Raw genomic sequence first — 54,784 nt, forward strand, 5'->3', positions numbered from 1 at the left:
TTTCCCTACACGACGCTCTTCCGATCTGCGTCCTTCCACTCCAGGGTCATGTTGCCCTGCTTGTCCCCGGGGAGCAGGAAGAGCAGCACGCCGGCGCCGATGGCGACCACCGTGTCGTCGAAGAGGTCCAGCCAGGGCAGCTGCTCGCCGATGGTGCCGATGCCGGACAGCAGCCCCGGGACGATCCAGAAGAACGCGGCGATGACGAACACGGCCAGGACGGTCCTCTCGCCCTTGCTCATGGGCCCCAGGGCGGCGATCTCCTCGTTGATCAGCTCCTTGCCGCCGGGCACCTCCGCCAGGTTGAAGCGGAAGATGACGCGGGTGATGAGCAGCCAGGCGAGACCGATGAAGACCACCACGATCGGCACGCCGAGCATCATCCACTGCGCGAAGCCCACGGTCCGGTCCAGCTCGTCGCTGATGTAGCCGGCCACGATGGCGTTGGGCGGGGACCCCAGCAGGGTGCCGAGGCCGCCGATGGTGGCGGCCCAGGCGATCGCCAGGACCAGGGCCACGCCGAACAGGCGCACGTCGCGATCGTCGATGACGTCGCTGATGGCCTTGCCGCCGCGGATGTCCTCGCCCATGGCCTCGGTCTCGGCCCGGGTGCCGGCGTTGCGGCTGTTCTCGACCACCAGGGTCAGCACGGACAGCCCGATCGGCAGCATCATCAGCGTGGTCGCGGTGTTGGAGACCCACATGGAGAGGAAGGCCGTGGAGATCATCAGGCCGAGGATGATCTGCCGCGGGTGGGTGCCCACCCGGCGCAGGGTCAGCAGCGCGATCCGGCGGTGCAGGTTCCACTTCTGCATGGCGATCGCGATCAGGAAGCCGCCGAGGAACAGGAACACGATCGGGTTGGCGTAGGGTGCGGTCGTCTCGGCCACGGTGAGCGCCGTGAGCACCGGGAAGAGCACGATGGGCAGCAGCGAGGTGATGGACAGCGGCACCGCCTCGGTCATCCACCAGACCGCCATCAGCGTGGCGACCGCACCCACCACCCGGGCGTCGGCCGAGACGTCCGCGCCGCCGAGCAGGAACCAGACCAGGAAGGCCAGCAGCAGGCCGAGGCCGCGGAAGAGCCAGGTCTTCGCCGCCGGGCGGGCAGGTTCACGGTCGTCGGGCTCGTAGTCGAACTCGCCCTGCTCGGGGACGATCTTTCCGGGGCGCTCGCTCATGTGATCCACCTCATGGTCTCGGGGGCGTGCCCGAAAGGTAGCAGTCACGTCACCGGGCGGCAAGGCGCGCCGCGCCGGGTCATCCGGGGTCCGGGGCGTCCCTGCTCCGGCGCGGGAAACGGTTGCGCAGGTTCTCCTGCGCCACCGCGGAGAGGTTCTCGATCGGCAGCCCGGCCGGGCAGACCTCCACGCAGTCGCCGAGCAGGGAGCAGGGCCCGAACTGCTCCTCGGAGGCGTCGATCACCCGGGCGGAACGCTCCCGGCGCTCGGCGTCGTCCTTGGCCAGCGGCGGCAGCTCCCGCAGCATCGTGCCCACGAACAGCTGGCCGGACCCGTTGGGGCAGGACGCCACGCACGCCCCGCAGCTGATGCAGCCGCCGTTGGCCAGGGCTTTCATCGCCACCGGGAACTTGCCCGCCTTCGCCACGAGGCGCAGCGCCTTCTTGTCCACGGAGAGGTCCCGCTTGACCGGGAAGGACGCCGCCCGCAACGGCTCGATGCGCACGCGGTCCCCGTCCCGGTAGGCCCCCAGGTGCTGCATGCAGCTCGCGGCGTTGCGCTCGGGGCCGTGCGCCACGCCGTCGACCGTCACCCCGCACTTGCCGCAGACCCCTTCGCGGCACCCGTCGTCGAAGACCACCGGGTCCTCTCCGGCGGCCTCCAGCTGCGCGTTGATCCGGTCGAGCAGCTCGAGCACGGTCATGTCCGGGCTCGCGTCCGGGACGTCGTAGGCCGTGAAGTCCCCGGGCTCCTCCGGGGAGGGCTGGCGCCACACGTCCACGGTCAGGGAGAAGGTGCTCACTCGCTCGGGTCCTTGTCGTCTCGAAGAAAGTCGTCTCGAAGAAGGTCGTCCTGCAGGACGTCGTCCCGCAACAGGGCGTCCCGCGGGAGGTCGTCCCGCAGGCGGGGAAGGGCGGCCACGGGGCTCAGCGCACCGCGCGGGTCAGCACGGCCACCGGGATCGTGGTGTTGCCGGCGGCCACCGCGGCGCCGAACGCGTTCGCGGCGATCCGCAGCCGCCGCTGGAAGCGCCGGTCACCGCCCACGCCCACGTCATTGGCGATCTCCGGGATGCCGTGCACCAGGTGGGCGGCCAGTGCCGCCATGGACAGGGCGTAGGCGGCGGCCACCGGCGGGCGGGAGAGGCTGGCCACGAGGTTGGCGTGGGCGCTGCCGTGCTCGAAGCCCCGGGCCGCGGCGGGCCGGGCGCCCAGGGTCAGGTCGAGCACGTGGAAGAGGGTGAACAGCCCGAGCACGCCGCCCGTGCTGCGCATCGAGCGCTTCGCCACCGTCCACGGGGAGCGACGACGGCCCCGCGGACGCCGGCCGGTGCGCGGCAGCAGCGTCCCGTTCGCCGCCCAGGACCGCGCGGTGAGCACCGCGGCGGCGCCCGTGTGGACCACGAGGCCGGCTGCGAGCACGCCGCGGGCCGCCCAGAGCACCGTGCCGCGCGGCAGCACGGGGGCGCCCGCCGTGCGGAGGAGCTCGGCGTAGGCGTCGAACTTCTGCGCGCCCTGGTAGACCTTCAGGTTCCCCATCATGTGCACCAGCACGTAGCCCGAGAACAGGGCGCCGGAGGCGGCCATCGCGAGCTTGAGGTCGGTGTTCGGCAGGGCGGGCAGCAGCCCGTCCGGCGCGGAGCGGGCCGTGCCTGCGGGGCGGGGGGAGTCGTTCACGGCATTCATCCTAGGGGCGGTGCGGGCTGAGACGTCACAAGTCTCAACGTCCTTGCGGAGGGGGTCGCGGACCGTCACGGAGCCGCGCCGAGGGGTCGTTTCCCGCCTCCGCGGCGGCGCGAGGGGTCGTTTTCCGCCGGTGCGAGCAGCTCATTCCGACCGAAAGCGACCCCCCGCGGCCGGAGGAGCGCCGGAAGCGACCCCTCGCGGCGGGGGCTAGCGCCGTGCGGCCAGGACGTCGGCGATGCGCTCGAGGGACTCCTCGTTCTGCAGCGAGGACCGGTCGCCGAGGGGGGCGCCCTCCCACAGCTGCGCGAGCAGCCGCCGGGTGATCTTCCCGGACCGGGTCTTCGGCAGGTCGGGGACCGCCACGACCGCCCGCGGCTTGGCGATCGGCCCGATCTCGTGCGCCACGTGCTCGCGCAGGGCAGCGGTCAGCTCCTCCGCCGGGACCCGGGCGGCCTCGGGGGTCAGCACCACGTAGGCGAGCACCGCGTGCCCGGTCAGCTCGTCGCGCACCGGTGCCGCGCCGGCCTCCACCACCCACGGGTGGGTGACGAGCGCCGACTCGATCTCGATGGTGGACAGCCGGTGCCCGGAGACGTTGATGACGTCGTCGACCCGCCCCAGGATGTAGATGTCGCCCTCCTCGTCGTAGCGGGCGCCGTCCCCGGCCAGGAACCAGCCCTGCTCCGCGTAGGACTCCCAGTAGGAGGACAGGTAGCGCTGCGGGTCGCCCCACACGGTGCGGGCCATCGAGGGGCCGGTCCGGTCCACCACCACGAAGCCCTGCACCCCGGGCGGGACCGTCTCCCCGGCCTCGTCGACCACGCGGGTGGAGATCCCCGGGACCGCCCGGGTCGCGCAGCCGGGCTTGAGCGCGGTGCGCGGGGCTCCGTCGTCGAACGTCCCCGGGGGCGCGAACTGGGGGTCGTGCGGCCTTGGGGACATCACGGTGGCGCCGGTCTCGGACTGCCACCACGTGTCCACGAACGGCACCTCGTCCCTGCCCAGCTGCGCGCGCAGCCAGCGCCAGGCCTCGGGGTTGATCGACTCGCCCACGGAGCCGAGCAGCCGGATCGAGTTGAGGTTGTAGAGCGGCGGGACGCCCTTGGGGAACGCGCCCATCAGGGAGCGGATCAGCGTGGGCGCCGTGTAGTAGGCGGTGACCCCGTAGCGCTCGATCACCTCGAAGTGCCGGCCCCAGTGCGGGGTGTTCGGGGTGCCCTCGTAGATCACCTCGGACACGCCGTTGACCAGCGGCCCGTAGATCTCGTAGGTGTGCGCGGTGACCCACGCGAGGTCCGCGGTGCACCAGTGGACGGTCGAGTCCACCTTCGCGGGGTCGTTGACGGTGGCCAGCTCGTCCGGGCGCAGTGCGCCGTCCTCGTCCTCGACGTCGGGCAGCAGGTCGAACAGCAGCGCGTGAGTGTAGGCGGTCTGTACGAGATAGCCGCCCATCGTGTGCACCAGGCCCTTGGGCCGTCCGGTGGTCCCGGAGGTGTAGATGATGAACAGCGGCGTCTCGGCGTCGAACGCCTCGGGCACGTGCACGTCGGACTGCTCGGCGACCAGTTCGTGCCACCACACGTCCCGCCCGCGCGTCCACGGGACCGCGTCCTCCTCCTTGGAGTGCGTCCCCCGGGTGCCCCGCGGCAGGTCCGTGCGCCCGGGCCGGGAGGTGCGGCGCACGACGACGACGTGCTCGACCGCGTTGTCACCGCTGCAGGCCTCGTCGGCCACGGCCTTCACGGGCACCACGGCGCCGCGCCGGTGCTGCCCGTCCGTGGTCACGAGGACCTTGGCGCCGGTGTCCTCGACGCGGAAGCGCAGCGCCTCGGCGGAGAACCCGCCGAAGACCAGGGAGTGCACCGCGCCGATGCGGGCGCAGGCCAGCGTGATGATGACGGTCTCCGGGATGACGGGGAGGTAGATCACCACCCGGTCGCCCTGCTCCACGCCCAGGGCGAGCAGGGCGTTGGCGGCGCGGGAGACCTCCCGCTGCAGGTCGGCGTAGGTGTAGACCAGCCGGTCCCCGGGCTCCCCCTCGAAGTACAGGGCCACGTGGGCGCCGCGGCCGGCCTCGACGTGGCGGTCCACGCAGTTGTGGGCCACGTTGAGCCTGCCGCCCTCGAACCACGCGATCTCCGGGACCGACCAGGTGGGGCCGCCCTGCTCGTCCGTCCCGAGCCGCCGCGGGGCCTCGAAGCGGTGCGCGGTGGTCCACGGCCGCGCCCAGTCGAGGCGCGACGCCTGCGCCTCCCAGAAGGCGATCCGGGCCTCGTCCGAGACCAGGGCGGGATTGGGGGTGGGGGAGGAGGGGTCGCTCCAGCTGAAGCTCACGGTGCTGCTGTCCTTTCCGGCCGGCACGGACGACGGTTCCACTGTGCCAGGCGCACGTGTCAGGCCCATTTCTTGGCGGCCCACTTCTCGAAGACTCCCAGCAGCGCGTCCGTCGCCTTGCCGAGCACCGCGAGCAGCACGATGGCGAGGAGCAGGCGGTCGGTGCGGCCGTTGTTCTGCGAGTCGGTGAGCAGCCAGCCCAGGCCCATGGAGGCGCCCAGCAGCTCGGCGGCCACGAGGAACAGCCACGCCTGGGCCAGGGCCAGGCGCAGCCCCGAGATGACCGACGGCATGACGGCCGGCAGCTGGACCGTGGTGAGCAGGCGCAGCCCGTGCAGCCCGAACGCCCGCGCCGCCTCGATGAGATTGCGGTCCACGTGCTGCAGGGCCGCGGAGACGGTGGTGTAGACCGGGAAGAACGCGCCGATGGCCACCAGCGTGACCTTGGAGTCCTCGCCGAGACCGATCCACAGCAGCAGCAGCGGCACCCACGCCAGGGACGGCACCGCGCGGAACGCCCCGATCGTGGGGCCCACCAGCGTGGAGCCCCAGCGGGAGAGACCGATGAAGGACCCGGCCACGAGGCCGAGCCCGGCGCCGATCAGGAAGCCGATCAGCACGCGCTGGGTCGAGATGCCCACGTGGGTCCACAGGTCCCCGCCGGCCAGCAGGCCGATCCCGGCCTCGAGCACCGCGAGCGGGGCCGGCAGCTGCACGGCGCTGAAGATCCCGGCGGTGGACAGCACGTGCCACAGCACCAGCAGCGCGGCGGGCAGCAGCAGGCCCAGCCCGGTGCGCAGCAGCGGCCGCCGCCGGGGGGCCGCGGCGGGGGCGTCCTCGAGACGCTGCGCCTCCTCGGCGGGGGCCAGTGGCTGCGTCACTGCCCGGCCCCGACCAGCTCGGCCGCGCGGGAGGCGTCGGCGTTCTCGGCGTAGGAGCTCTCCACGATGCTCCCGAGCGCCTCGTCGATCTGCTCCTGGCCGGCCACGTCGTCGGACTCCACGAAGATCGGCCCGACCTTCTCGAGGACCGCCAGCTGCTCGTCGCCCGGCACGTGGTCGATGTCCAGGTTGGTGCGCTCGAGCACCTTCTCGGCCACGGACAGCTCGATCCCGGCCGCCTCGGCGAGCAGCTGCGCGGTCTCCTCCGTGTTCTCCTGCGCCCACTGCCGGGCGTAGGCGTAGACGTCCACCACGGTCTGGGCGGCCTCGGGCTGCTCCTCGAGGAAGCTCTCGTGGGCGTTGAGGAAGCCGTAGGTGTTGAAGTCGACGTTGCGGTAGAACAGCTCCGCGCCGTTCTCCTCCGCGGCGGCCATGATCGGGTCGAGCCCGGACCAGGCGTCCACCTGGCCGTTCTCCAGGGCGGCGCGGCCGTCGGCGTGCTGCAGGTTCTGGATCGTGACGTCCCCGGCGTCCACCCCGGCCTCGTCGAGGGCCTGGAGCAGGAAGAAGTACGGGTCGGTGCCCTTGGTCGCGGCCACGGTGCGGCCCTCGAGGTCCGCGACCTCCTGCACCTCGCTGCCGGCGGTGGTGACCAGGGCGGACCACTCCGGCTGCGAGTAGAGGTCGATCACCCGGATCGGGGTGCCGTTGCTGCGGGCCAGCAGCGCCGCGGAGCCCGCGGTGGAGCCGATGTCCACCGCCTCCGCACGCAGCGCCTCGTTGGCCTTGTTCGACCCGGCGGACTGCACCCACTCCACCTCGATGCCCTCCTCGGCGAACGCGGTCTCGAGCCAGCCCTTCTCCTTGATCACCACGGAGAGCGGGTTGTAGGTGGCCCAGTCCACGCGGACGGTGCCGTCCCCGGCGGCCTCCGCGGGCGGCTCACCGGAGCCCTCACCGGCCATGCACCCGGTCAGGCCGAGGGCCAGGACGGCGGCGAGTGCGGGGACGGTGCGGACGGAGCGCTGGGGCAGGGGCATGGCGGAGCCTTTCGTGGTGGACGGACGGTGCCGGGCGGCGCGGGCGGGTGCCGCCGCTGGTCCGGGGAGGGGAGTCGGGGTGGGGGTGGGCCGCGTCAGCGGGTCGCGGGGTGGTGGGTGTCGACGCCGAGGTGGCCGAGGAGCTGCACGCGCAGCTCGGCGAGGACCTCGGAGGCCCGGTCCCGGGGGCGCTCGCCGGGGACGGCGAGGATCGTGCTGATCGAGGCGGGGGCGGTGGGCCCGGTCCGGCCCAGGACCACGATCCGGTCCGCGAGCTGCAGCGCCTCGTCGACGTCGTGGGTGACGAGCAGGACGGTGGTGGGCTGGGCCGCGTGGATCGTGAGCAGCAGGTCCTGCATCTTCAGGCGGGTCAGGGCGTCGAGCGCGCCGAAGGGCTCGTCGAGCAGCAGGACCCCGGGATTGCGGGCCAGGGCCCGGGCCAGGGACGCGCGCTGGGCCATGCCGCCGGAGACCGCGCGGGGACGGTGGCCGGCGTGCGCGGTGAGCCCCACCAGGCGCAGCAGGTCGTCGATCACGGCGTCCCCCTCGTCCCGGGGGAGTCCGCGGGGCAGGCCCAGGCGGACGTTCTCGCGCACCGAGCGCCACGGCAGCAGGCGGGGCTCCTGGAAGGCGACCGCGCAGCGCGGGTCGATGCCGGACACGGGGGTGCCGTCGATGAGCACCCGTCCGGCCGAGGCGGTGTCGAGCCCCGCCGCGGCCCGCAGCAGCGTGGACTTGCCGCACCCCGAGGGCCCCAGGACCGCCAGGACCTCGCCGGGCCGGGCCGTGACGTCGACGTCCTGCAGGACGTGGTGGGTCTCGCGGCCGGACGGGAAGGCTTTGCCGACGTGCTCGAAGGCCACGGAGAAGGCGCGCTTCGCGGTGCCCGGTGCGGTGGCCGGCGCAGAGCCCAGCAGGGAAGTGCTCATGATCAACTCCATCGGTCCTGGCATTAGCACCTCGCACGGAGGATCAGACGGATCCGTGCCGGTTGCTGCGACGTCGACGAGCCAGGTCTCTCAGCCGCTCCGGATGGTTACACCACCAATTGAACGTCCTCGGCGTGTTCCCTGGCAAATCCGTCGCATCCGTGGTGATCGCGACACATCGCTGGCACGGGAGCCCTCCGTGCCCCACCATGGACCCATGACGAGCCGCAGAAGCCCGGCCCGGGCGGACCTGGTACGCGACGCCTGCGCGGCGTTCGGCGCGGTCCTCGACGGGCTCGGCGACGACGACTCCTGGGCCGCCACTGGCTGCCCGGGGTGGTCGGTCCGGGACCTCACCCACCACTGCGCGATGGACGCCCTGCGGGGGCTGGTCGCGCTGCACACGCCCACCACCGCCCGCCCCGACCGGGACGCCGCGACCTACTGGACCGACTGGGGCGGCGATCCCGCGGGGGCCGCCGAGGCCCGGCGCCACACCCGCGTGGCCGCGTCCATGGTCCTGGACTGGGAGCCGGTGCGCGCCCTCCACCGCGAGACCACCCGGGCGCTCGTGCACGCCGCGCAACACTGCGGCGACGGCGCGGTCCGCACCCAGGGGCACGTGCTGCGCGTCGAGGACCTGCTGAGCACCCTCGCGGTGGAGGCCACGGTCCACCACCTGGACCTGATCCAGCACCTGGACGGCTCCCCGGGTCCCGCCGTGGACGGGCTCGCCGAGGTCCGCCGGGTCCTCACCGACCTGTGGGAGCGGGAACCGCTCGAGCACTGGAGCGACGAGCACTTCGCCCGCGTGGGAACCGGCCGGGCGGAGCTGACCGCCCAGGAGCGTGCGGAGCTGGGCGCGCACGCGGACCTCCTGCCGCTCTTCTCCTGACCCTCCCCCCTCCGCGAGGTCGCCGACACGTGCAATCCCGCGGAGGAAGAAGGAGGGGGAACGGGTTCCGTGCCAGGCTGGGGGCATGAGCCGCAACGACCCCGCCGTCATCGACCGCCTCATGACACGGCCCGGCCGGTGGGCCGTGGTGGGGCTGACCGGCAACACGGCCCGTCCGGCGCACTCGGTGGCGAAGCGGATCCGGGACGACCTCGGCATGACGATCGTCCCGGTCAACCCGAAGGGCGAGCCAGTGCACGGCGAGCCCGGCCACCGCACGCTCGCCGAGGTCCCGGGGCCGATCGACGTGGTGGACTGCTTCGTGAACTCCCGCCGCGTCGGCGCGGTGGTGGACCAGGCCATCGCCGTGGGCGCCGCCGCGGTGTGGCTGCAGCTGGGCGTCGTCGACGAGGACGCCGCCGCCCGGGCGGAGCGGGCCGGCCTCGACGTGGTCATGGACACCTGCCCCCTGATCGAGCTCCGGTCCCTGCTCCGGCGGGGCTGGACCCTGGACCCGGGCCGGACCCCGCCGCTCGCCCCGCCCGGCTGAAAGACCCGGCTGAGCGACCCGGCGGAGCCGCCCGAACCGGGTGGGCGCAGGCCCGATGCGGGCCGGGACCGTCCCCGTGCGGCGGGACCGCACAGGGGTTGCACCCGGTCAGGGGCCACCCGCTAAGCTGTCCCCCGACGACGATGACGAGTCCCGACACGAAGCTCTGGCTGGTCGGGCGGCAACCCTCTCCCGTAGCGGGGTGCCCCAGATGAACATCGGGCCGCGGTGCACGTGCTCCGCGGCAAGTACGGCGCCCACCAGTGCGTCGGACCCGCGGGCAGGTCTCCACGACGCACGGGCGCGGGTCGGCATCGACCCGGGAGGAACACCCCATGAGCAAGCGCATCGCCCTGAACGCCTTCGACATGACCTGCGTGGGCCACCAGGCCCCCGGTCTGTGGAAGCACCCCCGCTCCCGGGCGGACGAGTACAACACGATCGAGTACTGGACGGACGTCGCCCAGGTCCTGGAGAAGGGGCTCTTCGACGCGCTGTTCCTCGCGGACGTCGTCGGGTACTACGACGTCTACCAGAACTCCGCGGCCCCGGTGATCCGGGACGCCACCCAGATCCCGGTCAACGACCCCTTCATGCAGATCTCCGCGATGGCGGCCGTGACGAAGCACCTCGGCTTCGGCGTGACGAGCGCGATCACCTACGAGCAGCCGTACCCGCTCGCCCGGAAGTTCGCGACCCTCGACCACCTCACGAAGGGCCGGATGGGCTTCAACGTGGTGACGTCCTACCTGAAGTCGGCCGCCGAGAACCACGGGCTGACGGAGCAGATCTCCCACGACGAGCGCTACGAGATCGCCGAGGAGTTCATGGAGGTCTGCTACAAGCTCTGGGAGGGCTCCTGGGAGGACGGCGCGGTCCGGCGCGACCGGGTCAACGGGGTCTTCGCCGACCCGGCGCTCGTCCACCCGATCCAGCACCACGGCAGGTACTTCGACGTCCCCGGCATCGGGCTGACCGAGCCGTCCCCGCAGCGCACGCCGCTGATCTTCCAGGCCGGGGCCTCCTCCCGCGGGCGGGCGTTCGCCGGCCGCCACGCGGAGGCGGTGTTCGTGGGCGGCATCCGCCCGGACCTGACCCGGGTGGTGACCGACAAGCTGCGCGACGAGGCGGAGGCCGGCGGGCGGAACCGGGACGACCTCAAGATCTTCGCCATGCTGCACGTGATCGTCGACGAGACCGACGCGAAGGCCGAGCAGAAGCGCCGCGACTACGAGCGGTACGCGGACACCGACGGCGCGCTGGGCCTCGTGGGCGGCTGGTCCGGGCTGGACCTGGGCCGCTACGACGAGAACGACGTCCTGGAGTACATCAAGACCGACTCGATCCAGTCCTTCCTGACCCCCTTCACCACGGCCGACCCGCACAAGAAGTGGACGATCAAGGAGGTCGCCAAGCACATCTCGATGGGCGGCATGGGCGTGCCGATCGTCGGGTCCCCGCAGACCGTGGCCGACGAGCTCGAGCGGTGGATCGACGAGGGCGGGCTGGACGGCATCAACCTCGCCTACCACGTGTCCCCGGGCTCGTTCGAGGACTTCGTGGAGTGGGTCGTGCCGGAGCTGCAGAAGCGCGGCCGCTACCGCACCGGCTACGAGGGCACCACGCTGCGCGAGAACCTCTACGGCAAGGGGCAGACCAAGGTGCTCGGCACCCACCCCGCCGCCGCGTTCCGGGGCGCCTACGCGGGCAGGCCCTCCGCCGCGGACACCCCCGCCCGCCAGCTGGCCCTCTGACCCCCGTCCCCTGACCCCGCGGCTCCGCCGAGAGCACGGGGCAGGGCACGGACGAGGGGCCCCCGCGTGCGGGGGCCCCTCGTCCGTGCCGGGTCAGGACGCCGGTGCGGCGCTCCAGCGCAGCAGGGCCGCGACGTCCGTGCCGTGGGGCAGCGCCCCCGGCGGCACGAAGACGGGGCGGCCGTCGGTCAGCACCGCGGCGCGCACCAGCGCGGCGTCGGCGGAGACCCGGCCCAGCACGCCGGCGCCCACGGCCTCCGACTCCTCCAGGGCGATCCACGGCTCGGCGTCCAGGGCGATGAGCTGCTGCTCCGTGTCCAGGTGGGTGTCGTCGATCAGCAGCGTCTCCGCCTGGGCCTGCTGCAGGGCGGAGACCACGGGCGCCATCCCCGAGACGGCGGTGGGGTCCGCGCGTCCCTGCTGCTCGGCGAGCCGCTCGAGCAGCGCCTGCTGGCGGTGCGCCACGACCTCCGCCACGCGCTCCTCGACCTGGTGGTCGAAGTCGGCGGACTTGCTGCCCTCCGCCCGGGTGTTGGCGTCCACGACGCTCAGCATCCCCCGGCTCGCCTTGGACAGCTGCTCCTCGACCAGGCCCCGGGCCCGCAGGTCCCCGGCCAGGACGACGAGCTGGGCCCCGCTCTCGGCCACGACCTTGTCGATCTGCTCGGCCACCTGCTCGGTGTTGCGCCGCCACACGTCCTCCGTGTGCCGCTGCCAGCGCCCCTGCGACCAGCCGCCCCCGGGGAACTTCTTCAGGTGCTCGGTCTCGCCCTCGATCTGCTGCTCGTCCGCGGCCCGGACGCGGCTGGCGTGCTGGAGGCAGATCTCGCCGCCGTCCCGGCCCACCTCGGCGACCACGTACGGGAAGTCGTCCGGGCGGTGCCGGAACAGGGGAGTGAGATCGGGGACGTCCTCCACCTGGACGACACCGCTGCCGGCCCGGGGCCCGGGGAGGACCTCGTCGATCTCCACGGTGCCTCCGCGCACCAGCAGGTACCGGCACACCGGGTCCGGCACGCCCTCGGCCGGGCGCACGGCGGCCTCCACCGCGGCGAGGTCGGCCTTGCTCGCACCCTGGCGCTCCAGCTCTCGGCAGATGTTCTCCGGAAGCACGTCGATGGCGTGCAGCGAGTCGACGGTGCCGGTGCTGATGTCCGTGTACACGGTGCACCAGGGGCCCTTGCTCTTGAACAGTTCGGCGTAGCGGTGGAATCGGCTCGTCATGATCGACAACTCCTGCTGTTGAGCGGTGCTTCCTGTGGTGCAGACCACGTTATCCGACCACCAGGGGGCTGGGAACAGACGACCCGACGAGTAGGGTCGGAGGCACACGACCGGCCCCACGGCCGGTGGTCCCGCAGGTCCCACGACGCAGGAGGCAGTCATGAGCGACGTACCCGAGTACGACGAGGCCGACCGGCTCGAGCAGTCGATCGACGCCGATCAGCAGGATCTCGACGACCAGGACGAGGAGGCTCCGGTGCACGCGCCCGACCGCTCGGAGGCGTCCTCCCTCGAGGCGAACCCCGACGACCTCGTGGAGCAGGACCAGGAGGTCGTCCTCGACGAGCCGCAGGAGGTCTCCACGCTCGAGGAGGAGTGAGCCGCGCACCGCGCGGGGGCAAGGACCCCGCGCGGTGCGTCACACCGCGGACCAGCCGCCGTCCGAGGGCATGATCACGCCGTTGACGTTGGAGGCGTCGTCGCTCGCGAGGAAGGCGATGACGGCGGCGACCTGCTCTGCCGTGGCCGTGGCACCGGGGGCGACCGCGTTGGTGCGGATGCCGTCCGCGGCGTGCGTGAGGGCGGTGCTCTTCGTCAGCCCGGCCACGGCGTGCTCGGAGGCGGTGTAGGCCGCGCCCGCGGCGGAGCCGCGCAGGGCCGCCTCGGAGGCCACGTTGACGATCGCTCCCCGTCCGGAGGCCCGGAGCAGCGGGATCGCCGCGCGGGCTACGGCGCCGCCCTCTTCATGGTGGTGCGGAACGGGCCCGGAAAAACTTCCCGGAAAAAATGTGACCTGCTGCATCCACGGAGGGGTCCACGGCGGTAGTACGGGTGCAAGGTCGATTCCGCTTCCGCCAGGGAGCCCGTTCAAGGAGCAGTTACCATGCGCAAGACCCTTTCCGCCGCAGCAGTCCTCGGCCTCGGTGCCGGTGCCCTCAGCATGAGCCCGGCGTTCGCCGCCGAGCACGCCGAGCTCTCCGTGCTCCACGGCGTCCCCGACACCGTCGTGGACGTCTACGTCAACGGTGAACTCACCCTCGACGACTTCGAGCCGGGCACCCTGGCCGGCCCGCTGGAGCTGCCCGCCGGCAGCTACGACCTGGCCATCACGGCCCCCGACGCCGCCGACGCCTCGGAGCCGATCATCGGTCCCGTCACCGCCGACCTGCAGACCGGGATGAGCTACACGGCCGCGGCCCACCTCGACGCCGAGGGCAGCCCCACGGCCGCCCTGTTCACCAACGACATGTCCGAGATCGAGGCCGGGAAGTCGCACCTGACCGTCCGGCACGTGGCCGCGGCCCCGGCCGTGGACGTCCTCGCGGGCGACCAGGCGATCATCACCGGGCTCGAGAACCCGAACGAGGAGACCCTCCCGGTCGACGCCGGCACGGTCTCGGCGTCCGTGGCCGCCGCGGGCACCACCGAGCCCGTCATCGGCCCCGCCGATCTCGAGCTCGCCGAGGGCACCCACAACATCGTGTACGCGTGGGGCTCCCTCGAGGCCGGGAACCTGGACCTCGCCGTCCAGACCCTGGAGGGCATGGAGCAGGCGCCCGAGGCCGTGCCGGGCGGCCAGTCCGGCCTCGCGGCCCAGGAGCAGCGCACGATGCTGACCGCCGGCCTCGCGGCCGCCGGTGCGCTCGGGCTGATCGGCGCGGCGTACGGTGCCCGCCGGGTGCTCGCGGGGAACCGCCGGTAGTGAGCGGTCCTGACAGGCACGGTCCGGGTGCGCGGCAGGCTGCGGCCCACCGCGCGCCCGGACCGACAACTCCCGGCACCCGTCGTCGTCGTCTGGCGGCGGTGGGTGCCGGGGCGGTCGCCTCGGTGTCCCTGCTCGCGGCAGCGGCCGTCACCGCTCTCCCGGAGAGCGGGGCCGTGCCGCCCGCGAACTCCCTGGCGGCGGGACCGTACCAGGGCGAGGAGGCGGTGCCGGCACTCGCCGGCCTCGACCGTCCGGTCTCCGCGGAGGCCCCGGCGCAGTCCGCCGCGGCACCCGCGGAGATCCCGGTCGCTCCCGCCACCCAGGCGCCCGCCGAGAAGGTCCCCGCCCCCGTGCGGGTGGTCGTGGACGGCTCCCCGATCGACATGCCGGTGGTCCCGGTGGGGGTCGAGGACAACGGGGCCATGACCATCCCGGACAACCACGTGGAGCTGGGCTGGTACCGGTACGGTCCGTCCCCCGGGGCGGACGAGGGCGCCGCGGTCGTCGCCGGCCACGTCGACACCCTCACCGAGGTCACGCCGATGGCGCAGCTCAAGGACGTGCCGGTCGGGGCGGAGGTCCGCGTGGAGCGCGCGGACGGGAGCGTCCAGCGCTACCGCACCGAGTCCGTCCAGCACGTGCACAAGAAGTCCCTCGCGGAGGCGGACCTGTTCCGCCGGACCGGCGAGCCGGTGCTCCACCTCGTGACGTGCGGCGGGGAGTGGCTCGAGGAGATCGGGGACTACGAGGACAACGTGGTGCTGCGGGCGGTCCCGGTGCCCTGAGCGGCGGAGGGAGGCGAGAGGCGCATGACCGGATGGCCGGTGTCCACTAGGCTGGGCAGGACTCGTGCGCCCGGGCACCGCCCGGCCGCCCGCGACCACGACCTCCGCCCCACGAGGAGTCCTTCCACGATGCCGCCGCCGCCCCCGGACTGGGGACCCGAGCTCGACGCCGCGTTCGCCGCGGGGGACGAGCAGGCGCTGAGTGCCGCGTACCGGCACTGCGCCGGGGTCATCCGGGGTCTCGCCCTCCGGGCGCTGCGCGACGCCGCGGGTGCCGACGACGTGGTGCAGGAGGTCTTCATCCGGGCGTGGAAGTACCGGTCCGGCTACCGCCCCGAGCACTCCTCGGCCCCCGCCTGGCTCATCGGGATCGCGCGCAACTGCATCGCCGACGCCGCGAGGACCGCCGGCCGCGAGGCGGAGCGGCGCCAGGCGGACGCGGTGCGCACCGACCGGGAGCCGCGGCACGAGGAGTCGGACCTGCTGGTGGACCGGCTCGTGGTGCGGGCGGAGGTCGAGCGGCTCGGGCCCCCGAAGTCGACGATCATGGCGCTGGCGTTCTACGAGGAGCTCACGCACCAGCAGATCGCACAGCACCTGGACCTGCCCCTCGGCACGGTCAAGAGTCATCTGAGGCGCGGCCTCACGAACCTACGAACACGATTGGGAGACGGTCATGGCACACCTGAGTGAGGAGTCGCTGACGCTCCTGGCTCTGGGTGAGGCCCTCGACCCCCAGAGCCGGGAGCACGTCGCCTCCTGCGCGGACTGCACGGCCGAGCTCGCGTCCCTGCAGCGCGTCGTGCACGCCGCCCGGGCCGAGGCGCCCGCCGTGACGGCGCCCGGCCCCGGGGTCTGGGCTGCGATCCACGCCGAGCTGGGCCTCTCCGACGAGGTCGCGGCGGATCCGCTCGCCGGCACCCGGGACGGCGCCCGCGGCGACACCGCCGCCGAGGACAGCGCCGGCACCGTCGGCGCCCCCACGGGCTCCGCGGCCGGCCCGCGGGGCGACGACGGCGCAGGGCGCGGCGGGGCGACCGTCGTCGACCTCGACNCTCCTTGCATTAAAACCTCTTCGAAAAGCCGCGGCCGCCGCGGCGCTGCTCGTGGGCGGCGTCTCGGTCTGGGGCGCGCAGCGCCTGGGCCTTGAGCCGGACCCCACGGTGCTGGCCACGGCGGAGCTCGAGCCCCTCGCCGGCTACACCGCCCGCGGCTCGGCGGAGGTGGACGAGCGCCCGGACGGGACCCGTCAGCTGGTGGTGCGGACCGACCCCGCCGACGTGGACGGGTTCAAGGAGGTCTGGCTGCTCGCCCCCGACGCGCAGCGGATGGTCAGCCTCGGCGTGATGGCAGGGGACGAGGCCGTGTTCGTGCTGCCCGAGAACCTGGACGTCGGCGAGTTCCCGGTCGTGGACGTCTCGAACGAGCCGATCGACGGCGACCCGACGCACTCGGGGGACTCGATCGTGCGCGGCGTCCTGGAGGTCTGAGCGGGGGCTCGGCCCCTCAGAGCAGGGCCGAGGTCAGCCGGGCCACGTTGTCGGCGTACTTGTGCCACAGCGGCCGCCGGTTCCACGCGTCGAAGTCCAGCAGGGTGCTGGCCTCGAGGAACTCGGCGACCACCGCGTCCATCCGCCGCCGGAAGTCCCGGTCCGCGATGAACACGGAGACCTCGAGGTCCAGGGCGAACGAGCGCTCGTCCATGTTGGACGAGCCGATCACGGAGACGTAGTCGTCCACGAGCACGAACTTGGCGTGCAGCACGGTGGGGGAGCGGTACCGGTAGATCTTCACGCCGGCCTCGACGAGCTCCTGGTAGTAGGAGTTCTGGGCGTGGTAGGCCAGGAAGTGGTCCGAGGTCTCGCCCACGAACAGCCGCACGTCCACCCCGGACTGCGCCTCGGTGGTCAGCGCGTGCATCAGCGACTCGTCCGGGACGAAGTACGGGCTGGCGATGACGATCTGCTCGTTGGCGTTGTAGATCAGATGGTTGAACAGGCGCAGGTTGTTCTCCGTCTCGAACCCGGGGCCGGAGGGCACGACCTGGGCGAAGACCGGCCCCTGGGTGTCCGGGAGGTCGCGGGCGGCCTCGTCGAGCAGGAGGTCGCCGGTCTCGGAGTACCAGTCGCTCGTGAACAGGGCGTTGAGCTCGGCGACCACGGGACCGGTGCACTCGAGCATCAGGTCCTTCCACTCGAGCCCCTTCCGGCGGTTCCGGCGCTTGTTGTAGGAGCGGTGGATGATGTTCTGCGAACCCGTGTAGGCCAGGGAGCCGTCGACCACGAGGATCTTGCGGTGGTTGCGCAGGTCGGGCCGCTGCCACTCGCCCTTCCACGGCCGGACGGGCAGCATGCGCTGCCACGGCAGCCCGGCCTCGTCGAAGCGCTTGATCATCCCCCGGTACCCCGGGTAGCCCACGGAGCCGAGGTGGTCGATGAGCACCCGCACCCGCACCCCCCGCCGGTGGGCGCGCACCAGGGACTCCAGGAGGGGACGCGAGGCGTCGTCGATGGCCACGATGTAGAACTCGAAGTGGACGTAGTCCCGGGCCCGGTCCACGGCGTCCGCCATGATCCGCATCGCCTCGTGGTTGTCGGTGAGGATCTCGAAGGAGTTGCCGCCGACCATGGGCAGGGCGCCGAGCTTGTAGTTCAGGGCCGCGGTGGAGGCCACCCACTCGGGCAGCTCCTCGTCCGTGTTGCCCAGGATGTGGAGGTCCGGGGTGTTCTCGCGGATGACGTCGTTCATCTTCGCCTGCATCGCCATCCGCTTCTTCGGCAGCTTGGCGGAGCCGATGGCCAGGAACAGCAGGATCCCCACGTAGGGCAGCAGGAAGATCGCGAGCAGCCAGGCCAGGGCCACGGAGGGCCGCCGGTTGTGCGGGATCCAGCCCAGGGCCACCAGGTTGATGAGCAGCCCCAGCACCAGCACCACGATCGTCGCGGTCTCCGGGAGGAGGTGCGCGGGGATGCCGCTGAAGGGGAACAGGGCCGGGATCACCTCGCCAGTCTAGGTTCCGGCGCCGCGCGGTCTACGCGGGGCGCGGCAGGACGTAGTCGGTCTCCGGGCCGGGGGTCTCGCGGTGGACGAAGCCCGCGGCGACGAGCACCTGCGCGGCCGGCGCGTTGTCCCCGGGCACGCTGGCGCGCACCCCGGTGACCGCGGGGTCCGCGAACGCGACGCCGAGCAGCGCGGTGATGCCCTCCTGCGCGTAGCCCAGGTTCCGGCGGTCCGCGGCGAGGGAGCCCACGATCTCGAGCTCGTCGTCGATCGGCGGGCCCACGAAGCCGGCCGTGCCGACGATCTCGCCGGTCGACTTCTCCACGACGGCCATCCGCGCGTACACGGACTCCGTGAAGAAGTAGCCCCCGGCCATGAGGGACTCGCGGGCGAAGTCCATGTCCTCGGCGGTCGGGAAGCCGTGGGCGAAGTGGGCGCCGTGCTCGCCGGCCGCCACGGCGTCGAGCTCCTCGGCAGTGAAGGGGCGGAGCAGGAGCCGTTCCGTCTCCAGGACGGGTGCGGGGCGCTGGGCCTCGAGGTCCTCAGTCATGCTGGTGCTGCTTTCTGCGGGTCCGGGTGCCGAGGGTGGACTGGGTGGATCCGTGGAGCGGGGTGCCGGGGGCGGGGATCCGCCCCCGGCGGATCAGCCGAAGTGCTTCGGCAGCGTGCCCTCGTGCGCGGTGCGGAGCTCGTCCAGGCCGATGCCGAACTCGCTCTGCACGTCCAGCGCGCGGTTCTCGGTGTCCACCACGCCGATCCGCGTGTGCGGATAGGCGCGCATGGTGCACATGTCCTTGAACCGTACTTCCTCGCTGCGCGGCACGGCCACCACGGCCCGTCCCTGGGTCTCGGAGAAGAGCATGGTGAACAGGTCCACGCCGTCGCGCTCGCACACCTCGCCCAGCCCGATGCGCGCACCGGTGTCGAAGCGCAGCGCCATCTCGGCGAGGGTCGCCGCGAGGCCGCCCTCGGCGACGTCGTGCGCGGCGTCGATCATGCCGTCGCGGGACATGTTGATCAGCAGGTCGCCGAGCAGCTTCTCCTGGGCGAGGTCCACGGCCGGGGGGAGCCCGCCGAGGTGCCCGCGCAGGTTCGCCCACTCGGAGCCGTCCAGCTCGTCCCGGGTGGTCCCGAGCAGGTAGATCGCCTGGCCGTCCTCGCGCCAGCCCGACGGCGTGCGCCGCCGGACGTCGTCGAGCACGCCCAGCATCGCCACCACGGGCGTCGGGTGGATGGCCACGCCGCCGGTCTGGTTGTAGAGGGAGACGTTGCCGCCCGTCACGGGCACCCCCAGCTGCTGGCAGCCGTCGGCGAGCCCGCGCACGGCCTCGGCGAACTGCCACATGGTCTCCGGGTCCTCGGGGGAGCCGAAGTTCAGGCAGTCGGAGACGGCCGCGGGGCGGGCGCCGGCGGTGGCCACGTTGCGGTAGGCCTCGGCCAGGGCCAGCTGCGCGCCGGCGTACGGGTCCAGGTAGGCGTAGCGGCCGTTGCAGTCGGTGGACAGGGCCACGCCGAGGCCGGTCTCCTCGTCCACGCGGACCACCCCGGCGTCGTCGGGCATCGCCATGGCGGTGTTGCCCTGCACGTAGCGGTCGTACTGGTCGGTGACCCAGTCCTTGGCGCAGAGGTTCGGGGAGGCCATGAGCTCGAGGACGGCGTGCTTGAGCTCCGCGCCCGAGGGTCGCCCGGCGTCGGCCGGGGATCCGGCGAAGCGGTCGGCCTGGAGCCGGTCCTGGTCCGCGGGCCGGGTGTACGGCCGGTCGTAGACGGGGCCCTCGTGGGCGACGGTGCGGGGGTCGACGTCGACGATGACCTCGTCGTCCCACTCGATCACGAGCCGGCCGGTGCCGGTGACCTCGCCGATCCAGGAGTGCTCGACGTCCCACTTGTCCATCACGGCCTCGAAGGCGGCGACCTTCTCGGGGGTCACGACCGCCATCATGCGCTCCTGGGACTCCGACATGAGGATCTCGCCCGGGGTCAGGGTGGGGTCGCGCAGGAGCACCTGGGTCAGGTCCACGTGCATGCCGCCCTCCCCGTTGGAGGCCAGCTCCGAGGTGGCGCACGAGATGCCCGCGGCCCCCAGGTCCTGGATGCCCTCCACGAGGGAGCCCTTGAACAGCTCGAGGCAGCACTCGATGAGCACCTTCTCCGCGAACGGGTCGCCGACCTGGACGGCCGGCCGCTTGGACGGCTTGGCGTCGTCGAAGGACTCCGAGGCGAGCACGGAGGCGCCCCCGATGCCGTCGCCGCCGGTGCGGGCGCCGAACAGCACCACCTTGTTGCCCACGCCGGAGGCGTTGGCGAGGCGGATGTCCTCGTGGCGCATCACGCCCACGGCGAGCGCGTTGACGAGCGGGTTGCCCTGGTAGCAGGAGTCGAAGACGACCTCCCCGCCCACGTTGGGCAGGCCCAGGGAGTTGCCGTAGCCGCCCACGCCCGCCACCACGCCGTGCACCACGCGGGCGGTGTCCGGGTGGTCGATCGCCCCGAAGCGCAGCGGGTCCATGACGGCCACGGGCCGGGCGCCCATCGAGATGATGTCGCGCACGATCCCGCCGACGCCCGTGGCGGCGCCCTGGTAGGGCTCCACGTAGGACGGGTGGTTGTGGGACTCGATCTTGAAGGTCACGGCCCAGCCGTCCCCGAGGTCGGTGACGCCGGCGTTCTCGCCGATGCCCACCAGCAGGTCCTTCTTCATCTCCTCGGTGACCTTCTCGCCGAACTGGCGCAGGTGGACCTTGGAGGACTTGTAGGAGCAGTGCTCGGACCACATGACCGAGTACATGGCGAGCTCCGCGGCGGTGGGCCGGCGGCCGAGGATCTTCTTGATCTCCTCGAACTCGTTGTCCTTGAGGCCCAGCTCGGCCCAGGGCAGCTCGGTGTCGGGGGTGGCCGTCGCGTGCTCGACGGTGTCCAGGTTGAAGTGCTTGTCGCTCATGGAGTGCTCGGTGTCCCTTACTTGACCAGTGCCTTGAGGGCGGAGACGAACAGGCCCAGCCCGTCCGTGCCGTCGCGCATGCCGACCTCGCCGGAGGCCGAGGAGTCCGCGCCGAAGCCCGGCTCGACCGCGTGCTCGGGGTGCGGCATGAGGCCCACCACGTTGCCGCCGGCGTTGCAGATCCCGGCGATGTCCCGCCGGGACCCGTTGGGGTTGCCCCCGACGTAGCGGAAGACCACGCGGCCCTCGGCCTCGAGGGCGTCGAGGGTCCGCTCGTCCGCCACGTACTGGCCGTCCTGGTTCTTGAGCGGGACCACGATCTCCTGGCCCTGCTCGAACTCGGTGGTCCACACGGTCGTGCTGTTCTCCACGCGCAGGCGCTGGTCCCGGCACAGGAACTTCAGGCGCTCGTTCTTGATCATGGAACCCGGCAGCAGGTGCGACTCGGTGAGCATCTGGAAGCCGTTGCAGATCCCGAGGACCGGCAGCGGGGCGGACCCGGAGGTGCCCGCGGCGTTCGCGCCGTCGATGATCGGCGCCATGATGGGGGCGAACCGGGCGATGGCCCCGGCGCGCAGGTAGTCGCCGTAGGAGAAGCCGCCGGGCAGGATCACGGCGTCGACGCCCTGCAGGTCCTCGTCGGCGTACCAGAGGGGGACGGGGGTGCCCCCGGCCAGCGTCACGGCGCGCGCCGCGTCGCGGTCGTCGAGGGTGCCGGGGAAGGTCACGACGCCGACGCGCGCTCCGGCGAGCCCAGCGTCCGGCGCGGGGCCGGAGAGGTCCGCGATGAGGGGGGTCTCGAGACCGGCCATGCTCAGTTCTCCTCGGTCTCGTCGAGCACGGCCACGCGCACGACGTCCTCGATGACGGGGTTGGAGAGCAGCTTCTCCGCGGCCTCGCGGGCCTGGGCCAGCGCGTCCTCGGTGGCCTCGCCGTCGACGGTCAGCTCGAAGCGCTTGCCCTGCCGGACACCGGCGAAGCCGTCCAGGCCGATGCGGGGCAGTTCGTTGGCGATCGCCTTCCCCTGCGGGTCGAGGATCTCGGGCTTGGGCATGACGTCGACAACAATGCGGGCCATCGGGGAACTCCTGAGGGTCGAGCAGCGGGCCGGGATCCGGCGAACGTCAGCCATTCTATCGGCTCGGGCACGCCGGTCGTGCCGGGCCCGGACCGCCCGCCGGGTGTGGTAGGGGTCACCTGCCGGCAGGCCGCCCGGGCGGTGGGCCCCCCGGGATTCTCCAAGGCGTGTCCGGTAGACCGTGGTGCCATGAGCACCGCACCGCAGACCGCAGGGGCCCGCACCGACGACGCACGCCTGGTCTCGGTCTACCGCCGGGTCCTGACCCTGCTGGGGATCGGCACGGTTCTCGGCGCCCTGACCGAGCTGGCGATGCTGCGGCACTGGCAGGGACCCGCCCAGCTGGTGCCGTGGGCGGTGCTGGCCGTGCTGCTGCTCGGAGCCGTGGCGTGGTTGGTGCGGCGCACCACCGGGACGGCGCGCACCGTGCGGGGCGCCGCGGTCGTCTCCGTGCTCGGCAGCGCCTACGGCGTCTACGAGCACGTCCTGGCGAACCTGCGGGCCGGACCGCTGGACCCGCGGTACGCCGAGGCCTGGGACGCGATGTCGGGCGCGGCCCGGCTGTGGGCGGCGACCAGCGGGGCCGTCGGGCCGTCCCCCGTGCTCGTGCCCGGCACGATGGGCCTGGCGGGGGTGCTGCTGTGGCTCGCCGTCCTCCGCTGGCGGCGCGGGACGGACCGAGCCCGGTCCGCCGCCGGCGGAGGGGGACGGGGCGGTGCTGGAACAATGGGCCCATGACCCAGCACCCAGCGACGACCACCCCCGGACTCAGCGGCCGGGAGGCCGAGCGGCTCGCGGACGCCCTCGAGGCCCGGGACGTGACGGTCTTCGTGGACGGCACCTCCCTGCGCCTGCCGGAGGGGGCGCGCGACGCCGTCGTGGACCTCCTCTCCCGGATGACCCGCGGGGAGACCGTCACGGTGACGTCCGCCGCGGTGACCTCCGCCGCGGAGCCGCCGGCGGACCCCGGGGACCTGCTGACCACCTCGCAGGCGGCCGCGCTCGCCGGCATCTCGGCCACCTATCTGCGCAACCTCACCACGGAGGGCGTCCTCCCCGTGCAGTACCGGGGCAGCCACCGCCGGATCCGGCGCGCGGACGTCCAGGACTGGCTCGCCCGCCACGGCGAGGACGGGGCCGCCCCCGACTCCCCGGAGGACCTGCTGACCACCTCGCAGGCGGCCGCGCTCGCCGGGATCTCGGCCACCTATCTGCGCAACCTCACCACCGAGGGCACCCTGCCCGTGCAGTACCGGGGCAGCCACCGCCGGATCCGGCGCTCGGACGTCCAGGCCTGGCTCGCCGGGCGGCAGCGGCGCGACGACGACGGCGCGCCCGCGCCGCACTGACCCCGCCTCAGCCGAAGCGGGCCACGACCCAGCCCTCGACCACGTCGACCGCCGCCGCCCGCAGGAGGTCCTTGGCGGGGTCCGGCGGTGCCTCCCGGCCGGCCGCCAGGGCCAGGCGGGACCCCACGAACCGCCCGTCGGCGGCGAAGACCCAGAAGTGGTTGGGGCACTCGAACGTCTCGGCGCGCCCGGCGGACTCCCGGCACACGGTGGCCTGCTGGTGCGTGCAGGTGTTGCGCAGCACGTGCAGCGCGCCCCCGGCGTCACGGGTGACGAGGACCGGCCCCGTGCTGGAGGGCGCCGTCACGAAGTCGAGCGGGCCCGGCACGGCGGAGACCGCCACGATCCGCTCCCAGCCGCCGGCGGGCTCCCCGGGCGCGCTCACGCCGCCGCCCCGTCGGTGGCGCGGGCCGGGTCGAGGACCTCGAGGGCCGCGCCGAGCCGGCGGCGCAGCGGCTCGGCGCGCCGGGCGAACTCCCGCTGCCGGCGCACGTACTCGGCCTTGCCATCCGGCGTCTCGATCTGCACGGGCTCGTAGCCCCAGCCGGAGAGGTCGTAGGGGGCGGCCCGCATGTCGGTCTCCCGCACGTCCCACGCCAGCTCGAAGCAGTCCATCAGCAGCTCGGAGGGGATCCCCGGGACGAGCTTGTACGCCCACTTGTAGAGGTCCATGGTGGCGTGCAGGCAGCCCGGCTGCTCCATCCGGCGCTGGGACTCCCGGGTGGGCCGCAGCTCGTTGAGCGGCACGGCCTGCGGCTGGAAGAACCGGAACGCGTCGAAGTGGGTGCACCGGATCCGGGCGGACTCCACCACGGCGTCGGTGCCCGCGGCCCCGAGCCGCAGCTCGAGCTGCTCGTGGCGGAGGTCGTTGTCCTCCGAGCGGTAGGCCATCGCCCACTCGTGCAGGCCGAAGCAGCCGAAGAAGCCCGGGTTGCCCGCGTGCGCGCCCAGCACCGCCCGGGCGAAGTCGATCGCGGGGGCCCGCCGGTCCCGGAGGGCGTCGTCGTCCACGGTCACGGCCCCGTCCCGGGCGCTGAGCCCCAGGGCCGTGAGCTCGGCGCCGGTGAGCGCGCGGTAGAACTTCTCCCCGGCGCGGTCCGCGGCGTCCAGCAGCACGGTGCCCGCCCCGGGGTGCCAGCGCTTCAGCTGCGCGGGCTTGAGGGTGTAGTAGGTGAACAGGAAGTCCTCGACCGGGTGCTTGTGCCCGCGGTGGCGGCGGGCCACGAACGGGTCCGCGCGGCGCGCCGCGCGCTGCTCGTGGGCGTGCGACCGCGGCGCCCACTCCGCGCGGGACAGGACGACGACGGGGCGGGTCACGGGACCCGNCGAGGGGCTGAAAAAGGTTTTCGAAAACACGGGACCCGCCCCGTCGTCGACGGACCGGTGGAGCGCGGCACGGGGATCAGCGGCCGGTCCCCGCGTGGACCGTGGCCTCCTCGTCGGAGTCCAGGCCGAAGGCGCTGTGCACCACGCGCACGGCCTCGTCGAGCCGGTCGGCGGCCGTGACCACCGAGATCCGGACCTCGGAGGTCGAGATCATGTCGATGTTGATGTTCGCGGCCGCGAGCGCCTCGAAGAACGTGAAGGTCACCCCGGGGTTCGACTTCATGCCGGCGCCCACGAGGGAGAGCTTGCCGACCTCGTCGTCGTACTCCAGGCCCGCGTAGCCGATCTTCTCCTCGGCGGCGCGCAGCAGGCTCATGGCCAGATCGCCCTGGGACTCGTCCACCGTGAAGGAGAGGTCCGTCAGCGGGTCGTCGCCGGTGGAGATGTTCTGCACGATCATGTCCACGTTGACCTTCGCCTCCGCGAGCAGCCGGAAGATCCGGGCGGCGATGCCGGGCTTGTCCGGCACTCCGACGACGGTGACCTTTGCCTGCGTGCGGTCGTGGGCGATGCCGGAGATGAGGGGCTGTTCCAACGGGATCTCCTTCGGGGAGGTGACGGCGTCTTCGGGGCCCGGGATGACCCAGGTGCCCTCGTTGTGGGAGAAGGACGAGCGGACGTGCAGCTTCACGCCGAAGCGGCGGGCGTACTCGACGCAGCGCAGGTGCAGGATCTTCGCGCCGTTCGCGGCGAGCTCGAGCATCTCCTCGCTGCTGACCACGTCCAGCTTGCGGGCCCTGGGCGCGATGCGGGGGTCGGCGGTGAACACGCCGTCGACGTCGGAGTAGATCTCGCAGACGTCGGCGTCGAGGGCCGCGGCCAGCGCCACGGCCGTGGTGTCCGAGCCGCCGCGGCCCAGGGTGGTGATGTCCTTGGTCTGGCGGTGCACGCCCTGGAACCCGGCGATGATCGCGATGTTGCCCTGGTCCAGGGACTCGCGCACTCGCAGCGGATTGACCTCCACGAGGAGGGCGGCGCCGTGCGCGCCGTCGGTGACCATCCCCGCCTGCGACCCGGTGAAGGACTGGGCGGGAGCGCCCATCCCGGACACCGCCATGGCCAGCAGCGCCATGGAGATCCGCTCGCCGGCGGTGAGCAGCATGTCGAGCTCGCGGGCCGGGGGCTTGCGGGTGACCTCGTGGGCGAGGTCCAGGAGCTCGTCCGTGGTGTCGCCCATCGCGGAGACGACGACGACGACGTCGTGGCCCCTGTTGCGCGTCTCGACGATCCGCCGTGCAACGCGGCGGATGCCGTCGGCGTCCGCGACGGAGGATCCACCGAACTTCTGCACGATCAGGCTCATGGGTTCAACTCCTGTGCTCGAGGGCGGCCGGCGGTCTGGGCCGGGCCGTGCGCCCGCTCCCCGCGGCAGGGCACCAGGACATCCTACGCGAGTGCGTCAGGCGACGACCGTCCGGCCCTCGAACGCGCGGCCGAGGGTCACCTCGTCGGCGTACTCGAGATCGCCGCCCACGGGCAGCCCGGAGGCCAGGCGGGTCACGCGGATCCCGAGGGTCTTGAGCATGCGGGAGAGGTAGGTGGCGGTGGCCTCACCCTCCAGGTTCGGGTCGGTGGCGAGCACGACCTCCTGCACGGTGTCCCCGGAGAGCCGCGTCATGAGCTCCCGGATGCGCAGCTGGTCGGGGCCGATGCCCTGGATGGGGCTGATCGCCCCGCCCAGGACGTGGTACCGGCCGCGGAAGCTGCGGGTGCGCTCGATGGCCATGACGTCCTTCGACTCCTCGACCACGCAGATGACGCTGTCGTCCCGGCGGGCGTCGCGGCAGATGGCGCACTCGTCCAGCTCGGACACGTTCCCGCAGATCCGGCAGAACTTCACCTTGTCCTTGACCGCCGTCATGGCGTCGGCCAGCCGCCGGACGTCCTCCTTGTCGGCGTCGAGGAGGTGGAACGCGATCCGCTGCGCGGACTTCGGCCCGACGCCGGGCAACCGGCCCAGCTCGTCGATCAGATCCTGAACAGCGCCTTCGTACACGTTTCCCTCGATTTCCGGGCCGGTGCACGGCCCTCCTGATCGTCCTCGGCCACGACGTCACCGGGGTGCCGGTGCGCGGGGCGGTCCCGGCTCACTCCCCGGTGTGGAGGTCCCGCTCCTCGATCAGCATCCCCCCGAGGATCCGCTCGATCGCGGCGCGGCCGTAGAGGGTGGAGTCCTCGAGCGCCTCGTCGTCCGAGCTGGGCACGAAGGAGTCGTCCCATTCTACGCCGCTGTCCTGCGGGGCCGCGGCGGAGGCGGGTGCCTTGCGCCCCGCGGCGATGGCCGCGGCGTGGCGCTCCCGGAAGCTCAGCCGTGCGTTCCGGTCGGCGCCGGCCGGTGCCGCCGACGGGGCGTCCTGCTGCGGGGCGGCCGGGGCCGCTGGGGCCGCCGGGTTCGCCGTCGGAGCCGGGGCAGAGGCGCCCGTCGCGGTCCGGGGATCCTCCGGGCGGGCGGCCGGGTGGGCGGTGGGTGGCGTGGCGCTGCCGGTCGACCGGTTGCCGGGTCCGCCCCCGGAACGGGGAGCGGACGCAGGGCTCTGCCGTGCGGGGGCCGCGGGCCGCCACTGCTCCGGGGGCGCCGCGTCCAGGTCGTCGGGGTAAGGGGGATCGTCCGGGTACGGGGGCTCCTCGGGCGGCGGGACGTCGTCGTCCGACGGGGGGACGTCCCGGTCCCGTGCCCCCGGGGCCTCGCCGGGGAAGGCGGGGCCCGGGCGCCCGGTCCGACCGGGGCCGGACGGTGCTCCGGGCTGCGTCCCGGGCTGCGGTGCCGGCCGGTCGGCGGGCTGGGCGCCGGCGGGGTCCTCCGCCGTCCGGGCCGGTCCCGGCGGCCGGGCCTCGGGCTGCGCCGGAGCCCGGGGTGCGGGTGCGGCCGGGGGCCCGGCCGGGGCGCCGCCCTGGGGAATGGCGGCCACGGACCAGCTGTGCACGGGCTCCTGGGCCCAGGCGGGGTCGGTCCACTCCGCCGGCGCGTCCGTGGCGGGTCGGCCGTGGGCGTCCCAGGGGTCCTGGCCGCCGCCGTCCCCGTCCGGGGACGGCGCGCCCGCGGGCGGCTCCGGCGCGGAGTCCGTCGCGGTGCCCGGTGCGCCGTCCGGGGGCGTGCTCGCGGCCCGGGGCGGGGTCGGCTGCTGCTCCCGGCCGCGCGGTGCGCCCGGCCGGTCCTGGGCCGGGGGTCGCCGGTCCTGGCCGCCCCGGGACCGGTCCTCGGGGGCGCGCCGCTCGGGGCGCTCCCCGTCGGTCCCGGGCCCCGGTTCCGCCGGGCGCCCGGGCGGGCGCGTCGACGGCTCCGGGCCGCGCGGGGCTCCGCCGCCGCCACCGTCCCGGCCGTGCCCGCCGCCGCCCGGCGGGACGGCCTCCGCACGGCAGTCGATGCCGAGGATCTGCTGGACCGCCTGCCGCAGGTCGTCCTCGAAGCGCGGGAAGTTCATGAGGTCGCCCTCGGCGTCGAACATGATGCGCAGCACCTTGCCGTCGAAGGACTGCGGGGTGCCGCGCTGGACCGTGAACCACGCGACGCGGCGGATGTCCGCGAGGGCGTTGACGATCTCCGGCCAGGAGGCCCGCAGCAGGTCGATCTCGTTGCCGCCCTGCTCGCCCGCCCGGGGCGTGTCCTGGCGGGGCGCCTGCGCCGCGGCGTCCTGCCGCGGCGCGTCAGGACGCTCCGCTGCGGCGGGCGCCTCCCGTCCGGTGGGCCGCTCCGGTCCGCTGTCCTCCCGGGCGGACGGGCGCTCGGGAGCCGCCGCGGCGTGCCCGGGGTCCTGTCCAAAGCCCTGTCCAGCGCCCTGGGCGGTCCGCTCGCGCGGATCCGTCCCCCGCGGGACCGCCGGGACCGCCTGCTGCGCGTCCCCGCCGGGCGCGGGCGGTGCCGGTCGCTCCGGCGCCGGGGCAGACTGCGAGGCGGGCTGCGAGTGGCTCCGGCCCCCGGGCGGGGCGCCCGGACCCGCCGGCGCGGTCGGCGCGGCGGAGGAGGCCGCGGGGGCGTCGGCGGTCTCGTCCGGACCGGCTGCGGCGGCGCCCCGGCCGATGCTCAGGCGCCGTTCCAGCCGGTCGACGCGGGCCGTGACGCCGCGCGTGGTGTCCTCCGAGGACGGCAGGAGGATGCGCGCGCACAGCAGCTCGAGGTGCAGCTGGGGCGAGGTGGCCCCCGTCATCTCGGTGAGGGCCGTGTTCGTGATGTCGGCGGCGCGGGAGAGCTCCGCCGCCCCGAGCTGGGACGCCTGGTTGCGCAGCCGGGCGATCTGGTCCTGGGGCATCCCGTGCAGGATGTTGCCCGCGGACTCCGGGACCGCGTTGACGATGATGAGGTCCCGGAACCGCTCGAGCAGGTCCTCCACGAAGCGGCGCGGGTCCTGCCCCGTCTGCACCACCCGGTCCACCGCGCGGAACACCGTGGCGCCGTCCCCCGACGCGAAGGCGTCGACCACGTCGTCGAGCAGGGCGCCGTGCGTGTAGCCCAGCAGGGCCACGGCGAGGTCGTAGCCGATGCCCTGCTCGTCGGAGCCGGCCATGAGCTGGTCGAGCACGGAGAGGGTGTCGCGGACGGATCCGGCGCCCGCGCGGACCACGAGGGAGAGCACCCCCGGGGCCACCTGCACGTGCTCCTCGGCGCAGAGCTGCTCCAGGTAGTGCATGAGCGGCTCGGTGGGGACCAGCCGGAAGGGGTAGTGGTGGGTGCGGGACCGGATGGTCGTGAGCACCTTGCTCGGCTCGGTGGTCGCGAAGATGAACTTGATGTGCTCCGGCGGCTCCTCGACGATCTTGAGCAGGGCGTTGAAGCCCTCGCGCGTGACCATGTGCGCCTCGTCGATGATGAAGATCTTGTACCGGTCCCGGACGGGCGCGAACGTGGCGCGCTCCCGCAGGTCGCGGGCGTGGTCCACGCCGCCGTGGCTGGCCGCGTCCATCTCGATCACGTCGAGGGAGCCGGCGCCGTCCCGGGCCAGGTCGCGGCAGCTGTCGCAGCGGCCGCACGGGGTGGCGGTGGGGCCCTCCGCGCAGTTGAGGCAGCGGGCCAGGATGCGGGCGGAGGTGGTCTTGCCGCAGCCGCGCGGGCCGGAGAAGAGGTAGGCGTGGCTGACCCTGTCCTTGCGCAGCGCCGTCATCAGCGGCTCGGTCACGTGCTCCTGACCGATGACGTCCTCGAAGGTCTCCGGGCGGTAGCGGCGGTACAGGGCGGTAGTCACAGATGACACCTTAGCGACGGAATCCGACAGGCGGGCCGGGCGGATCGGCGCTGGGGACGCGGGCCGCCGCGGGGACGAGAAGACCCCTCGCGCACCCGCCAGAGCCCATTTACCCTTGCTACCTTCCGGTCCTGGGGGAGTTCAACAGGATGACGCCACGCGAGGGGCTGTCGACGAGTCTAGCGGATGCGGCGGGCCGGGTCGAAACCCGGCCCCGGCGCCGTGGATTCGGCATTGCCCGGCGGTTCGGTTATGCTGGACCCCGCATGTTCCGGCGCCGTCAGGCCGCCGGTCGTGCGTGCCTGGAGGATTCGCCTAGCGGCCTATGGCGCACGCCTGGAACGCGTGTTGGGTTCACGCCCTCGGGGGTTCAAATCCCCCATCCTCCGCACTCGCAGCAAGAGCCCCGCACCGGAGACGTTCATCCCGGTGCGGGGCTCTTCCTCGTTCCTCCGCCGGCCCGCGGCCACCCGGCCCGTGGGTCGCCGGCCCGCGGCTCCGGCCGCCGCGGCGCCCCGGCGGCCGCCCCTCAGTGCGGGCGGCGCGCGCGGGAGCCGCGGGCGACGACGCCGCCGGCCGCCGCGGCGCCCAGTGCCGCGAGCCCACCGACCCACCACGCGGTGGAGGAGTCCCCGGTCGCGTCCTGCGCGGGAACCCGGGTCACGGTACCCACCGAGATGCGCGTGAGCGTCCCGGGCGTCACCTGCTGCTGCCCCGCCAGGACCTGCGCCCGCAGCGCGGCCCCGTCCCGGACCAGCGCTCCGGAGCCGGGACGGTGGGCCACGGCGGGGCCGGGCCCGACGAAGGAGGCGCGCTCCAGGGCGGAGAGCTCCCCCGGGTCCGGGTCCCGGTCCGGGTCCGAGCCGGGGTTCGAGTCCGCACCCGAGGGCGTGCCGGGGGCCGCCTCCGGGCGGGCATCCCCTGCGCGGTCACCTCCTGCGCGGTCACCTCCTGCACGGTCGTTCCCCGCGCCGCCGTCCTCTGCGCGGGCGTCTCCGGCACGGCCGTCCTCGGCGCGGACTCCGCCGGGCTCCGGTGCCGCGTGCCCCCCGGGAGCGGGGGAGGGGTGCGCGCCCGGCGCCGTGCCGCCGGGCTCCGGCGCGGGGGCGCCGCCGGGCTCGGGCGTGGTGTCGGGGGCCTCGGCGGGACCGGTTCCCGGTCGGGTGTCGGCCGGCTCGTCGTCGGACGGGGGCGCGGGGGACGGAACTCCGGCGGGGGAGTCCGCGCCCGGCGCGGGGGGTAGCGCGGTCTCGGCGGCGTGGGCCGCTCCCGGCACGGGGGCGAGCAGGAGCAGGGCGGCCAGCGCCAGGGGGCGAAGGGTCATGGGGGCGGTCTCTCCGGGGGGAAGCGGGCGGGACAGGAGCACACCGTAACTTTACGTCGTTCCGTCCCCTGCGTTCACTAATGCAATACCCTGCTGATGTGGCGGAACGGGCTGTTCCGCCGCACTCGCAGTTGCCCCCCGGCTGCGCGCCCCCCGTCCTCTCTCCCCCCAAGAGGTCCTCATGAAGCTGCCTTCATTCCCCATGCCCTCGACCGCTCTGCCCGCCGCTCTGCTGGCCGGCGCGATGCTCGCCGGGACGATGGCCGGCGCGGCCGCCCCGGCCCACGCCTCGACGACCAACACGGTCCACACCGCCGCCGGAATCTCCTCGCAGTACCACCTCTACGACGCCGGGGTGGACCGCTCGAAGACCGTGGGCGTGGTCTTCTACTTCGACGGCGACGGACAGTACTACGCCCAGCGCCCCACCACGTCGATGCTCAAGAGCATGGCCGCCCGGGCCGCGGCCCGGAACATGATCCTCGTGGTGCCGGTCGCCCCGGCCAACCGGTCCTGGACCTCCAACAGCGAGGCGGTCGGGGACTGGTTCCGCGCCCTGGCGGCCAAGGTCGTCGCCGAGCAGCGCGTCGACGCGACCCGCATCCACCTGGCCGGGTACTCCGGCGGCGCCGAGTTCATCTCCACCGAGGTGCTCTCCGACCGGGCCGGCTGGATCCGCGGCGGCGGGTCGACCCTCATCGGCGGCGGCGGCGTCTACAACGGCAGGCTCGAGAGCACTCCCGACGCCGCGCTCCGGGCCACGGACCCGACCTGGTACGTCGGCTCCCTCGACAGCTACGGCGCCACCCAGCCGTCCACCTGGTCCGCGCTGGAAGCGGCCGGCAAGGGCGCCGCCGCGTACCAGAAGGCCGGGTTCACGAAGGCCGACCGCGTGGTGATGCCCGGGCTGCACCACACCAACTACGACCTGGCCGACCTGGTCGGCGACGACGTCGACCGCCTCTACGCCGGAGCCGCCCCGAAGCCCGAGACCGTCGCGCCGACGGGCAACGACGTGGTCGACGGCTACCAGCTCACCGGTGCGATCGGGCGCACGTGGGCGGCGCTGGGCGGCACCGCGTGGGCCACCCCGGTCAGCGCGGAGTACGCCTCCGGGCACGGCTCCGTCTACCAGCGCTTCGCCGGCGCCGACGGACGGGACAAGGCCCTCTACTGGTCCGTGACCACCGGGACCCGGGTGGTCGACTACGGCGGGTCCATCGGCCGGAAGTTCGCGGCCGGCGGCTACGCGGGCAACTACGGCCCGCCGCGGACCGACGAGCAGCGTGCCGCCGACGGCGGCGCATACCAGCTCTTCGACGCGTCCGGGAAGCGGACCAAGATCCTGTGGTCCGCGCGCACCGGCTCGAACGCGGTCAAGGAGTACGGGGCCATCGGCCGGAAGTGGGCGGCGCTGGGCCACGAGCGGGGCCTGGGCTATCCGACCACCGACGAGTACAGCACCCCGGGCGGCGCGGCCCAGAACTACACCGGTGGGCGGATCGAGTGGAACGCCACCACCCGGGCCGTCACCGTGACCCGCGGCTGACCCCGGGCACGCGCCGGCCGGCGGGCCCCGCAGGTGCCTCCTGCGGGGCCCGCCCCTAGGATGAACGCATGATCTTCAAGGCCGTGGGCGACTCCCGCCCGTACCCGGACCACGGCCTCGTCACGCCGACCGACTGGTCCGGCATCGCGCCGCGGCAGGTCCGGCTGGACGAGCTGGTCACCACGAAGACCACCCTGGACCTGGCGACCCTGCTGGACGCGGACTCCACCTTCTACGGCGACCTCTTCCCGCACGTGGTGCGGTGGGGAGGCGACCTCTACCTGGAGGACGGGCTGCACCGGGCCCTGCGCACCGCGCTGCACCACCGCACCGTGCTGCACGCGCGCGTGCTGGAGCTCGCCCCGGCGCCGGGCACGCGGGCGGGGAGCGAGCGGGGCGCGGTCAGGACGCCGCGCTGAGGGGTGGCCGCTCGGACGCGAGCGGCACGGGGTGGCCCCCGGCGTCGAACTGCGCCCCCAGGCCCTGCTGGATGAAGCGGACGGTGGAGCGGATGTGCTGCTCCCGCGCCGCCCGGTCCTGGTCGGAGTTCTGGCCGCGGTCCGCCGCGGCGGTCAGGGACCCGTGGACCAGGGCGGCGAGCTCCGAGATGTCGCCCTCCGGCAGGTAGGCCCGGCCGATCGCGTCCCGCAGGATCGCGGCCAGCAGGCCCTGCAGCTCGCCCACGTGCTCGCCCAGCTTCTGGTAGTCCTCCGGGGAGAGGACGGTGCGCATGGTGGGGCCCGGGGGCAGGTGGCGCCGGGTGAGGTCCTCGATCTGGGCGCGGATGTAGACGGCGAGCCGGTCGACCGGGTTGGCGACGCCCTCGAGGTCGCGGCGCAGGTCGGTCATGAACCGCTCGGTCTCGTCCAGGGCGTAGGCCACGAGGAGCTCGCCCATGTCCGCGAAGTAGTTGTAGACCGCGGTGCGGCCCACGCCGGCGTTCTTGGCCACGTGCGTCATGGTCAGACCGGTGAGGCCCTGCTGGTAGAGCAGCTGGCCGAAGGAGTCGAGGATCGCTCGTTTGGTGTTCTCCCGCTGCGCGGCGTTGGTGGCCGCAGAAATACGAGGCATGATGACACCTTATCTGTCCGTGTCACCAAATTATGCACACTTTTCTGGGCCTTGGTGACGGTGTGTCTGACTATGACACCACCGTTTCCCGCGTTCGGGCTCCTTCGCGCAGACAGTCTGGGGAAACGTCCAGGAAACCCCCAGCACGGGCGGGGTGAGGCACGGCGGGCCCGGGTGCCGATCCGGCGGCCGGGCCCGCCGCCCGCTCACCGTTCGGCGGCCGAGCCGCCCTGCCAGAGGGAGTCGAACGGGGCGCGCGAGGTGATCCGGCGCCGGATGCCGGCGGAGACGAAGGCCTTCGCGGTGCGGGCCGCCTCGAGGGGCGCGGCCCCCTTCGCCAGCTCCGCGGCGACCGCGGCGGCCAGCGTGCAGCCGGCCCCGGCCACCGGGACCTCGCCGACCTTGGGCTCGGAGAGCACCTCGAGGGTGGTCCCGTCGTAGAAGACGTCGACGGCGTCGGGGCCCGCGAGGCGGACCCCGCCCTTGGCGAGGACCACGGCGCCGGACGTCTCGTGGATCCGCCGGGCGGCCTCCTCGAGGTCCTCGACCGTGCTGATCTCGTCCATGCCGGCCAGGGAGAGGGACTCGAAGTGGTTCGGGGTCACGAACGTGGCCAGCGGCAGGATCTTCGCCTTCAGCGCCTCGTCCGTGTCCAGGGCCGCGCCGGGCTCCTGGCCCTTGCAGATGAGGACCGGGTCCAGGACGAGGTGGCGCGGGGCCAGCGCGGTGAGCACCTCGGCGGTGGTGGCGATGGTCTCGGGGCTGCCCAGCATGCCGATCTTCACGGCGTCGAGCGCGTGGGCGGCCGTGATCGCCTCGAGCTGCTCGCGCAGGACGTCCTGCGGCACGGGGAACAGGCGGTGGCCCCAGTCGGCGGACGGGTCGAAGGACACGATGCAGGTCAGCGCGAGGGAGCCGAAGACCCCGAGCTCCTGGAAGGTCTTGAGGTCCGCCTGCGCGCCGGCGCCGCCGGTGGCCTCGGAGCCGGCGATCGTCAGGGCGACGGACGGCTGGTCGGCGGGGCCCGCCGCGGCGGGCGTGGGAACGGTGCTGGTGTCGGTCATGGGAGCCATTCTGCGCCCCCGCGCGGTGCCGGGGCCAACCGCCGGGGCTAGACTGTCGGACGGTCTCCGGCCGGCACGCGGTCCCCGCAGGGACCCGCGGCGGCGGGAAAGGGGCTCCCGGGTGGCAGGCGGGCGCCCCGGGTCCGTCCAGCACACCGCACAGATCGACCCTCGGCGTCCGCCCCGCGCGGGCCGGCGCCGCGTCACGACAGATTGGTGACCGACCGTGTCCTCCTCCGATTCTGCCCCCGCCGGGTTCGCCCGCCGTCCCCGCACGTACTTCGACCTGGTGGTCGCGGCGTACTGCGTGGTCCTGGTGCTCTCCAACGTCGCCGCGACCAAGGGCGTCGCGTTCGGCCCCGTCATCACCGACGGAGGCTTCTTCCTCTTCCCCCTCGCCTACGTCCTGGGCGACGTCGTGGCGGAGGTCTACGGCTTCCGGGCCGCGCGCCGCGCCATCGTCACGTCCTTCGCCGCGGGGCTGTTCTCCTCGGTCGTGTTCTGGCTGGTCATCGCCCTGCCCCCGGCGGAGTTCTACGAGGGCCAGGCGGCCTTCGAGTCCGTGCTCGGCCCCGTCCCGCTCATCGTGGCCGGCTCCCTGCTGGGCTATCTCGCGGGGCAGCTGCTGAACGCGTTCGTGATGGTCCGGATCAAGGCGCGCACGCGGGAGAAGCACCTGTGGGCCCGGCTCATCGGCTCGACGCTCGTGGGCGAGCTCGTGGACACCGTGATCTTCTGCACCGTGGCGGCCCCGGTCATCGGCATCACCACCGCGGCCGACTTCCTCAACTACGTGGTGGTGGGCTACGTGTACAAGGTCCTGGTCGAGGTGCTGGTCATGCCGGTGACCTACGCCGTGATCGGCTGGCTCAAGCGCCGGGAGCCGACCTACGGCGAGTCAGCCGTCCCGGGGGCGGCCCTCGCGCCCCAGCGCTGACGGGCCCGGGTGCCCCGGTCCGCCGGGGCGGTGCACGGGCCTACGATGAGCGCATGGATCTCCTCACGGGCACCGGGCTCGCGGCCTCGGCGGGGCTGAACGCCTACATCCCGCTCGTGGTGCTGGGCCTGCTGGACCGCTGGACCGAGGTCGTCGACCTCGGCCCGGGCTTCGCCTGGCTGTCGAACGGGTGGGTCCTGACGGTCCTGGCCGTGCTGCTGGCCGTGGAGGTGGTGGCGGACAAGGTCCCGGTCGTGGACTCCTTCAACGACCTGCTGCAGACCTTCGTGCGCCCGACCGCCGGGGGCATCGTCTTCGGCTCCTCGGCCACCGCCCAGATCGCCGGGATCGACCTCGGCGGGCAGACGGCGACCGTCACGGACCCGGAGGCGTTCCTCTCCTCGCACGCCTGGATCCCCGTGGCCACCGGGGTGGTGATCGCCCTGGTGGTGCACGTGACCAAGACGGTCTCGCGGCCGGCCGTCAACACCCTGAGCGCCGGGGCCGCGGCGCCCGTGGTCTCGACCGTGGAGGACGTCTCCGCGCTCACGCTGTCCCTCGTGGCCGTCCTCCTGCCGCTGCTCGTCCTCGTGCTGCTGGCCGCCGTCGCCGTCCTGCTGTTCTTCCTCTACCGCGGGCTCCGGCGCCGCCGCCGGCCGGGGACGGACCCCGGCCGGCCGGGCGCCGCCGGCACGGCTCAGAAGCCGAGATAGGCCAGCTGCGCGCCCACCGAGCTCCGGGCGGCGGGCAGCACGTGCTCCGGGACGTCGGCGTAGATCCGCGCCGTGATGGCCTCGAGCGTCGCGGCGCGGCCCAGGGTCCGCAGGGCCTCCCGGACCTCGCCGAGACGCTCCATCCGGTGCTCGAGGAGCTCCTCGCACACCGCCTCCACGTCCTCCCGCACGTCCCCGTGCGCCGGGAGGACCAGGGCGTCGCCCAGCACCGCCAGGCGCTGCAGGGAGCGCAGGTAGTCGCCCAGGCTCCCGTCCGGGTGGTCGAGCATCGTGGTCCCGCGCCCCAGGACCGTGTCGCCCGTGAGCACCGAGCCCGAGGTGCGCCCCGCGGCGGCGGTGGTCGCGCCCGCGACCGGGGTGTCGTCGGGCAGGTGGAAGCTCACGGAGTCGGAGGTGTGCCCGGGGGTGTGCAGCACCCGGATGCGGCACCCGGCGGCCTCGATCGTCTCGCGGTCGAGCAGCGGTCCGGCGTCGCGGCAGAACTGCGGCAGGACGGCGCGCACGGGCGCGCCGGTGAGCGCGTGGAAGTCGTCGACGGCCTCGGTGTGGTCCGCGTGGCGGTGCGTGATCAGCGTCAGCACGGTCCGCCCCGCCGCGGCCAGGGCGGCGAGGTGTCCGCGGTCGGCCGGCCCCGGGTCCACGACGACGACGTCCTGCTGCCCCGGCGCCCCGACCAGCCACGAGTTGGTGCCGTCCAGGGTCATGGGGCCCGGGTTGGGGGCGGTCAGCCGCCGGGTCAGAGCGGTGGTGCGGGTGCCGGCGTCCTGGGTCATGCGGGCAGACTATCCGAGCCCGGCGGGGAACCGGCGCCCCGGCTCACCCCGCGGCCAGCAGGGCCTCGAGCCGGGCGAAGGAGCCGCGCCACGCCGCAGCCGCCCCGGGGTGCACCGCGGGGGGCAGCGGCCCCTGTGTGAGCACCAGCAGGGTGCCCCCCTCCTGGGTGGGGACGAACTCGGTGCGCGTCAGCACGTGGCCGGCGGTGGGCCGGCCGTCCGGTCCGGGCAGCGCCTCGCGGCCCTCGAGCAGGGCGTCCCGCTCGACCCGCAGATAGGTGCCGTGCACCGGTGCCACCTGGGCGGGGTCGGTGTCGTGGACCATGCGGAAGCGCTGCCGGCCCCCGGGCCTGACCTCGAGCAGCACCGACTCCCGGGGCACGCTCCAGCCCGGCGGACCGAACCAGGCGGCGAGCCGGTCCGGCTCCGTGAAGGCGGCGAAGACCGCGGCCGGGGGGTGCGCGAGGGCGTGGGAGACGGAGAAGACCTCCGCGGGGTCCAGATCGGTGACGTCCATGCCCCCCATTGTCCCCGGTCGCTCTCGGCCCCCGGTCGCGGCGGTCGGTACAGTGGCGCACGTGAGCACCGAATCCGCGCCGGAGCCGGGGCCCCGCGAGCCCGGCACGCGGCCGGCCTGGGTCACCGCGCTCAAGGGCGGTGCGCTCCTGCTGCTGCTGGCCGTGGCGGTCTGGTACCTCATCGGCCACGAGCTGCCCACCGTGGAGCAGGTCCGGGTCTTCGTCGAGGGCTTCGGTGCGTGGGGGCCCGTCGTCTTCGCCGCGGTCTTCGTCCTCGTGGCGGCCACGCCGGTCCCGGTGACGATCATGGCCGTGTCCGGGGGATTCCTCTTCGGCATGGCCCAGGGCAGCGTGGTCGGCGTCCTGGCCACCACGGCGGGAGCCTGGCTGGGGTACTGGCTCGCGCGGTTCCTCGGCCGCGACGCCCTGTACCGGCTCGCGGGCAACCGGGTCGAGCTGGTGGAGCGCAAGCTCGTCGGCAAGGGCTTCCTCACGGTGCTCGTGCTCCGGCCCGTCCTGCCCAACTGGACCCTCAGCTACGGTGCGGGCCTCGTGCGCATCTCGCAGCGCGACTACCTCGGCGCCACCCTGCTCGGCGGGATGCCGGGCCAGGTGAGCTTCGCCGCCGTGGGAGCTTTCACGTCCCGGCCGTCGTGGCCGGCCCTCGCGGCGGTCGCCGCCTCCTGGGCGGTCGTGGTGGTCGTGGGCGTGCTCGCCTGGCGGCGCTCCCGCGGTGAGTCCGAGCGCGCCCCCGAGGCCGACGGCGTGGGGAGCGCCGACTAGGCTCGGCCGCGCCGCGGGTCCACGGCACGGCGACGCCCGGTCCTCGGGGCGAGGACCGGGCGGACGCCGTTCGGGGTGACCGGCCGGTGCGGCCGTGCGGTCCCCGGGCCTAGACCTGGGGCCGGACCGCGGTGGACCCGTCGGTCGGCTCGTTGCCGAGGAGGTGGAGCTTGCCGCTCCTGCGGTCGGCGAGGTACTCCTTCATGTCCCGCTTGATGACGGGCAGCAGCAGGTAGACGCCCAGCAGGTTCACGAACCCGCAGACGAACAGCGCCGCGTCCGCGAAGCTGATGACCTCGCTGAAGGTCAGGACGCAGCCCGCGATCGTGAAGAACAGGTAGATGCCGCGGAAGATGTTGTCGCTGAGCCGGCTGCGCCCGAACAGGTACTCCCACGCCTTGAGCCCGTAGTAGAACCAGGTGATCAGGGTGGAGAAGGCGAACAGGACCACCGCGACGGCCAGCACGATCGGGAACCAGGGGATGACCGTCGCGAAGGCGTCCGAGGTGAGGATGACGCCGTCGGGGGCGCCCCCGCCGGCCTGCACCTGGTCGATGCCGGCCTGCAGGCTCGGCGCGCCGGCGATGATGATGGCCAGGGCCGTCATGGTGCAGATCAGCACGGTGTCGACGAGCGGCTCGAACAGGGCCACGAAGCCCTCGCTCACGGGGCGGCGGGTCTTGACGGCGGAGTGGGCGATCGCGGCGGAGCCGAGACCGGCCTCGTTGGAGAACGCGGCACGCTGGAAGCCCACGATCATGACGCCCAGGACGCCGCCGGCCATGCCCTCGGGGGAGAACGCGCCGTCGATGATCGCGGCGATCGCGCCCGGCACGTGGTCGAGGTTGGCGAGGATGACGATCAGGCAGGCGGTGACGTAGACGGCGCCCATGGCCGGCACGAGCCGGCTGGTGGTGGCGCCGATCGACTTGATGCCGCCGATGATGACCAGGCCCACGAACAGGGCGAGGACGATGCCGAAGATCAGGGCCGCCCCGGCGCTGCCGAGGAAGCCGTCGGCGCCGCCGGTGACGTTCTGCACCTGGGCGAAGGTCTGGTTGGCCTGGAACATGTTGCCGCCGGCCGCACCGAAGAACAGGATCGCCACGGCGAAGACGCCGGTGAGGATCTTGGCGGGGATGCGGCCGAACTTGCTGAAGGCGATGGGCAGGTAGCGGAAGGGCCCGCCGCTGACCGTGCCGTCCTCGTGGACCTCGCGGTACTTCACGCCCAGGGTGCACTCGGCGAACTTGGTCGCCATGCCGAGCAGGCCGGCGCAGATCATCCAGAACGTCGCGCCGGGGCCGCCGAGGGCCATGGCCGCGCCGACGCCGGCGATGTTGCCCAGTCCCACGGTCCCCGACAGGGCGGAGGTCAGGGCCTGGAAGTGCGGCACCTCGCCGGGGTCGTCCTTGGTCGAGAACTTGCCCCGCACCACGTCGGCGGCGACCTTCAGACCGCGGAACTGGATGAACCCGAAGTAGATCGTGAAGATCACGCCGGCCGCGATGAGCCAGGCCACGACGAACGGGAAGCTCACCCCCGCGATGGTGATGGGGTAGAAGACGATGGTCGAGAAGACCTCGGTGATCGGAGCGAACGCGGTGTTGATGGCGTTGTCGATCGCTGCGAGCCACCCGACGTCGTCGGTGACGGTAGTCATGGGTAACGCCTGCGTGATCTGCATCTCACCACTACATCCTGTGGACAGCCCGTTGGCAACAGACACGCTTGTCGCCGAAAGAGCCATCTTGCCGTGGCAACAAAGAATTAACACGCAGCGGCCCGGCCTCCGCGCGAGGACGTCTCGTCGCGCGGTGGCCGGGCCGTAGGCGGTGCCGGGGCGGCGTCACCGTTGACGCCGCCGGCGCAGGGTCAGCGACCGGCGCGGGTCCCGCCGGCCAGGAACTGGGGGGCGGTCATGGCGCACACGCGCAGGCCGCGGGCCAGGTCGCTGCCGGCGCTGCGGAGGGCGCCGCCCACCGAGGTGGCGCGGGACGGTGCCGCAGCCCGGCCGATGGCGGTGAAGAGGAGGGCGGGGAGGCCGAAGACGAGGAGGAGAGCCATGGCAGCAGGCAACTTTCTGTGGGTGGTGCGAGGAGGTCCTGGGGTCCGAGGGCGTGCGGCCGGGTGGTCCGGCGAGCAGCGACGCCTCGGTTGACATCTGAAGTCTAACGGGCCGATAGTGAATCAATCAATGTGAGAACCCTCACCAGAGAGGTGAATCGTTGCGTCTTGACGAGATTGACCAGCAGATCGTTGCGTCCTTGGTCCAGGACAGCCGGGAGAGCTACGCGGCCATCGGCCAGAAGGTGGGTCTGTCGGCCCCCGCGGTGAAGCGGCGGGTCGACGTCCTGCAGCAGACCGGGGCCATCAAGCGCTTCACGGCGGAGCTCGACCCGTCGGTCATGGGGTGGAACATCCAGGCGTTCGTGGAGCTGCACTGCGACGGCGGGCTCTCGCCGTCGATGATGCGCACCATGGCCGCCGAGATCGCCGAGGTGACCGCGGCCTACACGGTGACCGGCGAGGCGGACGGCATCTTCCTCATCCGGGCCGAGAACACCACCCACCTGGAGGACGTCATGGTCCGGATCAGGGAGTGGAAGGGCATCAACCACACGAGGAGCTCGGTCATCCTCTCGCACCTCTGAGCGCGGCCCGCCGGGCTCTGGAATACTGGCCGCACAGCACCCTCGTCACCGCATCGGAGGACCGGTCATGGAGAACGCAGCGGAAGCAGTCGTCGTCGTCGGGGTCGACGGATCCCCCCAGTCCGTGGAGGCGCTGCGCTGGGGCGCGCGTCTCGCGCCCGCGTACGGGGCGACCGTCAAGGTGGTGGGGGCGTGGGAGAACCCGCCCGAGTACGTCGGCTTCGTCCACTTCAAGGGCGACCGGTTCGACGAGCTCGCCCGGGAGCGGGTGGAGCGGGCCGTCCAGGAGGCGTTCGGGGCGGACGTGCCGGCCGGGCTCAGCACCGTGGTGGAGTTCGGGCACCCGTCCAAGGTGCTGATGCGCCACTGCGAGGGGGCCGAGCTGCTGGTCGTGGGACGCCGGGGCCACGGCGGCTTCAAAGGGCTGCTGATGGGGTCGACGAGCTCCGCGTGCGTCGCCCACGCCCCGTGCCCGGTGCTCGTCCTCCCCGACGAGACGGTCGATGCCGGGCGGGCGGAGGACTCCGGGCAGGCGCAGGGGGCCGGGCCCGCCGGCTGAGGGCGCCGCCCGTCCCGCCCGGGGCCGGAGGGACTCGTCCGCCGTGTCCCCACAACATGCTCCCGCGACGGTGCGCGCGGCGCCGCCCGCTCTGTGATACTGATCACGTCAGCGTGATCACGTGAGCAAAGGATTCGGCATGAGCAACGGAACCGCAGCAGCGATCGTCGTCGGGGTCGACGGCTCCCAGCAGTCCGTCGAGGCGCTGCGCTGGGCGGCGCGGATCGCGCCGTCCCTCGGCGCGGGCATCAGGGCGGTCGGGGCGTGGGACTACCCGCCCGAGTACGCCGGGTACGTCCCGCTGGGCAGCGACAACTTCGACGAGGTCACCCAGAAGCAGGTGGACAAGGCGGTGCGGGAGGCCTTCGGCGACGACGTGCCGGCCGGGCTCACCACCTCCGTGGTGTTCGGCCACCCGTCGAAGGTCCTGGTGCACGAGAGCGAGGACGCCACGATGCTCGTCGTCGGGCGCCGGGGCCACGGCGGGTTCCGCGGGCTGCTGCTGGGCTCCGTCAGCGCCGCGTGCGTCGCCCACGCGAAGTGCCCGGTGCTCGTGATCCACGAGCACTCCGAGGCGGAGGGGCCGGCTCAGGAACGTCCCGCGTAGTAGCGGCCCAGGACCTCGTCCCGGTACTCGAAGTACGTCCCGTCGGCCATGGCCTCGCGGGCGCCGTCCACCATGCGCACGACGAACCGCTCGTTATGGATCGACGTGAGCGTCGCGGACAGGCGCTCCTTGGCCTTGAACAGGTGGTGCAGGTACGCCCGGGTGTAGTGGGCGCACGTGTAGCAGTCGCAGCCGCTGTCGATCGGGGAGAGGTCCGTGCGGAAGCGGGCGTTGCTGACGGTGAAGCGTCCGTCCGGGGCGTACACGGTCCCGGTGCGGGCCACCCGGGTGGGGGAGACGCAGTCGAAGGTGTCCGCGCCGTTCTCGAGAGCCGTGAAGATGTCGTCCGGCTCCGAGATCCCCAGCAGGTGCCGTGGCCGGTCCTCGGGCAGCTCCTCGTTGCACCAGCGCACGATCGTGCCGAGGTTCTCCTTCTCGAGGGCCCCGCCGATGCCGAACCCGTCGAAGTCCATCGCGCCCAGGTCCCGGCACGCCTTCCGGCGCAGGTCCTCGTACTGGGCGCCCTGGATCACGCCGAACAGGGCCTGGTAGGGCCGGTCGGCGCGCTCCTCGGTGAGCCGGGCGTGCTCGGCGACGCACCGCAGCGCCCACCGGCGGGTCCGCTCGAGGGACGTCTCCTGGTAGCCGCGGGAGTTGTGCAGCGTGGTCAGCTCGTCGAACGCGAACATGATGTCCGCGCCCAGCCGGTGCTGCACCTGCATGGAGATCTCCGGGGTGAAGCGGTGGACGTCCCCGTTGATGTGGGACGTGAACGTGACCCCGTCGTCGTCGACCCGCGCCATGCGCTCCTTGCCGGTCGCGACGTCGTCGTCCCCCGCCGCCGAGGCCGCGACCGTGGACATGTCGATGACCTTCCGGAACCCCGAGCCCAGGGACATGACCTGGAAGCCCCCGGAGTCCGTGAAGGTGGGGCCGGACCAGTTCATGAACGCCCCGAGCCCGCCCGCGGCGTCCAGGACGTCCGCGCCGGGCTGGAGGTACAGGTGGTAGGCGTTGGCGAGCAGGGCCTGCGCGCCGAGCTCCGCCATGGACTCGGGCAGCACCGCCTTGACGGTGGCGGCGGTGCCGACGGGGACGAACGCCGGGGTGCGGATCGTCCCGTGCGGGGTGGTGATGGTCCCGGTGCGGCCCAGGAACGGGCCGCCGTTGGCCTCGAGGCGCCCGCCGGCGATCGTGGCGGTCTCGGCGAGCCGGTGCTCCACCGCGAAGCCGAAGTCGGAGCGGGCGGCGGCGGGGAGCAGGGTCTCTTCTGGAGCGGGCACCCGTCCATTGTGCGTCACCGCCCCGGGGGCGGGTGACGGCGAGCGCCCGTGCGCCGGTGACGCCGCTCAGCGGCCCCAGCCGGCGTGGGCCACGGCCTGGCGCACCAGGTCTCCGCGACCGCCCGCGAACTCCGCCTGCACCTCGGGGCTGAGCGCCTCCTCGGGGCTCATCCAGGACAGCTGCAGGGCGTCCTGGCGGGGGCTGCACTCCCCGCGCACCGGCACGATGTAGCTCAGGGCCACCGCGTGCTGCCGGTCGTCGGTCAGCCCCGTCTCGGACGGCGAGGGGAAGAACTCGGCCACGGCGAAGGGCGTGGTGGAGACCGGCAGCTGCGGGAACGCCATGGCCCCCAGGTCCTTCTCCAGGTGGCGCAGCAGCGCGGCCCGGATGGTCTCCCGGTACAGCACCCGGCCGGAGACGAAGGTGTACATCATCTTCCCCTCGGGGGTCGCCTGCAGCAGCAGCCCGATCTCGGAGAGGTAGCCCAGCGGATCGAGCCGGACCGGCAGGGCCTGCACGTAGACCATCGGCAGGCGGCGCCGGGCCTCCTGCAGGTCGTCCTCGTTGAGCCAACCGGGGTTCGGATCGGGGGTGCGGAGGAAGTTCATACTGCTGTTCTATCCCAAGACCCCGGGCGGGGCCACGGCCCGCACCGCCCGGGGCGGCCGGTTCAGCGCTCAGCGGAGCCGGAGGCCCCGGGGCCCGCTCCCGGGCGGGCCAGCCGGGCGGCGGCCTCCAGGACCGTCCACGCCTGCACCTGCGTGGACAGCTCGACCGGCACGCCGGGGCGCTGCGACTCGTCGGCGTGCCGCGCCGGGTCCGGGGAGAAGATCGCGACCGTCTCGCCGGCGGCCGCCGGTGCGGTGGGGGGCGCGTTGAAGTCCACCGCGGGATCGAACTCCCGCCGGCCCGCCCACAGGGCGTCGGCGGTGCCGGTCACGAGCGCGGCCGCGGTGCGGCGCGCCGCGGCGGGCAGTCCCGGGTGCAGGGCGGCATCGGAGAGGTAGCGGGCCAGGATCCCGCTGAACAGGCCGCCGTCCCCGCCGCCGTGGGTGCGCAGGACGGGGCGTCCGTCCAGGTCGCGGCCGTACTCCTGCGCGGCGCCCGCCACCACGTCGGCGGCCGTGCGCAGCAGGTCCGCCCGGTCCTGCTCGCCCGTGCCCGGGGCGTCCGCGAGCTCGAGGAGCAGACCGAGCACCGGCCCGGAGTTGTAGCTGAACAGCCTCTCGTCCCGGCGCGTCACCTCGGTGCCGGACCCGGCGGCGACCAGCTGCAGACCGTCGTGGAAGACCTTCCGTTCCGGGTCCCAGAGGGTGGCCCGCAGCCAGTCGAGCACCGCGCCGGCCTGTTCCCGGCGGTGCGTGCGCACGAAGCCGAGGGCCGTGGGCGCGGAGGACGCCGTGTTCTTGACGTCGTGGCGGGTGTTCCAGAAGACCCCGCCCCCGAGGTCCCCGGTGTGGCCCCGTTCGAGCCGGGCGAGCAGGGCGCTGCCCGCGTCCAGGCACGCGACGTCCGGCCGGCCGGTCAGGGCGCGGTCCAGCTCGGCGAGACGGCCCACGGCCAGCAGCAGCCACGCCATGTCGTCGTAGTAGGAGTTGTGGGTCACCCGGCCGCCGCTGCGCAGGGTGATGCCCCGCAGCAGGCGGTGCCCCTCCCGGCGGAACCGCCGGGCCCGCGCCGGGTCGGCCAGGTGCCGCAGCCCGGCGTCCACGAGGGCGTCGAGCAGGTGCGCCTGCCACCAGTAGTGCCACGGGGCCTTCGGGGACTTGGGACGCGGGTGCGCCGGGGCGCCGAGCAGCGTGCCGGGCACCCCCAGCGCCCGTCCGGCGAACAGCTCTCGGACCGAGTGGGCGGCCTTGTCGGCACGCAGCGCGGCCGCGGCGCCCGGTGCGGCGGCGCCGGGGTGCTCGGTGGGCGTGGGGTGTGCGGTGGGCTCGGGGGTCGCCGCGGTGGGCGCGGCGCCCGCTCCGGTCGTCGGGGGCATGGGAACTCCTGTGCTGGCGGGGGAGGGGTGCTGGTGCCGAGCCTAGGCGCTCGCCGGGGCCGGCGGCCCGCCGCGGTCCTCGGCGCGGTTCCCGCCGGGGCCGAGGAAGAGCCGCCGGTGCAGGGTCTCGGCCGGTCCGGGGAGGCCGCGCCGCTCCAGCAGGGCCGCGCCGAGCAGCGTGACCAGCCACACGGCGGAGCCGAGCAGCAGCGCGGCGGTGGGCGTCAGAGAGCGGCCGAGCCCCAGTGCGAACGGGGGCAGCAGCACGGTGAACAGCACGGACTGGGCGAGATAGCCGCTCATCGACCGGCGGCCGAGGGCCTGCAGCGACCACAGCGCGGGATGCTCGCGCGCCCGGAGGGCCGCGGCCCGGGGGCCCAGCACGCGGTCGCAGACCAGCGCCACGAGCAGCGCGTAGCCGATGCCCTGCGCGGCGCCGGTCACCGCGTCCAGGCCGGTGAGCACGGACCCGGCGGTCGGCGAGGGCTCGAGCCGGTCCGTGGTCAGGAGTCCGGTGCCCACGCCCGTGAGCAGCCCGAGCCCGATGCAGACCAGGGCCGTGACCAGCAGCCGGCCGCGGCGGGGCCCGGGGTCCTCGAGCACGCGGTACCGGCTCAGGGCCAGCCCGAGCAGCAGCATGGGCAGCAGGCCGAGCAGCTGGAGCGGGGCGAAGGACACCACCCCGAGCCCCTCCACGAGCCCGAGGACCAGCCGCTCCGGGATCGAGTCCGCCACCAGGCTGGGGAAGGGCGGCGTGCCGGGTGTCCGCACGGACCAGCTCGCCGCACCGTAGAGCACCATGAGCACCGAGCCGAGGGCGGAGAGGATCACGAGGGTGCGCGTGCTCTCGGCGATCAGCACGGCGAGGAAGAGCCCGCCGAACGCGTAGGCGGTGATGATGTCCCCGGGGAAGAGCAGGCACGCGTGCAGGGCCCCGATGAGGAGCAGCCACCCGTAGCGGCGCAGCAGCAGCCGGCGCGCCAGGGGCGGCGGCGTGCCGCGGGCGGCCTCCCGCGCGGCGATCTGGCCCACGCCGTAGCCGACCAGGAACGAGAACAGGGGGAAGCCGCGGCCGTCCACGAGCATCGACATGGCCATGTTGGCGACGTCGTCCGCCGTCCACGCCGCGGTGCCCGCACCGGTGCCCAGCGTCCGGTCCCGGGGACCGTCCGTGGGCCCGGCAGCCCAGATCCAGACGGTGACGTTGGCGACCGCGATGACCCAGAGCATGAGCCCCCGGGCCACGTCCGGCGCCGGGACGCGGCCCGTCGCCCGGGGGGCGTGCGGAGCCCTCACGCGGCGTCCCCGGACGGCAGGGCGCGGCGGCTCTCGAGCACGAGCGGCTCGCCGGTCACCGGGTGGACGAGGGCGATGCGGCGGGCCAGCAGCTGAAGCGGCCGGCCGGGGTCCTCGGCGCCGGCCGGCCGCACCTGCGGGTACAGGGGGTCGTGGCGCACCGGGACGCCCAGGCCGGCCAGGTGCACCCGGATCTGGTGGGTGCGCCCGGTCTCGGGCCGGAGGACGTAGCGGGCCCACGTCCCCTCCTCGTCCGCGAACGGCGGCCCGGCGCTCTCCACCTGGGTGCGGGCGTTGACGGGTCCCGGCACCTCCCGCGCCTGCAGGGACGTGCGGTCCTTGACGATGCGGGACTCGACGAGCCGCGGGAGGCGCAGCCCGGGCCGGTGCGCGGCCACGGCCTCGTACTCCTTCGCCACCGCACGCTCCTGGAAGAGGGTCTGGAACCGGCCCCGGGTGCCGGGGTCCCGCGAGAGCAGCAGCACCCCCGCGGTGCCGCGGTCGAGCCGGTGCAGCGGGGAGAGCCGGTCCTCGCGGCGGGAGCGGCGCAGCTTCACGAGCGCGCTCTGCGCCACGAAGCCGCCGCGCGGCGTGGTGGGCAGCCCGTGCGGCTTGTCGACCGCCAGCAGCCACTCGTCCTCGAACAGGACCGGCAGGTCCCCGGGCAGCTCCGGCTCCTCGGGCAGGGCGCGGTGGTACCAGACCGAGCCGCCGGGGCGGAGGGGAGCGTCGTGGGGGAGGGGCCGCCCGGCGTCGTCGACGATCCCGCCGGCCGCGAAGAGCTCCTCGAGCTCGGGCGCGGACGCGGGGAACCTGCTCAGCAGATAGCCGCGGACGGTCCCGGGGGCGTCGGCCCCGGCGGCCGGCAGCCGCACCCGGACCGGGTCCACCCCGTCCCGCAGCGGCAGGGGGGCGGTGGCGGGCCGACGTCGTCGCATGGTTCCCGATCGTGCTCCGCCCGCGCCCCGTTGTCCACTCGGCGGGCCCGCGTACCGCCGCCCCGCGGATCCTGCGAGAATGGGGGAGCACCCGCACCCGCCCGCCGACCGGAACGAGGCCCATGTCAGCCGAAGAAGTCGTCCTCCTCGACGAGGCGCACCGTCCCATCGGAACCGCGCCCAAGGCCGGGGTGCACACCACGGACACCCCCCTGCACCTGGCGGTCTCGTGCTACGTCCTCGACGACGACGGGCGGCTGCTGCTGACCCGCCGGGCGCTCGCGAAGAAGACCTGGCCCGGGGTGTGGACCAACAGCTTCTGCGGTCACCCGGGCCCCGGCGAGGGGTTCGTGGAGGCCATCGCGCGCCGCGCCGGCCAGGAGCTGGGCTTCGAGGTGACGGCGATGACGGAGGTGCTGCCCGACTTCCGCTACCGGGCGGTGGACGCCTCCGGGATCGTGGAGAACGAGTTCTGCCCCGTCTACCTGGCGCGGGCCACCGGGCGGCCCCGGCCGCTGCCCGCCGAGGTCGCGGAGGTCGCCTGGATCGCCCCGGAGGAGCTGTTCGCCGCGGCGGAGGCCGCGCCGTTCCTGCTCAGCCCGTGGCTGCTGGAGCAGATCGCGGACGACCGGCTGCGCGGGGCGCTCACGAGCCGGGCAGCGCTCCGCCCGTAGCGCTCCGCCCGGCCGGCTCCCTCCGGCTCACTCCATCCGTCCGGCCAGGCCGGCGGCCACCATCTCGAGGGCGGCGCGCAGCGCGAGGATCGCCGGGCGGTGGGCGCTCGCTCCGCGGATCGAGGTGAACACCGTCCGCCGGGGCCCGGTCGGCAGGTCGACCAGCCGGCAGGGCGAGTCCCCGCCCGCCCACATCAGGTCCGGCATGAGCGCCACGGCGTTGCCGGACTCCACGAGCCGGGTCTGCGCCTGCAGGTCCGCCGTCGAGAACCGGACGTCCGGCTCGAAGCCCGCCCGCCGGCACAGCTGCTCGCCCCAGTGCCGCGAGGCGGCTCCCCGCGGTTCCATGACCCACGGGAGCTCGCGGGCGTCCCGCAGGGAGGCGACGGACGCGTGCTCGGGGCCCGGGGGGACGGCCAGGCGGATGGCGTCCGTGATCAGCCGCCGCCGGTCCAGGTCCGGGTGGTGGGCGGCGGCGTGGCTCGGGTACTGCTCCGCCACGACCACGTCGAACTCCCGGGCCCAGGTCTCGTAGAGGGCCCGCTCCGGCTCGGCCTGCACCATCTCGACCCGTACGTCCGGGTGCTCGCGGCGCATGGCGCCCAGCACCTCCGGCAGCAGCGCCAGGGCCGCGGACTGGAACACGGCGACCCGCACGGTGCCGGTGACCGTGCTCAGCGACGCCGCCAGGTCCGACTCGGTGCGCTCCAGGACGTCCAGCAGCTCGGTGGTGCGCGCCACCAGGATCTCCGCCTGCGGCGTGAGCTGGACCCGCCGGCCGGCCTTCGAGAGCAGGGCCACCCCCGCCTCCTTCTCCAGCGCCGAGAGCTGCTGGGAGACCGCCGAGGGGCTGAAGTTCAGGGCGGCGGCGACCTCCGCGAGGGTGCCCCGCAGCGCGAGTTCCCGCAGCAGCCGCAGCTTGCGCACGTCCAGCATTCCGCCGCCTCCCAAAGATTAGTACTGCTGATGAATCATCTGTGGAATTCTTCACTTTATCCGAATCGTCCCGGGGCGCACACTGGACGTACCGCAGTGCTTTCGACCCAACCCAGGGAGTACCACCCATGACGACGATCCCCGTCCCCCCGGCAGCGCAGGCCCCCGGCCGCCCCGCGGTGGGACGCACCCTTTCCCACGCCGCCATCCCGGCGTCGCTGCCCGAGCAGGCCGTGGCCACGGTGCGCCGCTGGCTCACCGAGGCGGAGCAGTTCCCCAGGGACGCCTCGGGGGAGCAGCTGGCGGGGGTGCTGAAGGATCCCGCCGGCCTGGACTTCACGGTGGGCTTCGTCGACGGCGTCATCCGCCCCGAGGACCTCCGGGTGGCGGCCCGCAACCTGGCCCGGCTGGCGCCGAAGGTCCCCGGCTTCCTGCCCTGGTACCTGCGCTCCGCGGTGCGCGCGGGCGGGGCCCTCGCCCCCGTGGCCCCGCAGGTCGTCATCCCCGCGGCCCGCAAGGCGCTGCGCGAGATGGTGGGCCACCTCATCGTGGACGCCAGCGAGGCCAAGCTGGGGAGGTCGATCGCGAAGATCCGCAAGGACGACGTCCGGCTCAACGTCAACCTCCTGGGCGAGGCCGTGCTCGGGGACCGCGAGGCCGCCCGGCGGCTGCAGGGCACCCACGACCTGCTGGCCCGCCCCGACGTCGACTACGTCTCCATCAAGGTCTCCTCCTCCGTCGCCCCGCACTCGCCCTGGGCCTTCGACGAGGCCGTGACCGAGGTCGTCGAGAAGCTCGCCCCGCTGTACGAGCGGGCCGCCTCCTTCACCGCGCCCAAGTTCATCAACCTGGACATGGAGGAGTACAAGGACCTGGACATGACCCTCGAGGTCTTCACCCGGATCCTCGACCAGCCCCGGTTCAAGGACCTGGAGGCCGGCATCGTCCTGCAGACCTACCTGCCCGACGCCCTGGCCGCGATGATCCGCCTGCAGGAGTGGGCCGCCGCCCGCCGCGCCGCCGGCGGCGCCCCCGTGAAGGTGCGCGTGGTCAAGGGCGCGAACCTGCCGATGGAGCAGGTCGAGGCGTCCCTGCACGACTGGCCGCTGGCGACCTGGGGCACCAAGCAGGACTCGGACACCCACTACAAGCGGGTCCTCAACTACGCGCTGCAGCCCGAGCACACGGACGCCGTGCGCATCGGCGTCGCCGGGCACAACCTCTTCGACATCGCCTTCGCCTGGCTGCTGGCCACCGAGCGCGGCGTGGCCGGGGCCGTGGACTTCGAGATGCTGCTCGGCATGGCCACCGGCCAGGCCGAGGCCGTCAAGCGCGACGTCGGGTCCCTGCTGCTCTACACCCCCGTGGTGCACCCGGCCGAGTTCGACGTGGCCATCGCCTACCTGATCCGCCGGCTCGAGGAGGGCGCGTCCCGCGAGAACTTCATGTCCGCGGTCTTCGAGCTCTCCACCGACGAGGAGCTCTTCGAGCGCGAGAAGCAGCGCTTCCTCGCCTCCCTGGCCGGCCTCGACGACACCGTGCCGGCCCCCCACCGGGTCCAGGACCGCAGCCTGCCCGAGCCGCCCGCCCCGGTCGACGCGTTCACCAACACGCCGGACACCGACCCGGCCGTGGCCGCCAACCGGGACTGGGGGCGGGCGATCCTCGCCCGGGTCCCCGGCTCCCGGGCCGGCGTGGCGACCGTCACGGCCGCGGCGCTGCACACGGAGGAGCAGCTCGACCGTGTCATCGAGGCGGCCCTCGAGGCCGGGCGCGGCTGGGCCGCGCTGAGCGGCGCCCAGCGCGCCGAGGTGCTCCACCGCGCGGGCGACGCCCTGTCCGCCCGCCGGGCCGAGCTGCTCGAGGTCGCCGCCGCCGAGGCCGGCAAGACCCTCGACCAGGCCGACCCGGAGATCAGCGAGGCGATCGACTTCGCCCACTACTACGCCGAGCGCGCCCGTGAGCTGGACGAGGTCGACGGCGCGTCCTTCGTGCCCTCCCGGCTCACCGTGGTGACCCCGCCGTGGAACTTCCCGGTGGCCATCCCGGCAGGGTCCGCGCTGGCGGCCCTCGCCGCCGGCTCCCCGGTGGTGTTCAAGCCGGCCGGCCCGACCAAGCGCTGCGGCGCCGTGGTCGCCGAGGCACTCTGGGAGGCCCTCGACGCCTCCGGGATCCCCCGCGACGTGCTCGCCCTCGTGGACCTCGAGGAGCGCGCCCTCGGCCGCCAGCTGATCTCCCACCCGGCGGTGGACCGGCTGATCCTCACCGGCGCCTACGAGACGGCGGAGCTGTTCCGCACCTTCCGCTCCGATCTGCCGCTGCTGGCCGAGACCTCGGGGAAGAACGCGCTGATCGTCACGCCCAGCGCCGACTTCGACCTCGCCGCCAAGGACGTCGCCTACTCGGCGTTCGGCCACGCCGGGCAGAAGTGCTCGGCGGCCTCCCTGGTGATCCTGGTCGGCTCCGTGGCGCAGTCCCGCCGCTTCCGCAACCAGCTCGTGGACGCCGTGACCTCCCTGACCGTCGACCACCCGACCAACCCTGCCGCGCAGATGGGCCCGCTCACCGAGCCCGCCGAGGGCAAGCTGCTCCAGGCCCTGACCACCCTCGAGGAGGGGCAGTCCTGGCTGATCGAGCCGCAGCAGCTCGACGGGACCGGCCGGTTGTGGTCCCCGGGCGTGCGCACCGGCGTGCAGCGCGGCTCCGAGTTCCACCTGGTGGAGTACTTCGGCCCGGTGCTCGGCGTGATGACCGCCGAGACCCTGGAGGAGGCCGTGGCCCTCCAGAACGAGGTGGAGTACGGCCTCACCGCCGGCCTGCACTCCCTGGACCCGGAGGACATCGGCTACTGGCTCGAGCACGTCCAGGCCGGCAACCTGTACGTCAACCGCCACATCACCGGGGCCATCGTCCAGCGCCAGCCCTTCGGCGGGTGGAAGAAGTCGGCCGTCGGCCCCGGCACCAAGGCCGGCGGGCCCAGCTACCTCATGGGCCTGGGCGAGTGGGAGCCGGCGCCGCTGCGCGGGGCCGGGCTCCCCGTGGCCGACGCGGCCGCCGTCGAGCTGCTGCAGGCCGCGCACTCGGGCACGGCGGACCTCGGGCCGGCCGAGGCGCAGGGCCTCGAGCAGGCGCTGCGCAGCGACGAGGCCGCCTGGGCCGAGGAGTTCGGCGTCGCCGAGGACGTCACCGGGCTCTACGCCGAGCGCAACGTCTTCCGCTACCTGCCCCTGCCCGTCACGGTGCGCCTGTCCGAGGGCGAGCCGCTCGCCGACCTGCTGCGCGTCGTCGCCGCCGGGCTGCGGGCGGGCTCCGCGCTGACCGTCTCCACGGCGCACGAGCTGCCCGCCCCGGTGCGCGCCGTGCTCACCGACCGCGGCGTGCCCGTGCGGGTGGAGGACGACGCCGCGTGGCTGGCCGGCGCCCCCGCCCTCGGGGGCGGGCGCGTCCGCCTCATCGGCGGGGACCGCGCGGCCCTCATCGCCGCGACGGGCTCGCGCCCGGACCTGGCCGTCTACGCCCACCCCGTCACCGGGGCCGGCCGGGTCGAGCTGCTGCCGTTCCTGCACGAGCAGGCGATCAGCATCACCGCCCACCGGTTCGGCACGCCGAACCACCTCACGGACGAGCTGGTCTAGCGGCTCTTCCGGCCACGGCCCCGGACCTCGGTCCGGGGCCGTGAATCCAGTTCGGGAAACGGTTCCGGCGCTGGACAGGAGGGGCGCCGTCCTCGATGCATCAGGACGAGGGCGGCGCCCGTGGAGCTCGACCGGCTGTGCTCCGGTGTCCCCCCACGTGCATCGCACATCGGACCCGTGAGCCGGCCGCTGCTCGCCGATGCAAGGGTACTGACATGTAAATAAATGTTCACCATTTCGTAAGGCGGCTCACAATTCCGGTACGGATCGGCTCCGACGTGCGGTGACGTCCTCCGGCAGGTCGCCGCGGCGGCCCGGGAGCGCGACCGCCCCGGCGCTCAGTAGGCCGTGCGCGCGACGTTCCTGGCCCAGGCCTCGAACGGCGCGGTGCGCTCGGCAAGGGCCACCGGACGCACGGGCAGCGACCGTTCGTGCTCGGGCGTGGCGAAGTACTCGTAGAACTCGGCGTCGTCGAAGCCGCCGGCGGCCGCGTCGTGCCGGTCCGCGGCGAACCAGACGGCGTCCAGCCGGGCCCACAGCGAGGCGGACAGGCACATGGGGCACGGCTCGCAGCTGGTGTAGAGGGTCGCGCCCGAGAGGTCGAAGGTGCCCAGCTCGCGGCAGGCGGCGCGGATCGCCATGACCTCCGCGTGCGCGGTGGGGTCGTTGTCGGCCGTGACGCGGTTGACGCCGCTGAAGCGGCGGCCGTCGGCGGTGACGACGACGGCGCCGAAGGGGCCGCCGTCGACGGCGGCGTTGCCCACCGCCAGGTCGATGGCCTCCAGCAGCAGCTGCCGGGCGTCGGCGGGCGGGGTGCGGTCAGTGTCCATGCGGAACTCCCGGGGTGGGGGCAGATGTCGCCGGGGAGCGTCCCGGGCCGGGGCGGGGGGACGTGCGCCGACGGCGGCCGCTGCGTGGTCGATGGTGCGGTTCTGCCTGGTAGATGGCCCGGGGATCCGGGCCCGCCGTGGGCCTGTCCAGAGGTTACCGAGGAGTGTGCCCGACCACAACAGGTGCCCCGGCGTGCCGGCGGGGGAGGAGGGCCGGGCTCCGCGTGCCGCGCCGCCCGCGCTGTGTCACGCCGCCCCTCCCTCGGCCGATCCTCCGGCGAACCGTGGAACACTGCTGACAGCACTGCTCCCGGTTCCTCGGAGCATCAGCGGGCACGCCGTCCGGCGGGCCCACGACACCGGAAGGAGCGGCCATGGGTCGGCAGACGAGACCCTCCGGCACGCCCGAGCCCCTCCGTCTGGGGCTGCGCGCCAACGCCGCCCAGTTCACGCTCCTGGTGGCGGTCAACGCCCTGGTCGGCGGCATGGTCGGCCAGCAGCANCACGACACCGGAAGGAGCGGCCATGGGTCGGCAGACGAGACCCTCCGGCACGCCCGAGCCCCTCCGTCTGGGGCTGCGCGCCAACGCCGCCCAGTTCACGCTCCTGGTGGCGGTCAACGCCCTGGTCGGCGGCATGGTCGGCCAGCAGCAGACCGTGCTGCCGCTGCTGGCCGCCGACGAGTTCGGGCTGACCGACTACACCTTCATCTTCACCTACGTGGCCGCGTTCGGGATCAC

54 protein-coding genes, 1 tRNA gene, 1 other RNA gene and 2 riboswitches (1 of these 58 cut by a window edge) are annotated in these 54,784 nt (G+C 73.7%); of the genes, 22 read left to right on the forward strand and 34 right to left on the reverse strand.

All coding sequences use genetic code 11. From position 1 onward, the window contains the following. Positions 1 to 1,260: 1,260 nt before the first annotated feature. The 7 genes from H488_RS29810 to H488_RS29835 all read right to left on the reverse strand — a co-directional run bounded on the left by H488_RS29810 (position 1,261) and on the right by H488_RS29835 (position 8,050). Positions 1,261 to 1,983 (reverse strand): 2Fe-2S iron-sulfur cluster-binding protein, encoded by a 723-nt coding sequence (locus tag H488_RS29810; RefSeq protein WP_017833855.1) that lies wholly within the window; start codon positions 1,981 to 1,983, stop codon positions 1,261 to 1,263. Further along, complete coding sequence (locus H488_RS38245; protein WP_017833856.1) at positions 1,980 to 2,102, reverse strand: hypothetical protein; 123 nt, start codon at positions 2,100 to 2,102, stop codon at positions 1,980 to 1,982. Before H488_RS38245 ends, H488_RS29810 begins: the two co-directional genes overlap by 4 nt. Before the next feature lie 5 nt (positions 2,103 to 2,107). Continuing rightward, positions 2,108 to 2,866 (reverse strand): succinate dehydrogenase, encoded by a 759-nt coding sequence (locus H488_RS29815; RefSeq protein WP_081615793.1) that lies wholly within the window; start codon positions 2,864 to 2,866, stop codon positions 2,108 to 2,110. Positions 2,867 to 3,073: 207 nt separating this feature from the next. Next, the gene (locus tag H488_RS29820; RefSeq protein ID WP_017833858.1) at positions 3,074 to 5,200 is read right to left on the reverse strand and encodes an AMP-binding protein; all 2,127 of its coding nucleotides are present in this window, start codon (positions 5,198 to 5,200) and stop codon (positions 3,074 to 3,076) included. 59 nt (positions 5,201 to 5,259) lie between these two features. Beyond that, positions 5,260 to 6,081, reverse strand: coding sequence for an ABC transporter permease (locus H488_RS29825; protein ID WP_017833859.1), 822 nt, complete (start codon positions 6,079 to 6,081; stop codon positions 5,260 to 5,262). Beyond that, positions 6,078 to 7,121: an aliphatic sulfonate ABC transporter substrate-binding protein gene (locus H488_RS29830; protein ID WP_017833860.1), complete on the reverse strand. Its 1,044-nt coding sequence runs from the start codon at positions 7,119 to 7,121 to the stop codon at positions 6,078 to 6,080. The genes H488_RS29825 and H488_RS29830 overlap by 4 nt, the downstream gene beginning before the upstream one ends. Positions 7,122 to 7,216: 95 nt before the next feature. Then, a complete protein-coding gene (locus H488_RS29835; RefSeq protein ID WP_017833861.1) occupies positions 7,217 to 8,050 on the reverse strand; it encodes an ABC transporter ATP-binding protein in 834 nt (277 codons plus the stop codon). A gap of 5 nt (positions 8,051 to 8,055) precedes the next feature. After that, a riboswitch (SAM riboswitch) is annotated at positions 8,056 to 8,160 on the reverse strand. Between the two features lie 107 nt (positions 8,161 to 8,267). On the opposite strand from H488_RS29835, the gene H488_RS29840 reads away from it, so the two are divergent. The 3 genes from H488_RS29840 to H488_RS29850 all read left to right on the forward strand — a co-directional run bounded on the left by H488_RS29840 (position 8,268) and on the right by H488_RS29850 (position 11,249). Continuing rightward, positions 8,268 to 8,945 carry a maleylpyruvate isomerase N-terminal domain-containing protein gene (locus H488_RS29840; RefSeq protein WP_017833862.1) on the forward strand — a complete coding sequence of 226 codons (678 nt, stop codon included), beginning with the start codon at positions 8,268 to 8,270 and terminating at the stop codon, positions 8,943 to 8,945. Between the two features lie 85 nt (positions 8,946 to 9,030). Continuing rightward, on the forward strand, positions 9,031 to 9,495 hold the full coding sequence (locus H488_RS29845; protein ID WP_017833863.1) for a CoA-binding protein: 465 nt from the start codon (positions 9,031 to 9,033) through the stop codon (positions 9,493 to 9,495). A gap of 142 nt (positions 9,496 to 9,637) precedes the next feature. Continuing rightward, a riboswitch (SAM riboswitch) is annotated at positions 9,638 to 9,752 on the forward strand. A 78-nt stretch (positions 9,753 to 9,830) separates the two neighbouring features. Beyond that, complete coding sequence (locus H488_RS29850) at positions 9,831 to 11,249, forward strand: LLM class flavin-dependent oxidoreductase (protein ID WP_017833864.1); 1,419 nt, start codon at positions 9,831 to 9,833, stop codon at positions 11,247 to 11,249. 93 nt (positions 11,250 to 11,342) lie between these two features. Here H488_RS29850 and H488_RS29855 read toward each other — a convergent pair whose 3' ends face one another. After that, entirely contained in the window at positions 11,343 to 12,473 is a 1,131-nt protein-coding gene (locus H488_RS29855) for a baeRF2 domain-containing protein (protein ID WP_017833865.1), read from the reverse strand. Between the two features lie 160 nt (positions 12,474 to 12,633). Here H488_RS29855 and H488_RS29860 point away from each other — a divergent pair, with 160 nt between their 5' ends. Further along, positions 12,634 to 12,852: a hypothetical protein gene (locus tag H488_RS29860; RefSeq protein ID WP_017833866.1), complete on the forward strand. Its 219-nt coding sequence runs from the start codon at positions 12,634 to 12,636 to the stop codon at positions 12,850 to 12,852. Positions 12,853 to 12,891: 39 nt separating this feature from the next. Here H488_RS29860 and H488_RS29865 read toward each other — a convergent pair whose 3' ends face one another. After that, positions 12,892 to 13,275: an SDR family oxidoreductase gene (locus tag H488_RS29865; protein ID WP_081615795.1), complete on the reverse strand. Its 384-nt coding sequence runs from the start codon at positions 13,273 to 13,275 to the stop codon at positions 12,892 to 12,894. A gap of 81 nt (positions 13,276 to 13,356) precedes the next feature. Between H488_RS29865 and H488_RS29870 the strand changes: the two genes are divergently transcribed. The 4 genes from H488_RS29870 to H488_RS36625 all read left to right on the forward strand — a co-directional run bounded on the left by H488_RS29870 (position 13,357) and on the right by H488_RS36625 (position 16,453). After that, entirely contained in the window at positions 13,357 to 14,175 is an 819-nt protein-coding gene (locus tag H488_RS29870; RefSeq protein WP_017833868.1) for a DUF4397 domain-containing protein, read from the forward strand. 101 nt (positions 14,176 to 14,276) lie between these two features. Then, positions 14,277 to 14,963: a class F sortase gene (locus H488_RS29875; RefSeq protein WP_017833869.1), complete on the forward strand. Its 687-nt coding sequence runs from the start codon at positions 14,277 to 14,279 to the stop codon at positions 14,961 to 14,963. 129 nt (positions 14,964 to 15,092) lie between these two features. Further along, entirely contained in the window at positions 15,093 to 15,656 is a 564-nt protein-coding gene (locus tag H488_RS0118535; protein ID WP_017833870.1) for an RNA polymerase sigma factor, read from the forward strand. A 413-nt stretch (positions 15,657 to 16,069) separates the two neighbouring features. Further along, entirely contained in the window at positions 16,070 to 16,453 is a 384-nt protein-coding gene (locus tag H488_RS36625; protein ID WP_373419176.1) for an anti-sigma factor, read from the forward strand. Positions 16,454 to 16,469: 16 nt separating this feature from the next. Here the strand turns inward: H488_RS36625 and cls are convergent, their stop codons facing one another. From cls to purS, 5 genes are all read right to left on the reverse strand, one after another. After that, positions 16,470 to 17,963, reverse strand: coding sequence for a cardiolipin synthase (cls, locus tag H488_RS29885; RefSeq protein ID WP_017833873.1), 1,494 nt, complete (start codon positions 17,961 to 17,963; stop codon positions 16,470 to 16,472). Between the two features lie 31 nt (positions 17,964 to 17,994). Further along, a complete protein-coding gene (locus tag H488_RS29890) occupies positions 17,995 to 18,513 on the reverse strand; it encodes a GNAT family N-acetyltransferase (protein WP_017833874.1) in 519 nt (172 codons plus the stop codon). A gap of 93 nt (positions 18,514 to 18,606) precedes the next feature. Then, positions 18,607 to 20,904 (reverse strand): phosphoribosylformylglycinamidine synthase subunit PurL, encoded by a 2,298-nt coding sequence (gene purL / locus H488_RS29895; protein ID WP_017833875.1) that lies wholly within the window; start codon positions 20,902 to 20,904, stop codon positions 18,607 to 18,609. Between the two features lie 17 nt (positions 20,905 to 20,921). Continuing rightward, complete coding sequence (gene purQ / locus H488_RS29900) at positions 20,922 to 21,716, reverse strand: phosphoribosylformylglycinamidine synthase subunit PurQ (RefSeq protein WP_017833876.1); 795 nt, start codon at positions 21,714 to 21,716, stop codon at positions 20,922 to 20,924. A gap of 2 nt (positions 21,717 to 21,718) precedes the next feature. Further along, complete coding sequence (gene purS, locus H488_RS29905) at positions 21,719 to 21,982, reverse strand: phosphoribosylformylglycinamidine synthase subunit PurS (RefSeq protein ID WP_031283211.1); 264 nt, start codon at positions 21,980 to 21,982, stop codon at positions 21,719 to 21,721. A gap of 189 nt (positions 21,983 to 22,171) precedes the next feature. Here purS and H488_RS29910 point away from each other — a divergent pair, with 189 nt between their 5' ends. Together H488_RS29910 and H488_RS38415 are read left to right on the forward strand one after the other, a co-directional pair. Beyond that, positions 22,172 to 22,720, forward strand: coding sequence for a hypothetical protein (locus tag H488_RS29910; RefSeq protein WP_017833878.1), 549 nt, complete (start codon positions 22,172 to 22,174; stop codon positions 22,718 to 22,720). Next, complete coding sequence (locus tag H488_RS38415) at positions 22,717 to 23,331, forward strand: helix-turn-helix domain-containing protein (RefSeq protein ID WP_017833879.1); 615 nt, start codon at positions 22,717 to 22,719, stop codon at positions 23,329 to 23,331. The genes H488_RS29910 and H488_RS38415 overlap by 4 nt, the downstream gene beginning before the upstream one ends. 7 nt (positions 23,332 to 23,338) lie before the next feature. Here H488_RS38415 and H488_RS29915 read toward each other — a convergent pair whose 3' ends face one another. The 6 genes from H488_RS29915 to ffs form a co-directional block, all read right to left on the reverse strand. Then, positions 23,339 to 23,716 carry a Rieske 2Fe-2S domain-containing protein gene (locus H488_RS29915; RefSeq protein WP_017833880.1) on the reverse strand — a complete coding sequence of 126 codons (378 nt, stop codon included), beginning with the start codon at positions 23,714 to 23,716 and terminating at the stop codon, positions 23,339 to 23,341. Next, positions 23,713 to 24,648, reverse strand: a complete 936-nt coding sequence (locus H488_RS29920; protein WP_017833881.1) for a hypothetical protein — start codon at positions 24,646 to 24,648, stop codon at positions 23,713 to 23,715. Before H488_RS29920 ends, H488_RS29915 begins: the two co-directional genes overlap by 4 nt. Before the next feature lie 85 nt (positions 24,649 to 24,733). Further along, positions 24,734 to 26,020 (reverse strand): aspartate kinase, encoded by a 1,287-nt coding sequence (locus tag H488_RS29925; protein ID WP_017833882.1) that lies wholly within the window; start codon positions 26,018 to 26,020, stop codon positions 24,734 to 24,736. A 96-nt stretch (positions 26,021 to 26,116) separates the two neighbouring features. Further along, positions 26,117 to 26,713, reverse strand: a complete 597-nt coding sequence (recR, locus tag H488_RS29930) for a recombination mediator RecR (RefSeq protein ID WP_017833883.1) — start codon at positions 26,711 to 26,713, stop codon at positions 26,117 to 26,119. A 91-nt stretch (positions 26,714 to 26,804) separates the two neighbouring features. Next, positions 26,805 to 29,894 (reverse strand): DNA polymerase III subunit gamma and tau, encoded by a 3,090-nt coding sequence (locus H488_RS29935; protein ID WP_017833884.1) that lies wholly within the window; start codon positions 29,892 to 29,894, stop codon positions 26,805 to 26,807. 75 nt (positions 29,895 to 29,969) lie between these two features. After that, an RNA gene (gene ffs, locus H488_RS36635) (signal recognition particle sRNA small type) lies at positions 29,970 to 30,066 on the reverse strand. A gap of 132 nt (positions 30,067 to 30,198) precedes the next feature. Between ffs and H488_RS29940 the strand changes: the two genes are divergently transcribed. Beyond that, positions 30,199 to 30,283, forward strand: a tRNA-Ser gene (locus H488_RS29940). Positions 30,284 to 30,423: 140 nt separating this feature from the next. Here the strand turns inward: H488_RS29940 and H488_RS29945 are convergent. After that, positions 30,424 to 31,218 carry a hypothetical protein gene (locus tag H488_RS29945; protein ID WP_031283216.1) on the reverse strand — a complete coding sequence of 265 codons (795 nt, stop codon included), beginning with the start codon at positions 31,216 to 31,218 and terminating at the stop codon, positions 30,424 to 30,426. A 202-nt stretch (positions 31,219 to 31,420) separates the two neighbouring features. Here H488_RS29945 and H488_RS29950 point away from each other — a divergent pair, with 202 nt between their 5' ends. After that, positions 31,421 to 32,767 (forward strand): hypothetical protein, encoded by a 1,347-nt coding sequence (locus tag H488_RS29950; RefSeq protein WP_017833885.1) that lies wholly within the window; start codon positions 31,421 to 31,423, stop codon positions 32,765 to 32,767. Between the two features lie 68 nt (positions 32,768 to 32,835). Continuing rightward, positions 32,836 to 33,186 (forward strand): type II toxin-antitoxin system VapB family antitoxin, encoded by a 351-nt coding sequence (locus tag H488_RS29955; protein WP_017833886.1) that lies wholly within the window; start codon positions 32,836 to 32,838, stop codon positions 33,184 to 33,186. Here the strand turns inward: H488_RS29955 and H488_RS29960 are convergent. Next, positions 33,170 to 33,838, reverse strand: a complete 669-nt coding sequence (locus tag H488_RS29960; RefSeq protein ID WP_017833887.1) for a TetR/AcrR family transcriptional regulator — start codon at positions 33,836 to 33,838, stop codon at positions 33,170 to 33,172. The two genes, H488_RS29955 and H488_RS29960, sit on opposite strands and share 17 nt — an antisense overlap. A 206-nt stretch (positions 33,839 to 34,044) precedes the next feature. Continuing rightward, positions 34,045 to 34,902: a hydroxymethylpyrimidine/phosphomethylpyrimidine kinase gene (locus H488_RS29965; protein ID WP_017833888.1), complete on the reverse strand. Its 858-nt coding sequence runs from the start codon at positions 34,900 to 34,902 to the stop codon at positions 34,045 to 34,047. 226 nt (positions 34,903 to 35,128) lie between these two features. On the opposite strand from H488_RS29965, the gene H488_RS0118560 reads away from it, so the two are divergent. Both H488_RS0118560 and H488_RS29970 read left to right on the forward strand, forming a co-directional pair. Beyond that, on the forward strand, positions 35,129 to 35,839 hold the full coding sequence (locus H488_RS0118560; protein ID WP_017833889.1) for a queuosine precursor transporter: 711 nt from the start codon (positions 35,129 to 35,131) through the stop codon (positions 35,837 to 35,839). A 53-nt stretch (positions 35,840 to 35,892) separates the two neighbouring features. Continuing rightward, positions 35,893 to 36,552, forward strand: a complete 660-nt coding sequence (locus H488_RS29970; RefSeq protein WP_017833890.1) for a DUF4126 domain-containing protein — start codon at positions 35,893 to 35,895, stop codon at positions 36,550 to 36,552. Here H488_RS29970 and H488_RS29975 read toward each other — a convergent pair. Together H488_RS29975 and H488_RS37470 are read right to left on the reverse strand one after the other, a co-directional pair. After that, positions 36,537 to 37,346, reverse strand: coding sequence for an MBL fold metallo-hydrolase (locus H488_RS29975; RefSeq protein WP_017833891.1), 810 nt, complete (start codon positions 37,344 to 37,346; stop codon positions 36,537 to 36,539). The genes H488_RS29970 and H488_RS29975 overlap by 16 nt on opposite strands. 43 nt (positions 37,347 to 37,389) lie before the next feature. Then, a complete protein-coding gene (locus tag H488_RS37470; protein WP_017833892.1) occupies positions 37,390 to 37,863 on the reverse strand; it encodes an SRPBCC family protein in 474 nt (157 codons plus the stop codon). 61 nt (positions 37,864 to 37,924) lie between these two features. Here H488_RS37470 and H488_RS0118565 point away from each other — a divergent pair, with 61 nt between their 5' ends. Next, positions 37,925 to 38,647 carry a TVP38/TMEM64 family protein gene (locus H488_RS0118565; protein ID WP_190274512.1) on the forward strand — a complete coding sequence of 241 codons (723 nt, stop codon included), beginning with the start codon at positions 37,925 to 37,927 and terminating at the stop codon, positions 38,645 to 38,647. Positions 38,648 to 38,756: 109 nt separating this feature from the next. On the opposite strand, the gene H488_RS29985 is transcribed toward H488_RS0118565, so the two are convergent. Both H488_RS29985 and H488_RS29990 read right to left on the reverse strand, forming a co-directional pair. Beyond that, positions 38,757 to 40,310: an alanine/glycine:cation symporter family protein gene (locus tag H488_RS29985; protein ID WP_043739146.1), complete on the reverse strand. Its 1,554-nt coding sequence runs from the start codon at positions 40,308 to 40,310 to the stop codon at positions 38,757 to 38,759. Positions 40,311 to 40,522: 212 nt separating this feature from the next. Next, a complete protein-coding gene (locus tag H488_RS29990) occupies positions 40,523 to 40,714 on the reverse strand; it encodes a hypothetical protein (protein ID WP_017833895.1) in 192 nt (63 codons plus the stop codon). Positions 40,715 to 40,875: 161 nt separating this feature from the next. On the opposite strand from H488_RS29990, the gene H488_RS29995 reads away from it, so the two are divergent. From H488_RS29995 to H488_RS30005, 3 genes are all read left to right on the forward strand, one after another. After that, complete coding sequence (locus H488_RS29995) at positions 40,876 to 41,301, forward strand: Lrp/AsnC family transcriptional regulator (RefSeq protein ID WP_035927806.1); 426 nt, start codon at positions 40,876 to 40,878, stop codon at positions 41,299 to 41,301. 67 nt (positions 41,302 to 41,368) lie between these two features. Then, positions 41,369 to 41,860: a universal stress protein gene (locus H488_RS30000; protein WP_017833897.1), complete on the forward strand. Its 492-nt coding sequence runs from the start codon at positions 41,369 to 41,371 to the stop codon at positions 41,858 to 41,860. Between the two features lie 139 nt (positions 41,861 to 41,999). Then, positions 42,000 to 42,467: a universal stress protein gene (locus H488_RS30005; protein WP_017833898.1), complete on the forward strand. Its 468-nt coding sequence runs from the start codon at positions 42,000 to 42,002 to the stop codon at positions 42,465 to 42,467. Here the strand turns inward: H488_RS30005 and tgt are convergent. The 5 genes from tgt to H488_RS30030 all read right to left on the reverse strand — a co-directional run bounded on the left by tgt (position 42,449) and on the right by H488_RS30030 (position 47,969). Next, complete coding sequence (tgt, locus tag H488_RS30010) at positions 42,449 to 43,750, reverse strand: tRNA guanosine(34) transglycosylase Tgt (RefSeq protein WP_017833899.1); 1,302 nt, start codon at positions 43,748 to 43,750, stop codon at positions 42,449 to 42,451. The genes H488_RS30005 and tgt overlap by 19 nt on opposite strands. A 66-nt stretch (positions 43,751 to 43,816) precedes the next feature. Next, entirely contained in the window at positions 43,817 to 44,359 is a 543-nt protein-coding gene (locus tag H488_RS30015) for an NUDIX hydrolase family protein (RefSeq protein ID WP_017833900.1), read from the reverse strand. A 62-nt stretch (positions 44,360 to 44,421) separates the two neighbouring features. Continuing rightward, positions 44,422 to 45,735: a glycoside hydrolase family 76 protein gene (locus H488_RS30020; RefSeq protein ID WP_017833901.1), complete on the reverse strand. Its 1,314-nt coding sequence runs from the start codon at positions 45,733 to 45,735 to the stop codon at positions 44,422 to 44,424. 42 nt (positions 45,736 to 45,777) lie between these two features. Beyond that, positions 45,778 to 47,031: a DUF418 domain-containing protein gene (locus tag H488_RS30025; protein ID WP_017833902.1), complete on the reverse strand. Its 1,254-nt coding sequence runs from the start codon at positions 47,029 to 47,031 to the stop codon at positions 45,778 to 45,780. Further along, complete coding sequence (locus H488_RS30030) at positions 47,028 to 47,969, reverse strand: pseudouridine synthase (RefSeq protein WP_043739122.1); 942 nt, start codon at positions 47,967 to 47,969, stop codon at positions 47,028 to 47,030. Before H488_RS30030 ends, H488_RS30025 begins: the two co-directional genes overlap by 4 nt. A gap of 122 nt (positions 47,970 to 48,091) precedes the next feature. Here H488_RS30030 and idi point away from each other — a divergent pair, with 122 nt between their 5' ends. Next, on the forward strand, positions 48,092 to 48,643 hold the full coding sequence (gene idi / locus H488_RS30035; protein WP_017833904.1) for an isopentenyl-diphosphate Delta-isomerase: 552 nt from the start codon (positions 48,092 to 48,094) through the stop codon (positions 48,641 to 48,643). A 27-nt stretch (positions 48,644 to 48,670) separates the two neighbouring features. Here idi and H488_RS30040 read toward each other — a convergent pair whose 3' ends face one another. Beyond that, positions 48,671 to 49,579, reverse strand: coding sequence for a LysR substrate-binding domain-containing protein (locus H488_RS30040; RefSeq protein WP_017833905.1), 909 nt, complete (start codon positions 49,577 to 49,579; stop codon positions 48,671 to 48,673). A gap of 128 nt (positions 49,580 to 49,707) precedes the next feature. Here H488_RS30040 and H488_RS30045 point away from each other — a divergent pair, with 128 nt between their 5' ends. Further along, entirely contained in the window at positions 49,708 to 53,214 is a 3,507-nt protein-coding gene (locus H488_RS30045) for a bifunctional proline dehydrogenase/L-glutamate gamma-semialdehyde dehydrogenase (protein WP_017833906.1), read from the forward strand. Between the two features lie 338 nt (positions 53,215 to 53,552). Here H488_RS30045 and H488_RS30050 read toward each other — a convergent pair whose 3' ends face one another. Continuing rightward, positions 53,553 to 54,044: a nucleoside deaminase gene (locus H488_RS30050; protein ID WP_017833907.1), complete on the reverse strand. Its 492-nt coding sequence runs from the start codon at positions 54,042 to 54,044 to the stop codon at positions 53,553 to 53,555. A gap of 525 nt (positions 54,045 to 54,569) precedes the next feature. Between H488_RS30050 and H488_RS30055 the strand changes: the two genes are divergently transcribed. After that, positions 54,570 to 54,784, forward strand: the start of a protein-coding gene (locus H488_RS30055) for an MFS transporter (RefSeq protein WP_017833908.1). Its footprint extends 1,084 nt past the window's final position; 215 of the gene's 1,299 nt are visible here — the first part of the coding sequence; the start codon lies at positions 54,570 to 54,572; the stop codon falls past the right edge of the window.

The sequence above is a fragment of the Kocuria sp. UCD-OTCP genome, assembly GCF_000349605.1.
GTDB classification, from domain to species: Bacteria; Actinomycetota; Actinomycetes; order Actinomycetales; family Micrococcaceae; genus Kocuria; species Kocuria rosea.

What these genes read in the sequence shown, in the direction of transcription:
- H488_RS29860 (WP_017833866.1), top strand. Translation starts at nt 12,634, where the DNA reads ATGAGCGACGTACCCGAGTACGACGAGGCCGACCGGCTCGAGCAGTCG.
- H488_RS0118535 (WP_017833870.1), top strand. Translation starts at nt 15,093, where the DNA reads ATGCCGCCGCCGCCCCCGGACTGGGGACCCGAGCTCGACGCCGCGTTC.
- H488_RS29955 (WP_017833886.1), top strand. Translation starts at nt 32,836, where the DNA reads ATGATCTTCAAGGCCGTGGGCGACTCCCGCCCGTACCCGGACCACGGC.
- H488_RS29830 (WP_017833860.1), bottom strand. Translation starts at nt 7,121, where the DNA reads ATGCCCCTGCCCCAGCGCTCCGTCCGCACCGTCCCCGCACTCGCCGCC.
- H488_RS29890 (WP_017833874.1), bottom strand. Translation starts at nt 18,513, where the DNA reads ATGACTGAGGACCTCGAGGCCCAGCGCCCCGCACCCGTCCTGGAGACG.
- H488_RS30005 (WP_017833898.1), top strand. Translation starts at nt 42,000, where the DNA reads ATGAGCAACGGAACCGCAGCAGCGATCGTCGTCGGGGTCGACGGCTCC.
- H488_RS29960 (WP_017833887.1), bottom strand. Translation starts at nt 33,838, where the DNA reads ATGCCTCGTATTTCTGCGGCCACCAACGCCGCGCAGCGGGAGAACACC.
- H488_RS30030 (WP_043739122.1), bottom strand. Translation starts at nt 47,969, where the DNA reads ATGCGACGACGTCGGCCCGCCACCGCCCCCCTGCCGCTGCGGGACGGG.
- H488_RS29975 (WP_017833891.1), bottom strand. Translation starts at nt 37,346, where the DNA reads ATGACCCAGGACGCCGGCACCCGCACCACCGCTCTGACCCGGCGGCTG.
- H488_RS30050 (WP_017833907.1), bottom strand. Translation starts at nt 54,044, where the DNA reads ATGGACACTGACCGCACCCCGCCCGCCGACGCCCGGCAGCTGCTGCTG.
- H488_RS29845 (WP_017833863.1), top strand. Translation starts at nt 9,031, where the DNA reads ATGAGCCGCAACGACCCCGCCGTCATCGACCGCCTCATGACACGGCCC.
- H488_RS30020 (WP_017833901.1), bottom strand. Translation starts at nt 45,735, where the DNA reads ATGCCCCCGACGACCGGAGCGGGCGCCGCGCCCACCGCGGCGACCCCC.
- H488_RS29950 (WP_017833885.1), top strand. Translation starts at nt 31,421, where the DNA reads ATGCCCTCGACCGCTCTGCCCGCCGCTCTGCTGGCCGGCGCGATGCTC.
- H488_RS29985 (WP_043739146.1), bottom strand. Translation starts at nt 40,310, where the DNA reads ATGACTACCGTCACCGACGACGTCGGGTGGCTCGCAGCGATCGACAAC.
- H488_RS29910 (WP_017833878.1), top strand. Translation starts at nt 22,172, where the DNA reads ATGAGCACCGCACCGCAGACCGCAGGGGCCCGCACCGACGACGCACGC.
- H488_RS30015 (WP_017833900.1), bottom strand. Translation starts at nt 44,359, where the DNA reads ATGAACTTCCTCCGCACCCCCGATCCGAACCCCGGTTGGCTCAACGAG.
- H488_RS29970 (WP_017833890.1), top strand. Translation starts at nt 35,893, where the DNA reads ATGGATCTCCTCACGGGCACCGGGCTCGCGGCCTCGGCGGGGCTGAAC.
- H488_RS29850 (WP_017833864.1), top strand. Translation starts at nt 9,831, where the DNA reads ATGAGCAAGCGCATCGCCCTGAACGCCTTCGACATGACCTGCGTGGGC.
- H488_RS30045 (WP_017833906.1), top strand. Translation starts at nt 49,708, where the DNA reads ATGACGACGATCCCCGTCCCCCCGGCAGCGCAGGCCCCCGGCCGCCCC.
- H488_RS29835 (WP_017833861.1), bottom strand. Translation starts at nt 8,050, where the DNA reads ATGAGCACTTCCCTGCTGGGCTCTGCGCCGGCCACCGCACCGGGCACC.
- H488_RS29840 (WP_017833862.1), top strand. Translation starts at nt 8,268, where the DNA reads ATGACGAGCCGCAGAAGCCCGGCCCGGGCGGACCTGGTACGCGACGCC.
- H488_RS29815 (WP_081615793.1), bottom strand. Translation starts at nt 2,866, where the DNA reads ATGAATGCCGTGAACGACTCCCCCCGCCCCGCAGGCACGGCCCGCTCC.
- H488_RS29990 (WP_017833895.1), bottom strand. Translation starts at nt 40,714, where the DNA reads ATGGCTCTCCTCCTCGTCTTCGGCCTCCCCGCCCTCCTCTTCACCGCC.
- H488_RS29925 (WP_017833882.1), bottom strand. Translation starts at nt 26,020, where the DNA reads ATGAGCCTGATCGTGCAGAAGTTCGGTGGATCCTCCGTCGCGGACGCC.
- H488_RS29870 (WP_017833868.1), top strand. Translation starts at nt 13,357, where the DNA reads ATGCGCAAGACCCTTTCCGCCGCAGCAGTCCTCGGCCTCGGTGCCGGT.
- H488_RS29945 (WP_031283216.1), bottom strand. Translation starts at nt 31,218, where the DNA reads ATGACCCTTCGCCCCCTGGCGCTGGCCGCCCTGCTCCTGCTCGCCCCC.
- purS (WP_031283211.1), bottom strand. Translation starts at nt 21,982, where the DNA reads ATGGCCCGCATTGTTGTCGACGTCATGCCCAAGCCCGAGATCCTCGAC.
- H488_RS29865 (WP_081615795.1), bottom strand. Translation starts at nt 13,275, where the DNA reads ATGCAGCAGGTCACATTTTTTCCGGGAAGTTTTTCCGGGCCCGTTCCG.
- H488_RS30040 (WP_017833905.1), bottom strand. Translation starts at nt 49,579, where the DNA reads ATGCTGGACGTGCGCAAGCTGCGGCTGCTGCGGGAACTCGCGCTGCGG.
- H488_RS30000 (WP_017833897.1), top strand. Translation starts at nt 41,369, where the DNA reads ATGGAGAACGCAGCGGAAGCAGTCGTCGTCGTCGGGGTCGACGGATCC.
- H488_RS29855 (WP_017833865.1), bottom strand. Translation starts at nt 12,473, where the DNA reads ATGACGAGCCGATTCCACCGCTACGCCGAACTGTTCAAGAGCAAGGGC.
- H488_RS37470 (WP_017833892.1), bottom strand. Translation starts at nt 37,863, where the DNA reads ATGGACGTCACCGATCTGGACCCCGCGGAGGTCTTCTCCGTCTCCCAC.
- H488_RS38415 (WP_017833879.1), top strand. Translation starts at nt 22,717, where the DNA reads ATGACCCAGCACCCAGCGACGACCACCCCCGGACTCAGCGGCCGGGAG.
- idi (WP_017833904.1), top strand. Translation starts at nt 48,092, where the DNA reads ATGTCAGCCGAAGAAGTCGTCCTCCTCGACGAGGCGCACCGTCCCATC.
- purL (WP_017833875.1), bottom strand. Translation starts at nt 20,904, where the DNA reads ATGAGCGACAAGCACTTCAACCTGGACACCGTCGAGCACGCGACGGCC.
- purQ (WP_017833876.1), bottom strand. Translation starts at nt 21,716, where the DNA reads ATGGCCGGTCTCGAGACCCCCCTCATCGCGGACCTCTCCGGCCCCGCG.
- H488_RS29965 (WP_017833888.1), bottom strand. Translation starts at nt 34,902, where the DNA reads ATGACCGACACCAGCACCGTTCCCACGCCCGCCGCGGCGGGCCCCGCC.